At 72.2% G+C, this 55656-nt stretch carries 52 protein-coding genes (1 of these 52 only partly in view); 29 read left to right on the top strand and 23 right to left on the bottom strand.

The features are described from left to right. Positions 1–1339: the 3' portion of an ABC transporter ATP-binding protein gene (locus AB0M83_RS27740; RefSeq protein WP_364521309.1), read on the top strand. The gene continues 371 nt to the left of window position 1, outside the view; 1339 of the gene's 1710 nt are visible here — the last part of the coding sequence; the start codon falls outside the window, past its left edge; it ends in the stop codon at positions 1337–1339. 156 nt (positions 1340–1495) lie between these two features. Continuing rightward, entirely contained in the window at positions 1496–2152 is a 657-nt protein-coding gene (locus AB0M83_RS27735) for a transcriptional regulator (protein ID WP_364521308.1), read from the top strand. Between the two features lie 3 nt (positions 2153–2155). Here the strand turns inward: AB0M83_RS27735 and AB0M83_RS27730 are convergent, their stop codons facing one another. Continuing rightward, on the bottom strand, positions 2156–3601 hold the full coding sequence (locus AB0M83_RS27730; protein ID WP_364521307.1) for a hypothetical protein: 1446 nt from the start codon (positions 3599–3601) through the stop codon (positions 2156–2158). Between the two features lie 170 nt (positions 3602–3771). Here AB0M83_RS27730 and AB0M83_RS27725 point away from each other — a divergent pair, with 170 nt between their 5' ends. After that, positions 3772–4143, top strand: coding sequence for an STAS domain-containing protein (locus AB0M83_RS27725; protein WP_364521306.1), 372 nt, complete (start codon positions 3772–3774; stop codon positions 4141–4143). A gap of 19 nt (positions 4144–4162) precedes the next feature. Here AB0M83_RS27725 and AB0M83_RS27720 read toward each other — a convergent pair whose 3' ends face one another. The 7 genes from AB0M83_RS27720 to AB0M83_RS27690 form a co-directional block, all read right to left on the bottom strand. Continuing rightward, the gene (locus tag AB0M83_RS27720) at positions 4163–4906 is read right to left on the bottom strand and encodes an ATP-binding protein (RefSeq protein ID WP_364521305.1); all 744 of its coding nucleotides are present in this window, start codon (positions 4904–4906) and stop codon (positions 4163–4165) included. Between the two features lie 378 nt (positions 4907–5284). Next, on the bottom strand, positions 5285–9988 hold the full coding sequence (locus AB0M83_RS27715; protein ID WP_364521304.1) for a DUF6531 domain-containing protein: 4704 nt from the start codon (positions 9986–9988) through the stop codon (positions 5285–5287). A gap of 169 nt (positions 9989–10157) precedes the next feature. After that, on the bottom strand, positions 10158–11093 hold the full coding sequence (locus AB0M83_RS27710) for an acyl-ACP desaturase (RefSeq protein WP_364521303.1): 936 nt from the start codon (positions 11091–11093) through the stop codon (positions 10158–10160). Positions 11094–11244: 151 nt separating this feature from the next. Continuing rightward, complete coding sequence (locus tag AB0M83_RS27705; RefSeq protein ID WP_364521302.1) at positions 11245–12648, bottom strand: MmgE/PrpD family protein; 1404 nt, start codon at positions 12646–12648, stop codon at positions 11245–11247. Further along, entirely contained in the window at positions 12645–13466 is an 822-nt protein-coding gene (locus tag AB0M83_RS27700; protein ID WP_364521301.1) for a cyclase family protein, read from the bottom strand. Before AB0M83_RS27700 ends, AB0M83_RS27705 begins: the two co-directional genes overlap by 4 nt. Beyond that, positions 13463–14278 (bottom strand): CoA ester lyase, encoded by an 816-nt coding sequence (locus AB0M83_RS27695; RefSeq protein ID WP_364521300.1) that lies wholly within the window; start codon positions 14276–14278, stop codon positions 13463–13465. The genes AB0M83_RS27700 and AB0M83_RS27695 overlap by 4 nt, the downstream gene beginning before the upstream one ends. After that, entirely contained in the window at positions 14275–15462 is a 1188-nt protein-coding gene (locus AB0M83_RS27690) for a CoA transferase (RefSeq protein ID WP_364521299.1), read from the bottom strand. Before AB0M83_RS27690 ends, AB0M83_RS27695 begins: the two co-directional genes overlap by 4 nt. A gap of 245 nt (positions 15463–15707) precedes the next feature. On the opposite strand from AB0M83_RS27690, the gene AB0M83_RS27685 reads away from it, so the two are divergent. From AB0M83_RS27685 to AB0M83_RS27645, 9 genes are read left to right on the top strand one after another with little or no spacing between them, the layout of a single operon-like run. Next, the gene (locus AB0M83_RS27685) at positions 15708–16952 is read left to right on the top strand and encodes an ABC transporter substrate-binding protein (protein WP_364521298.1); all 1245 of its coding nucleotides are present in this window, start codon (positions 15708–15710) and stop codon (positions 16950–16952) included. Continuing rightward, a complete protein-coding gene (locus tag AB0M83_RS27680) occupies positions 16949–17962 on the top strand; it encodes a branched-chain amino acid ABC transporter permease (RefSeq protein ID WP_364521297.1) in 1014 nt (337 codons plus the stop codon). The genes AB0M83_RS27685 and AB0M83_RS27680 overlap by 4 nt, the downstream gene beginning before the upstream one ends. Next, a complete protein-coding gene (locus tag AB0M83_RS27675) occupies positions 17959–19008 on the top strand; it encodes a branched-chain amino acid ABC transporter permease (RefSeq protein ID WP_364521295.1) in 1050 nt (349 codons plus the stop codon). The genes AB0M83_RS27680 and AB0M83_RS27675 overlap by 4 nt, the downstream gene beginning before the upstream one ends. Continuing rightward, positions 19005–19739, top strand: a complete 735-nt coding sequence (locus AB0M83_RS27670; protein WP_364521294.1) for an ABC transporter ATP-binding protein — start codon at positions 19005–19007, stop codon at positions 19737–19739. Before AB0M83_RS27675 ends, AB0M83_RS27670 begins: the two co-directional genes overlap by 4 nt. After that, entirely contained in the window at positions 19726–20427 is a 702-nt protein-coding gene (locus AB0M83_RS27665) for an ABC transporter ATP-binding protein (protein ID WP_364521293.1), read from the top strand. The genes AB0M83_RS27670 and AB0M83_RS27665 overlap by 14 nt, the downstream gene beginning before the upstream one ends. A gap of 44 nt (positions 20428–20471) precedes the next feature. After that, positions 20472–21773, top strand: coding sequence for an MmgE/PrpD family protein (locus tag AB0M83_RS27660; RefSeq protein ID WP_364521291.1), 1302 nt, complete (start codon positions 20472–20474; stop codon positions 21771–21773). Then, positions 21773–22408, top strand: a complete 636-nt coding sequence (locus AB0M83_RS27655; RefSeq protein ID WP_364521290.1) for an aspartate/glutamate racemase family protein — start codon at positions 21773–21775, stop codon at positions 22406–22408. The genes AB0M83_RS27660 and AB0M83_RS27655 overlap by 1 nt, the downstream gene beginning before the upstream one ends. Continuing rightward, positions 22405–23784 carry an FAD-binding protein gene (locus AB0M83_RS27650; protein WP_364521289.1) on the top strand — a complete coding sequence of 460 codons (1380 nt, stop codon included), beginning with the start codon at positions 22405–22407 and terminating at the stop codon, positions 23782–23784. Before AB0M83_RS27655 ends, AB0M83_RS27650 begins: the two co-directional genes overlap by 4 nt. Before the next feature lie 8 nt (positions 23785–23792). Then, positions 23793–25262 carry a dihydroorotase family protein gene (locus AB0M83_RS27645; RefSeq protein ID WP_364521288.1) on the top strand — a complete coding sequence of 490 codons (1470 nt, stop codon included), beginning with the start codon at positions 23793–23795 and terminating at the stop codon, positions 25260–25262. A 54-nt stretch (positions 25263–25316) separates the two neighbouring features. On the opposite strand, the gene AB0M83_RS27640 is transcribed toward AB0M83_RS27645, so the two are convergent. Then, complete coding sequence (locus tag AB0M83_RS27640; RefSeq protein WP_364521287.1) at positions 25317–26132, bottom strand: IclR family transcriptional regulator; 816 nt, start codon at positions 26130–26132, stop codon at positions 25317–25319. A 104-nt stretch (positions 26133–26236) separates the two neighbouring features. Then, the gene (locus tag AB0M83_RS27635; RefSeq protein ID WP_364521329.1) at positions 26237–26632 is read right to left on the bottom strand and encodes a RidA family protein; all 396 of its coding nucleotides are present in this window, start codon (positions 26630–26632) and stop codon (positions 26237–26239) included. A gap of 93 nt (positions 26633–26725) precedes the next feature. On the opposite strand from AB0M83_RS27635, the gene AB0M83_RS27630 reads away from it, so the two are divergent. Then, the gene (locus AB0M83_RS27630; RefSeq protein ID WP_364521286.1) at positions 26726–27706 is read left to right on the top strand and encodes a WYL domain-containing protein; all 981 of its coding nucleotides are present in this window, start codon (positions 26726–26728) and stop codon (positions 27704–27706) included. Positions 27707–27723: 17 nt separating this feature from the next. On the opposite strand, the gene AB0M83_RS27625 is transcribed toward AB0M83_RS27630, so the two are convergent. Continuing rightward, positions 27724–28752 carry an epoxide hydrolase family protein gene (locus tag AB0M83_RS27625; RefSeq protein ID WP_364521285.1) on the bottom strand — a complete coding sequence of 343 codons (1029 nt, stop codon included), beginning with the start codon at positions 28750–28752 and terminating at the stop codon, positions 27724–27726. A 37-nt stretch (positions 28753–28789) separates the two neighbouring features. Here AB0M83_RS27625 and AB0M83_RS27620 point away from each other — a divergent pair, with 37 nt between their 5' ends. After that, on the top strand, positions 28790–29350 hold the full coding sequence (locus tag AB0M83_RS27620) for a TetR family transcriptional regulator (protein ID WP_364521284.1): 561 nt from the start codon (positions 28790–28792) through the stop codon (positions 29348–29350). A gap of 2 nt (positions 29351–29352) precedes the next feature. On the opposite strand, the gene AB0M83_RS27615 is transcribed toward AB0M83_RS27620, so the two are convergent. Further along, the gene (locus AB0M83_RS27615; RefSeq protein WP_364521283.1) at positions 29353–29913 is read right to left on the bottom strand and encodes a helix-turn-helix domain-containing protein; all 561 of its coding nucleotides are present in this window, start codon (positions 29911–29913) and stop codon (positions 29353–29355) included. 48 nt (positions 29914–29961) lie between these two features. Here AB0M83_RS27615 and AB0M83_RS27610 point away from each other — a divergent pair, with 48 nt between their 5' ends. After that, positions 29962–30924 (top strand): class I SAM-dependent methyltransferase, encoded by a 963-nt coding sequence (locus tag AB0M83_RS27610; protein WP_364521282.1) that lies wholly within the window; start codon positions 29962–29964, stop codon positions 30922–30924. 134 nt (positions 30925–31058) lie between these two features. After that, complete coding sequence (locus AB0M83_RS27605; RefSeq protein ID WP_364521281.1) at positions 31059–32828, top strand: glycoside hydrolase family 3 N-terminal domain-containing protein; 1770 nt, start codon at positions 31059–31061, stop codon at positions 32826–32828. Here the strand turns inward: AB0M83_RS27605 and AB0M83_RS27600 are convergent. Genes AB0M83_RS27600 through AB0M83_RS27585 form a run of 4 tightly spaced genes read right to left on the bottom strand, consistent with a single transcriptional unit; the run spans position 32797 to position 36286 of the window. Then, entirely contained in the window at positions 32797–33495 is a 699-nt protein-coding gene (locus AB0M83_RS27600) for an alpha/beta hydrolase (RefSeq protein WP_364521280.1), read from the bottom strand. The genes AB0M83_RS27605 and AB0M83_RS27600 overlap by 32 nt on opposite strands. Beyond that, positions 33492–34751, bottom strand: coding sequence for an amidohydrolase family protein (locus AB0M83_RS27595; protein WP_364521279.1), 1260 nt, complete (start codon positions 34749–34751; stop codon positions 33492–33494). The genes AB0M83_RS27600 and AB0M83_RS27595 overlap by 4 nt, the downstream gene beginning before the upstream one ends. 20 nt (positions 34752–34771) lie before the next feature. After that, on the bottom strand, positions 34772–35536 hold the full coding sequence (locus AB0M83_RS27590) for an SDR family oxidoreductase (protein ID WP_364521278.1): 765 nt from the start codon (positions 35534–35536) through the stop codon (positions 34772–34774). 12 nt (positions 35537–35548) lie between these two features. After that, a complete protein-coding gene (locus tag AB0M83_RS27585) occupies positions 35549–36286 on the bottom strand; it encodes an SDR family oxidoreductase (protein WP_364521277.1) in 738 nt (245 codons plus the stop codon). Between the two features lie 121 nt (positions 36287–36407). On the opposite strand from AB0M83_RS27585, the gene AB0M83_RS27580 reads away from it, so the two are divergent. The 3 genes from AB0M83_RS27580 to AB0M83_RS27570 are packed head-to-tail and all read left to right on the top strand — an operon-like array spanning position 36408 to position 38667. After that, positions 36408–36974, top strand: a complete 567-nt coding sequence (locus AB0M83_RS27580; protein ID WP_364521276.1) for a carboxymuconolactone decarboxylase family protein — start codon at positions 36408–36410, stop codon at positions 36972–36974. Beyond that, positions 36971–37837, top strand: coding sequence for a fumarylacetoacetate hydrolase family protein (locus tag AB0M83_RS27575; RefSeq protein WP_364521275.1), 867 nt, complete (start codon positions 36971–36973; stop codon positions 37835–37837). Before AB0M83_RS27580 ends, AB0M83_RS27575 begins: the two co-directional genes overlap by 4 nt. Continuing rightward, a complete protein-coding gene (locus tag AB0M83_RS27570; protein WP_364521274.1) occupies positions 37837–38667 on the top strand; it encodes a fumarylacetoacetate hydrolase family protein in 831 nt (276 codons plus the stop codon). The genes AB0M83_RS27575 and AB0M83_RS27570 overlap by 1 nt, the downstream gene beginning before the upstream one ends. Here the strand turns inward: AB0M83_RS27570 and AB0M83_RS27565 are convergent. The 3 genes from AB0M83_RS27565 to AB0M83_RS27555 all read right to left on the bottom strand — a co-directional run bounded on the left by AB0M83_RS27565 (position 38656) and on the right by AB0M83_RS27555 (position 41733). Beyond that, a complete protein-coding gene (locus AB0M83_RS27565; protein ID WP_364521273.1) occupies positions 38656–39168 on the bottom strand; it encodes a roadblock/LC7 domain-containing protein in 513 nt (170 codons plus the stop codon). The two genes, AB0M83_RS27570 and AB0M83_RS27565, sit on opposite strands and share 12 nt — an antisense overlap. Continuing rightward, on the bottom strand, positions 39165–39533 hold the full coding sequence (locus tag AB0M83_RS27560) for a hypothetical protein (RefSeq protein WP_364521272.1): 369 nt from the start codon (positions 39531–39533) through the stop codon (positions 39165–39167). The genes AB0M83_RS27565 and AB0M83_RS27560 overlap by 4 nt, the downstream gene beginning before the upstream one ends. A 556-nt stretch (positions 39534–40089) precedes the next feature. Then, positions 40090–41733, bottom strand: a complete 1644-nt coding sequence (locus AB0M83_RS27555) for a phospholipid carrier-dependent glycosyltransferase (RefSeq protein WP_364521271.1) — start codon at positions 41731–41733, stop codon at positions 40090–40092. A gap of 169 nt (positions 41734–41902) precedes the next feature. Between AB0M83_RS27555 and AB0M83_RS27550 the strand changes: the two genes are divergently transcribed. The 3 genes from AB0M83_RS27550 (at position 41903) to AB0M83_RS27540 (ending at position 44293) form a co-directional block, all read left to right on the top strand. Next, entirely contained in the window at positions 41903–42034 is a 132-nt protein-coding gene (locus AB0M83_RS27550) for a hypothetical protein (protein ID WP_364521270.1), read from the top strand. A 15-nt stretch (positions 42035–42049) separates the two neighbouring features. Then, a complete protein-coding gene (locus AB0M83_RS27545) occupies positions 42050–43240 on the top strand; it encodes a cupin domain-containing protein (protein ID WP_364521269.1) in 1191 nt (396 codons plus the stop codon). A gap of 126 nt (positions 43241–43366) precedes the next feature. Next, positions 43367–44293, top strand: coding sequence for a sucrase ferredoxin (locus AB0M83_RS27540; RefSeq protein ID WP_364521268.1), 927 nt, complete (start codon positions 43367–43369; stop codon positions 44291–44293). A gap of 35 nt (positions 44294–44328) precedes the next feature. On the opposite strand, the gene AB0M83_RS27535 is transcribed toward AB0M83_RS27540, so the two are convergent. Then, the gene (locus AB0M83_RS27535; RefSeq protein WP_364521267.1) at positions 44329–44748 is read right to left on the bottom strand and encodes a hypothetical protein; all 420 of its coding nucleotides are present in this window, start codon (positions 44746–44748) and stop codon (positions 44329–44331) included. A gap of 76 nt (positions 44749–44824) precedes the next feature. Between AB0M83_RS27535 and AB0M83_RS27530 the strand changes: the two genes are divergently transcribed. Next, positions 44825–45772, top strand: a complete 948-nt coding sequence (locus tag AB0M83_RS27530) for an NAD(+)/NADH kinase (RefSeq protein ID WP_364521266.1) — start codon at positions 44825–44827, stop codon at positions 45770–45772. Positions 45773–45802: 30 nt separating this feature from the next. Here AB0M83_RS27530 and AB0M83_RS27525 read toward each other — a convergent pair whose 3' ends face one another. Then, the gene (locus AB0M83_RS27525) at positions 45803–48613 is read right to left on the bottom strand and encodes an AbfB domain-containing protein (RefSeq protein ID WP_364521265.1); all 2811 of its coding nucleotides are present in this window, start codon (positions 48611–48613) and stop codon (positions 45803–45805) included. A gap of 186 nt (positions 48614–48799) precedes the next feature. Here AB0M83_RS27525 and AB0M83_RS27520 point away from each other — a divergent pair, with 186 nt between their 5' ends. Further along, positions 48800–49117, top strand: coding sequence for a hypothetical protein (locus tag AB0M83_RS27520; RefSeq protein WP_364521264.1), 318 nt, complete (start codon positions 48800–48802; stop codon positions 49115–49117). A gap of 13 nt (positions 49118–49130) precedes the next feature. Here AB0M83_RS27520 and AB0M83_RS27515 read toward each other — a convergent pair whose 3' ends face one another. Both AB0M83_RS27515 and AB0M83_RS27510 read right to left on the bottom strand, forming a co-directional pair. Beyond that, positions 49131–49763, bottom strand: coding sequence for a CoA transferase subunit B (locus AB0M83_RS27515; RefSeq protein WP_364521263.1), 633 nt, complete (start codon positions 49761–49763; stop codon positions 49131–49133). A 1-nt stretch (position 49764) separates the two neighbouring features. Further along, positions 49765–50535: a CoA transferase subunit A gene (locus AB0M83_RS27510; RefSeq protein ID WP_364521262.1), complete on the bottom strand. Its 771-nt coding sequence runs from the start codon at positions 50533–50535 to the stop codon at positions 49765–49767. Between the two features lie 104 nt (positions 50536–50639). On the opposite strand from AB0M83_RS27510, the gene AB0M83_RS27505 reads away from it, so the two are divergent. From AB0M83_RS27505 to fahA, 5 genes are all read left to right on the top strand, one after another. Beyond that, the gene (locus tag AB0M83_RS27505) at positions 50640–51407 is read left to right on the top strand and encodes an IclR family transcriptional regulator (RefSeq protein ID WP_364521261.1); all 768 of its coding nucleotides are present in this window, start codon (positions 50640–50642) and stop codon (positions 51405–51407) included. A gap of 267 nt (positions 51408–51674) precedes the next feature. Then, the gene (locus tag AB0M83_RS27500; RefSeq protein ID WP_364521260.1) at positions 51675–52196 is read left to right on the top strand and encodes a MarR family transcriptional regulator; all 522 of its coding nucleotides are present in this window, start codon (positions 51675–51677) and stop codon (positions 52194–52196) included. Positions 52197–52330: 134 nt separating this feature from the next. After that, the gene (locus AB0M83_RS27495) at positions 52331–53530 is read left to right on the top strand and encodes a cupin domain-containing protein (protein WP_364521259.1); all 1200 of its coding nucleotides are present in this window, start codon (positions 52331–52333) and stop codon (positions 53528–53530) included. Continuing rightward, positions 53497–54327 carry a hypothetical protein gene (locus AB0M83_RS27490; RefSeq protein WP_364521258.1) on the top strand — a complete coding sequence of 277 codons (831 nt, stop codon included), beginning with the start codon at positions 53497–53499 and terminating at the stop codon, positions 54325–54327. The genes AB0M83_RS27495 and AB0M83_RS27490 overlap by 34 nt, the downstream gene beginning before the upstream one ends. Continuing rightward, positions 54324–55490 carry a fumarylacetoacetase gene (gene fahA / locus AB0M83_RS27485; RefSeq protein ID WP_364521257.1) on the top strand — a complete coding sequence of 389 codons (1167 nt, stop codon included), beginning with the start codon at positions 54324–54326 and terminating at the stop codon, positions 55488–55490. The genes AB0M83_RS27490 and fahA overlap by 4 nt, the downstream gene beginning before the upstream one ends. Positions 55491–55656: the final 166 nt, after the last annotated feature.

Here is a 55656-nt window from a genome sequence, read left to right as displayed (position 1 = left end):
GGCCCGCGAGCGGGCGATCGAGCTGCTCGGCCTGGTCGGGCTGCCCGCGCCCCGCGAGCGGTTCCGGGCGTACCCGCACGAGCTGTCCGGTGGGCAGCTGCAGCGCGTCGTGATCGCGATGGCGGTGGCGAACGAGCCGAAGCTGCTGATCGCCGACGAGCCGACCACCGCGCTGGACGTCACGGTCCAGGCGGAGATCCTCGAGCTGCTGCGGGACCTGCGCTCGCGGCTGGGCACGGCGATCCTGCTCATCACGCACGACATGGGCGTGGTCGCCGACCTGGCCGACCGCGTGGTGGTGATGCACGACGGCCGGGTCGTCGAGCAGGGGACCGCCGCCTCGATCTTCTCCGCACCCGCCGAGGACTACACGCGGCAGCTGCTCGGCTCGGTCGTCTCGCTGTCCGGCACGGCGAACACCGGACTCGAACGCGCGCTGTCCGCGGACATCGAGGTGGGGCCGGGCCACGTGGCGGCCGCCGAACACCCCGCCACGGCGTCGGTCCCGGACGTACCCGCCGAGAACCCCTTGCTGCGCTTGACGGACCTGTCCGTGACCTACCGCGGCCGGTTCCGCGCGATTGCCGTCCGCGCCGCCGAAGGGGTGAACCTGCACGTCGGCGCGGGCGAGGTGCTCGGGCTCGTCGGCGAGTCCGGGTCGGGCAAGAGCACCGTCGCGCGGGCCGTCACGGGGTTGCTGGCGCCGACGGCGGGATCCGTCCACATCGGAGACGCGGACATCACCCGGGTGCGCGGCCGCGCGGCGAAGGCCCTGCGGCGCCGGATCGGCGTGGTGTTCCAGGACCCGCTGTCCTCGCTCAACCCGCGGACGACCGTGGGGGAGAGCGTCGCGACCCCGCTCCGGCTGCACAAGGCGGTGCGCTCGTCCGAAGTGGACGGACGGGTGGCGGAGCTGCTGTCGTCGGTCCAGCTCTCGCCGTCGCTGGCCGGCCGCTACCCGCACGAGCTGTCGGGCGGCCAGCGCCAGCGCGCGTGCATCGCGCGGGCCCTGGCGTTGCGCCCGGACCTGCTGGTGGCCGACGAGCCGACGAGCGCGCTCGACGTCACCATCCAGGCGCGGGTGCTCGACCTGCTCCGCGACCTGCGGCGCGAGTTCGGGTTCGCGTGCCTGTTCATCAGCCACGACCTGGCGGTGATCGAGCAGCTGGCCGACCGGGTGGCGGTGATGCACCGCGGGCACGTCGTCGAACAGGGGCCGACGAAGGAGGTGCTGACGGCGCCGGCGCACCCGTACACGCAGCGGCTGCTGTCGGCGGCGCCGGTGGCGGACCCGGAGGCCCAGCGCCGGCGCCGCGAAGCCTGGCGGCAGCTGCGCTGAGGATGCTTACCTCCGAGGGAATTGTTTCCCCGACCTGGCCGGGCCAAGCTTCCGGCATGACCAGTTATCCGATGCACACCGTGGACACCGCGCCGGACGCGGCGAAGGCGCCGCTCACCGTCCTCGGGAGGGACGCCGTCGGCCAGCGCCTCCAGGGTGTGGAACGCGACCGCCCATTCGCTCGCGTTCGCGACGGCGTTGGAGAGGAGCAGCACCTGCCGCTCGGCCGGGGTGAACGTGCCGCCGCCGCGGAAGTGGCCGAAGGCGGAGAAGAACGAGTTGAGCAGGACCGGCGAGGTGGCCATGACGGCCGCGGCGCCGGGCACGAACCCGAACGTCTCCCGCAGCTGGGACATCCGGCACACCAACGGCGCTGCCCGCCGGTTCTTCGCGTTCCTCCACAGTGGACGCGACGGGGAAGCGCCCGGGCCGCCGAACGTGCTCCGGCGGATGTTCCACCCGGACGGCGTGCGGTCGCACGTGACGAACTGGCCGGAGGTCGCCGGGGCCCTGGTCGCGCGCGTGCGCCGGGAGGCGCTCGGCGGCGTGACCGACGAGCGCGCCCAGCGGATCCTGGACGAGGTGCTGCACTACCCCGGGGTGCCGGCGACCCTGCGCGCCCTGGACGCGACCGGCCCGCTGCTGCCGATCGTCCCGATCCGCTACGCCCGCGACGGCCTGCGGTTCGGCTTCTTTTCGACGGTGACGACGCTGGGCACACCCCAGGACGTCACGCTCCAGGAACTGCGGATCGAGTGCTTCCACCCGATGGACGACGAAACCCGCGAGAACGTCCGGAGCCGGCTGGGCTGAGCGTCACGCCCGCATCAGGATGAAGTCGCCGTGGCCGCCGTAGCCGAGGACGTCTTCGGCGTACTGGGTGCCGTTGAAGGTCGGGAGCCACCAGCGGCCGCCGATCCGCACCAGCATCGGGTGCGGGATGTTGGTGCCGTACGGCGCGTTCAGCGTGCCCAGCTTGCGCAGCCGCAGGTCGTAGACCGGGTACTCGCGCGCGTCGCCGTCGCTGGCGAACAGGTACCAGCGGCCGCCCATCCGTTGCAGGATGGGGCCTTCGGTCTGGCTGACCGACAGGTCCGCGCCCAGCAGCGTCAGGCCCTGGTCGTAGTCGGCGCCGCGGGGCGCGGCCGCCAGCGCGGGGTGGAACACGAACGCGGGCTGCTGCGCCGGGCTTTCCACGAACCCGATGTGCCAGCGGCCGTCGATCTTCGTCAGCCCCGGATCCCACGAGCTCACGGTCGTGGGCAGCGGGAGCTGCTCGGTGGGCAGGACGTGCACGCCCGAAAGCACGTCGGCGCGGGTGGTCGTGTGGCGCACGTGGACGCCGGTGAAGGCGAAGTCACCCCAGGAGCTCATGAGCAGGATGAAGCGGTCGTGCTCGTCGTCGCGGACGATCTGGCCGGCGTGGTCGCCGAGCACGACGCCGTCGCGGGCGAAGAACAGCGTCGCCACCTGGTCGAGCTTCGTCGGGTCGGCGAGGTCGAGCGTCCACACCGCCCAGTGCGCCTGCTGGAAGAACCCGAGGCCGGCGTTGGTCATGGTCAGGTAGAGCTTGCCGTGGCGGATGTACGGCCGGCCGTCGGCGTACTGGACGACGTGGGGGTCGCGGACGCCGGCCTGGCCGAAGTAGCCGGCGCGGACCCGGCCCAGCCGCGCCGGGCCGCGGCTGCCGTAGGCGTAGCCGAGCCTGCCCAGCACGGCCGGGTCGCGCAGGTCGATCCGGGCGTGGACCCCGTCGCGCTCGGTCAGCAGCGGCCGCCAGCCGGTTCCGGTGTCGGCCAGCACCGTGACCGCGTTTTCGTTGACCACCACGGCGAACCCGAACGCCGCCGGCAGGTCCGCCGGGGCGGTCTTGACCACGGTGGTGCCGCCGGGCGTGGTGATTTCGACGGCTGCTTGCTTCTCGACGGCGTCGTAGGTGCCGAGCACCGACGTCGTGTCCCCGGCCAGCCCCGCGACGACGGAAGCGCGTTCGCCGGACACCTCGACGGTCACCGTCCCGTAGGGCGCCTTCGGCCGGACGCCGGTCTTGACGAGCGCGCCGGGCCGGGCCCGCGTGTCGACCTGGACGAACTTCGGTGCGATCAGGTCGAACGGCCGGAACTGCTCCGCCACCTCGAACTTCAGGTCCAGGGGGCTGGTGCCGGACGCTTCGGCGGTGCCGCCGAAGAGGCTCGCCGTCACGCCGGTCACCCCCAGCGCGGCGAGGGTGCTCAGCACGGCACGTCGATCGAAGTCGGTCACCTTTGACCTCCGGGGTGGGGGAGCGGGCACGACAGCGGGGCCCGCCCAGTTTGCAACGTGGCACACTCCGTGGCAAGAGTGGCCGGTGCCGTCGTGGGCCGTGCTTCACTGGGAGCCGAGCCGGCCGCGCGTCCGCGCGACGGGCCGGCCCGGGACAGGAGGACGACATCGTGTCCTCGAAGAGCCCGTGGCAGGCGGCGGCGAAGATCCTTTCGGTCGCGCGGGACGAGGTGCGCCCGGGCCTGCTGGTCATCAGCGCCGTCGGCGAGATCGACGCTCTCTCCGTCCGGCTCCTGCAGCGCGCGACGGGGCCGGGCCTGGCCGCGGTCACCGTGGTGGACCTGTCCCGGGTGACCTTCCTCGGCGCGGCCGGCCTGCGGGCGCTGGGCCACGCGGCGCGGCGCGCCCACGCCGAGCGGCGGCGGCTGTGCCTCGTCACGCCGCCCCACCCGGTGTCGGTCGTGCTGCTGATGTTCTGGACCGACGATCGCGTCTCCCTGTACTCGACGCTGGCCAAGGCGCTGCGGGCGAACCCGGGCTGACAGCGGACGCGGCTCGGCCCTACTCGCCGGCGTGCCGCTCGCTGGTGAGGACGGCCCAGACGACCTTGCCGCCGGACCAGCGGGGGCTGCAGCCCCACGCGTCCGCCGAGCGCGCCACGATGTGCAGGCCCAGCCCGGCGGCGCCGGGGCGCGACCGGGGGAGCAGCACGGCCGGGTGGGGATCGTCGTCGAGCACGGCGATGGTCAGCCGTCCGCGCCGCAGGTCCAGCCGCAGGGCGGCCGCGGAGGTGGTGTGCTGGGTCGCGTTGGCCGCGAGCTCGCCGGCGACGAGGATGCCGTCGTAGACGAACTGCGGGACCGCCCACCGCGCGCACGCTTCCCGCACGGCGGCGCGGGCCATCGCCGACGCTTCGGGGGCGCGGGGCAGGACCAGTTCGGTCCGCTGCCGCGAAGGTTTGCACAGCGCGCGCTCGGCGCTCCCGACGTCCTCGCCGATCGCGACCCGGCGGTGGATCCCCTGCTCCCGCAGCGCCCGGGTCCGGTTCGCGGCGCCGGCCAGCGCGAACGGGATCCCCGGCCAGGTCCCGAGCCGCCGCGCGACCAGCCCGAACACCCCGACCGGCGCGACGGCGTCGAGGTCGAGCCCGTCGACCCCGGCGATCACGGCTTCCGGCTCGTCCGCCGCGACCTCCAGGAGGCCGTCGCGCAGGTGCCGGTAGCTGCCGAGGTGCAGGCCGCCGGTGACGGTGACCAGGGTGTAGAGCGGCTGGGACGTCACCTCGAGGTCGAGCGTGCCCAGCATCGTCTCTCCTCAGGCGAGCAGCAGTGCCGTCCCGCTCCACGCTAGGTCCACGGCGCCGGAATCGGTAGGCCCGCCACCCGCGTGCCCGCCCGATCGGGGCCGGCCGGCGCGGACGACCGCCGAATGGAGCCGGTCGCCTGCCCGGTGGGACCGAGGCTGACCCGCTCGATGACCTCGCCGACCGTCAGGGGCCCGGTGGCGGAGGCCGGCGAGGATCTGCACCCGGGTCGGGTCGGCCGGCGTGCGGAACCCGCCCGCGTGGGTCCCGCCCTGCGGGTCGGGGACCTCGAAGGTTCGGTCGACTTCTACGCGCAGCTGTTCGGCGCCGGACCGGCCCAGCGCCGGCCCGGCTACGCCATCGCCGAACCCGCCTCGCGGTCAGGGTTTCTGGTACGGGCGCGTCGCGCCGGTCTCGGCGTTGTGCTCGGTGACCTTGATGCCGTTCTGCTCCAGCTTCGGGTACTCGATCTTGTCGAAGATGTTGTCGGGCCGGCGGTAGGGGTAGATGTCGCCGTTCGGGTTCGGGATCCCGGTGCTGGTCTCCTTCCCGGGCTTGTCCGGGAAGACGACGTGGGTGTCCGGCGTCGAGTTCTTCGCGAACGTTTCCGACGCGTGGTCCCACTTCTCCTTGACGAAGTTCTTCTGGTCGAGGTTGGACGTGCCGTGGTCGCCGTGCGACCAGTACCCCTTGTCCGGGTCCTTCATCATCTTGTCGTCGACCCAGCCGGGCATCTTCAGGTGGTTGTCGGCGACGAGACCCTCGAGGGTGTTGCCGCCGTGCTGCTTGGCGACCGAGTTCGCCTTGAACTCGATCGAGCCCAGGTACGGGTCGTCCGGCCCGCCGTGGCCCTGCTTGTACCCGCCGGACCAGAAGAAGTGCTTGTCGGCGCGCATCATCTGGTCCAGCTCGGGCTTGAACTTCTCCCATTCCTCGCGCGTCATGCGGTTCACGTCGACGCCGAGGTCGGGCCTCTTCGCCGGGGGCGGCTTGAGGTCCGGGTGCTGGTCGAAGTCGTCCGGGCGGGGCCGCTTCGTGCTCGACGGCCCGCCGGTCTTGCCGCACGCGCCCACGAGTCCGAGCGGGTCGCCGGTGAGCAGCGGTTCGGCGACGTACCCGACGGGGTCGGGCGCGGCGGCGAGCCCGAGCGGGTCCTGGCTGAGGTACCGCGCGGTTTCCGGGTCGTAGTAGCGGAACACGTTGTAGTGCAGCCCGGTTTCCTCGTCGCGGTGCTGCCCGGGGAACGCCAGCGGGACGGCCGCAGCGTCGGCGCCGGGCAGCGGCGCGCCCCAGAAGCTGCTGCGGTCCCGCCAGACCAGCGCGCCCCGCGCGTCCAGCAGCTCGGTCGGCGTGCCCGCGGGCGAGGTGATCACGCAGTGGAACCGTTCCCCGGACGCGGTGCGCTCGACCTGCACGACCGGGCGGCTGTCGGCGGGATGCCGTTCCCACGTGAGGATCCGGCGCGAACCGTCCGCGCCGGATTCGACGCGCTCCACGAGGTCGAAGCCGCTCCAGAGGAACCGCGTGTCGGCGGCGAGCTCGGGTTCGCCGTCGGCGCCGGTGACCCAGCGCCGCTTGGCGAACCGGCGGCCGAGCGGGTCGTAGTGGTAGGTCCAGCGCGCGCCGTCCGGGGTCCGCACGCCGCGCATCCGGTCCAGCTGGTCCCACGAAAACGTCCAGGACCGCTCGCCGCGGTGCCGGCCGGTGACCCGCCCCTGCGCGTCACCGGTGTAGCGGGTGCCGCCCGCCGAGACCAGCGTGTTCCCGCGGTAGGTCCGCGGACCCGGCAGCGCCGGCGAGTCGGCCGAGGTGACACTGCCCGCGGCGTCGCGGGCGAACCGCTCGGCCCCGCCGGGACCGCGCGCCTCGCCGACCCGGCCCGCGGGGTCGAACTCCAGCCGCCAGGTGTCCCCGACCGCGGCGAGCCTGCCGTCGGGCCGGTAGCCGTAGGTGCGCTGCCCGACGCCGGCGATCTCCTCCGCGGCGAGCCGGTCCTCCGCGTCGAACCGCCGCCGGAGCAGCACCGTCCCGTCGACGCCGCGGGCGACCTCGCGCCCGGCCGCGTCGTGCTCGAACCCGACGTCGTGCCCGGCGATCCGCAGCGAGCGCGGCAGGCCCGCGTCGTCGAAGGTCCATTCACTGTCCACACCGGACGAGGTGCGGCGGCGCAGGAGCGTTCCTTCGTAGCTCCAGGCCACGCCGAGCCCGTTGACCGTCTCGGCGATCACCCGGCCGTGCCCGTCCCGGACGACCTCCAGGCGGGACTCGGCGTTCTCGGCGAGGGCCAGCCGGCCCAGGGCGTCGTAGGCGTAGCGGGTGACGTCCTCGGCCGTCCGCCGTTCGACGACGTTGCCGAGGAGGTCGTAGGCGAACTCGGTGGGTTCGCCGAGGCCGTTGGTCATGCGCCGCAGCTGCCCGGCCGCGTCGTAGGCGTAGGTGAGCCGGCGGCCGTCGTAGTCGGTCTCCTCGACCAGGCGCCCGGCCGGGTCGTAGGTGTAGCGCCAGGTGAGGCCCCGCGGGTTCGTCACCGCGGTGAGCCGCAGTTCGGTGTCGTAGCCGTACGTCGTCCGCGCGCCCGCCGCGTCGATGTCGGCCACGGCGAGCCCGAACGGCCCGTACTGGCGGCGCCGCACGCCGCCTGCCGCGTCGCGGTACTCGACGACCTGCCCTTCCGCGTCGTGCAGCCAGGTTTCCCGGTCGCCGTGCGGGCCGATCCGCCAGGCGCGGCGGCCCTCGGCCGTCCAGCCCAGCCGGGCCGCGCCGCCGGAGGCGGTGTGCACGAGTTGCGGCCGGCCGAAGACGTCGCGGTCCCCGGGGCGCCCGTCGGTCGCCGGTGCGTCGGCGAGCGGGTCGGGCGCGGCTGCCGGATCGCCCGCCCCCGCGGCACCGGGCAGGACGGTGAACGGGTCGGCCGCGGGCACCACCCGGTGGACGGCGGCGTCGCCGTCGCCCACCTGCAGCCGCACCTCGCCCTCGGATGCGGGTGCCGTCCGGACCACGGACCCGTCGGGGCGGATGACGGTGGCGAGCTCGCCGTCGCGGTAGTCGTACCGGGTTTCGCGGCCCAGTTCGTCCACTTGGGACAGCAGCTGGTCGTAGCGGCTCCAGGTGTAGCGCCGGGAGCCGCCCAGCGGGTCGATCCGTTCGACGAGCTGCCCGGCGTCGTTGAGCCGGTAGGTCCAGGTGTGGCCGAGCGCGTCGGTGTGCCGGGTGGCGCCGGGCTCGTAGGCGAACGTCGCGTTGTAGAAGCCGTTCGCCCCGACGGTGCGCACGCAGCGGCCGGCGGCGTCGTAGACGTAGCGGTACCAGGTGCCGGTGCGGTCCTGCCAGCCGACGAGCCGGTGCTCGAAGTCGTAGTCCAGCGTCATCGGGCGGCCCGCGAAGTCCGCGACGGTGGTCAGCTGGCCCAGCCGGTTGTAGCCGAACCGGACCAGCGGCGCGGCGTCGGGCGCGCCCAGGGCGACCACCCGGCCCTCGGCGGTGCCGATCCGGATCTCGACGCCGTCGTCGCGGCGCAGCGCGGTGGGCGTGCCGTCCGCGGCGTAGGCGATCTCGGTACGGCTGCCGTTCTGCTCGATCGCCGTGAGCGCCGCGATCCGGCCGCTGCCGGTGAAGTGCAGTTCACGCTCGCCGGTGGCGAGCCGGTAGCCGCCGGGGGAGCGGTGCAGCGGGTGGCGCGGGCCTTCCAGCGGCAGCGTGGGTCCGTCGGCGGGCACCGGGTAGACGAGGACCATGCCGTCCTCGGCGTAGAACCGGACGTGCTCGGGGCCGACCTCCAGCCGCTGGTCCAGGGTGGAGGTCCAGGACCGGCCGAACCAGCGGCCCGTGCGGTAGGACGACAGGTGCGTGCGGGTCAGTTCCAGGTCGCCCGCGTCGCCCGGCAGGGTCAGGTCGACCTGGGTGACCACCACCTCGCCGGTGGCGACGTCCACCGGGTCGGAGACGCAGACCTTCTTGTCGTCCGGCACCGCGCGGTCGCGCGGGCCGTCGCCCTTGGGGTCGCCCTTCGGCTTGGCTCCGCCGTCGGGGCCGCCCTTCGGCGTGCCCCCGGGCGGGTCGGCCTTCGGCGGCGGGCCGTCGGCGGGCGGGTCGCTCTTCGGCGGCGGATCGGTCTTGGGCGGCGGGTCGCTCTTGGGTGGTGGGTCGGTCTTGGCGCCGGACGGCGTGGTGTCGTCGCCCTTCGCACCCGAGGGAGTGGTGCTGTCGCCACCCTTCGGCGGCGGGTCGGTCTTCGGCGGCGGTGCGTCGGGGCCGCCCTTGCCGTTGGGCCCGTCGAGGCCCTTCGGGTTGCCGTTGATGTCGGCGTGCTTCGGCGGCGGCGCTGCCTTGCCCGGCTTGATGTTCTTGAGTGCCTTGGCCGCGTCGCCGAACAGGTCACCGGCCCGCTTGAGCAACGGCATCAGCGCCTGAAGTGCCTTGACCAGGCGTTTGGTCAGGTCGGCGATCTTGGACGCGGTCTTCGCGACGGCGGTGATCACCTGCGGGACGACCCACGTCATGCCGATGCCGAGGGTGAACACGACCTGCAGGGCCCAGCTGATCAGGTGCCCGACGAGTTCGGCGATGATGTCGCGGACCAGCGCCCGCACCGCCGCGACGACCTCACCGGCGGTCTTCACACCACTGGACGCGCCTTCGCAGCCCTTCTGCGCGGTCTCCAGCAGAACGACGGTGTCCTGCGCGCGCTGGCGGTAGGCGTCCCCAGCGGTGCCGGTCCACGACGAGACGTCCGTCTTGACCATCCCGGTCAAGTCTTGGCCGATGCTGCCCAACTCGGTCGCGACGTTCTTCCACGTCTCCGACTGCGCCGCGATCTCGTCAGCGTTGCCGGTCAGACCGTTAAGAGCCTCTTTGAGCGGCCCGACGTGCTCGATCAGCCACCCGACGCCGGCGGCGAGGATCGCGCCGAACGGATCCATGGCCATCGACAGGGCGTCGAGGGCAGTGCCCACGGCGCCCATGGCGACCGAGGCCCAGTCGCCGCTCTCGATCGCGGACTTGAGGTCGGCCGCCGACTCCAGCAGCGAAACACCCGAATACGCCTTGGTGGAGTCTTTGGTCTCCGCGACCAGCGGGTTGCCCACTACGCGACCTTCCTGACGTCACGGCGAACCTTCGTCAAACTTTCAAGCAAGCTTGACGCGAAGGTAGCAGCGTGGGAACGCCAGGTGTCGTGAAGGTGAACCGGATGCCCGAAAATCCGGCGGTTGCTGTCCCGGGCGGGCAACCGTCAGGGCCGCCCGCCCGGCCGCGTCAGCCGTTGGCCATCTTGTTCCGCCGGGCCTCGGCGGCGTCCCGGCGCTCTTCGAAGCGGGCCGCCTGGGCGTCGAGGTTCTTGAGGAAGGCCGCCAGCTCGTCGCGGGCGGCTTCGCCCTCCGGGCCGAGGCCGGTCAGGTCGAAGATCTTCCAGTAGCGCAGCAGCGGCAGGACGACGTCGTCGTGATGGATGCGCAGGTCGTAGATGCCCGCCTTGGCGATCAGGGCCGCCTTCCGGGCGAAGCTCGGGATCACCGCGCCCGGCATCGCGAACGACACGACCTCGTCGGTGATCGCGCGCATCATGGCGTCGGGGGAGATCTCCAGGGAGGCCTTCACCAGGTTGCGGTAGAAGACCATGTGGAGGTTCTCGTCCGTGGACACCCGGGCCAGCAGCCGCTCGGCCAGCGGGTCCTGCGTGTAGCGGCCGGTGTTGCGGTGCGAGATCCGGGTCGCCAGCTCCTGGAACGAGACGTAGGCGCAGACGTGGAGCAGCGGCTTGTCGCCGGTTTCGTAGCCCGCCTGCATCGTCTCCATCCGCATGCGCTCCAGCTCGACGGGGTCGACGGCGCGGGTGACCAGCAGGTAGTCGCGGATGCAGATGCCGTGCCGGCCCTCTTCGGCCGTCCAGCGGTGCACCCAGGTGCCCCAGGCGCCGTCGCGGCCGAACGCGCGCTCGATCTCGCGGTGGTAGCTGGGCAGGTTGTCCTCGGTGAGGAGGTTGACCTCCAGCGCCGTCCGCGCGATCGGGGTGACGCGGGACTGCTCGGGATCCCACGCCTCGCCGCCGAGCTCGGCGAAGTCCCGCCCCTGGCTCCAGGGGACGTACTCGTGCGGCATCCACTCCTGGGCGGCGGCGAGGTGCCGGTTGAGGTTCTCTTCGACCGTCCCTTCCAGCTCGTACAACAGGCGCGTGCTTTCCGGAACCGGCATGGGGACGTCCTTCCGTACCTACGCGACCGTAACTTACGGTGCCGTAGGTAGCGTAAACGGACGTGGGGGCCGAGTGGTTCCCCCGGGTGGGCACGGTCACGATTCCCGGGAGGTCGCTACCGGCGGGTAGCGATCTCCCGGGGAGCCTCGGTCAGGTGCGCAGCAGGCCGGTCAGCTCCGTGAGGTCGCCCAGCTCGGCCAGCCCGTAGGTCAGCTCCGTGATCCGCGCGCTGACCTCGGCCGGGAGGACCCGGGCCGCGTTGAGGCGGAACTTCGTCGCCAGCTCGTCCGCCGAGAGCGGGTTGCCCGGGCCGCCCCGGTTGACGTCGACGCGTTCCTCCAGTTCCCGGCCGTCCTTCAGCCGCGCGCGCAGGACCGCCGGGAACTGGAGGGGGAAGATCTCGTCGCACCGGGGGTCCGGGACGCAGCGGACCTTCGCCGCCAAGGCGAGGCGGGCGGGGTCCGCGGCGGCTTCGTCGGTGAAGTCGTCGTGGAACACGCCCAGCCCGCCGCCGCCCAGCAGCCCGGCCGCCACGGTGTAGGGGCCGGAGAACGCCGCGTGGTAGCCCGACCGGGGCCGGATCTTGGCTTCGCGCGGCTCGCCGATCGTGCGCAGCACCGCCGTCGGCGCGCCCAGCTCCAGCTCGAGAACGTCGGCGGGGTCGACACCCCGGGCACGCAGCCGCCGCGCCGCGTCGATGCCGGCATGGGTGAAGTGGTTGCACGGGTATGGCTTGAAGAAGATCCCGGGCAGCTCCCAGCGCTCGCCGAGGCCGTCGACGATCACGTCCACATCGGACTGTTCGCCGCAGAACGCCTGCAGCAGCCCGAAGCGGCCTTCCAAGACCGTGGGCGGTCCGGTGATGCCGTGACGCGCCATGCCGGCCGCCGTCACCGCGCCGTGGGCCGCCCAGCCGCAGTGGATCCGCTTGACCGTGCCGCCCGTGCGGTTCGCCTCCAGGAGCCCCGAGCCCATGCTGGCCGCGATACCGATGGCGTCGGCGATGCCTTCGGCGTCCACATCGGACAGCATCGCCGCGGCCGCCGCGGCCCCGAGGGCGCCGCAGATCGCGGTCGCGTGCAGGCCGCGCTCGAAGAACACCGAGTTGCCGAGTTCCTCGTCGTAGCCCGCCATCCCCAGCCGGACCGTGATCTCGACGCCGACGCCGATCGCGTCGAGCAGCTGGGCCCCGGTCGCCCCGCGCGACTCCGCGACAGCCAGCGCGGCGGGCACCACCGACGCCGACGGGTGCAGCACCGACGGCAGGTGCGTGTCGTCGAAGTCGAGCGAGTGCGCGAGGGTGCCGTTCAGCAGGGCCGCGCTCGGCTCGGGCAGCCGGTCGCCGGTGCCGATCGCGGTCGCCCGCCCGGTGCCGCCCCACTCCCGGACCAGCGCGCCGACGGCCACAGCGGGTCGCTCGGAGGTGGCGGCCAGGCTGTTGCCGAGCACGTCGAGGACGCGCCGGGCGGCGTCGTCCCGCAGTTCCGGCGGCAGCCCCTTGGCCCGCACCGACGTGGCGAACGCGGCCAGCTGCTGCACGATCGTGGCGGTCATGCGCTCACCGCCGCGAGGGGACGCACGGGCGAGCCGGTGCCGCCGACGATCCGCAGCGGCGCCAGCACGAACGCGAACTCGTGCACGCCTTCGGCCGCGACGGCTTCCAGGTTCAGGTGTTCCAGGATGAAGATGCCCGACTCCACGAGCAGGATCCGGTGCACCGGCAGCACGGCGTGCCCGGCTCCGGCGGGGATCTGCTCGTAAGCCGTCGTGTCGGCACCGGTGGCGACGACTTCACGGGCGGCCAGCCACTCCGCCGCCGACGTCGTCGCGCCGGGGACACCGGTCTCCTTGCCCATGTACTTCGCGGCGTCGTCGAAGTTCCGCGCCCAGCCGGTGCGGATCAGCGCGACGTCGCCGGCGCCGGGCTCGGTGCCGGCCAGCTTCGCGGCCGCGTCCAGGTCGTCGGCCGTGACGCCGTACCCCGGTTCCAGCGTCGGGACGCCGTGCACCGCGGCCACGTCCAGGAGCACCGCGCGCCGCAGCAGGCCGGGGAGGTTTTCCGCGCCGTGCGTGCGGAACACGCCGCCCTGCTGGGCTTCGGCGGCGTCGACGTCGCCGTGCAGCTTGCCGTCGTGGCTGACGTGCGACAGCGCGTCGATGTGGGTGCCGACGTGCCCGCCGGTCACGATGATCTCGTTGGCGGCCGACCCGCCGTCCGGGCGGCGCATGTCGCCGTGGCGGCGGATCAGCGTCATCCGGAACCCGGGGTGGTTCGGCGAGCAGGGCATGCCGGTGAAGAACGGCTGCCCGAGCTCGATCAGCCGGACCCCGCCGGCGATCGCCGACAGCAGCGGATCCTGGGGACGTGTCATGAGTGCTGGCCTTCCCTTTCCTGCGCGAGCGCGAGCACCCAGCGGGCGCGCGCCACGATCGCGGCGTCGACGAACTGTCCGTGGTGGTCGATCCAGGCCGCCGAGCCCTCCGTCGCGAGCCGGTCGAGCAGGTCGCTCGCCCAGGCGGTTTCCGCCGGGTCGGGCGCGCACACCTCGTGCACCACGGGAATCTGGGCGGGGTGGATCACCGACCGGCCGAAGAACCCGGCCCGCCGCCCGGCTTCGGTGCTCGCGCGCAGGCTGTCGAGGTCGCGCACGGCGGTCCAGACGCTCTGCACCGGGCTCGGCAGCCCGGCCGCCCGCGCCGCGACGACGACCCGGGAGCGCGGCCAGGTCAGCGCGTCCCCGCCGGTGACGCGCAGGTCCGCGGCGAGGTCGGCTTCCCCGAGGGAGATCCCGGCGACGAGCGGGTGCGCGGTGGCGATGGCCAGTGCGTTCTCCACACCCAGCGCGGATTCGAGCACCGGGTACACCGGCACGCCGAGGGTGTCGGCGACCCGCCGAAGCTCGCCCGGGTCCTCGCACTTGGGCACGCGAACGCCCGCGGCCCCGGTCAGTGCCTTGATGTCGGCCTCGCCGGCGGGGGTGCCCGGCGCGTTGATCCGGACGAACGCTTTCGCGCCGTCGTCCAACGCGGCCAGCGCGTTGCGCCGCGCCTCGTCTTTCGCCGCCGCGGCGACGGCGTCTTCGAGGTCGATGATCACGGCGTCCGCCGGACCGGCCAGTGCCTTGGCGATCCGGTCGGGCCGGTCACCCGGAACGTACAGCCAGCTGCGCAGGACCTCGCTCACTTGATCACGCCTTTGTCGCGCAGGGCCGCGAGTTCCGGCTCGCCCAGGCCGTAGCGGCCGAGGACTTCGGCGGTGTGCGCGCCGAGGGGCGCCCCGGCCGAGGTGATCCCGCCGGGCGTCTCCGACAGCCGGAACAGCACGTTCTGCATCTTCACCGGCCCGAGCTCGTCGTCGTCGACCGTCGTGATGCTGTTCAGCGCCGCGAACTGCGGGTCCGTCATGACATCGGCGGCGGTGTAGATCGGCGCGACGGCGGCCTGGGCCTCTTCGAACGCCTTCACGACGTCGTCGCGGTCGCGGTCGGCGATCCACGAGCCGACGGCGTCGTCGAGCAGATCGGCGTGCTGCGCGCGTTCGGCTCCGCTGGCGAACCACGGCTCGTCGATCAGCTCCGGGCGTCCGACCAGCCGCATCACGCGCTCGGCGATGGACTGCGCGCTGGTGGAGATGGCGACCCAGCTGCCGTCACGGGTGCGGTAGGTGTTGCGCGGCGCGTTGTTGGTGGACCGGTTGCCGGTGCGCGGCTGCAGCGTGCCGAGCTGGTCGTAGGCGATGATCTGCGGCCCGAGCAGCGTCAGGATCGGCTCGATGATGGCCAGGTCGACGACCTGCCCGCGCCCGGTCTGGTCGCGGGCCCGCAGCGCGGTCATCACGGCGTAGGCGGTGGTCAGCGCGGCGATCCCGTCGGCGAGGCCGAACGGCGGCAGCGTCGGCGGGCCGTCCGGTTCGCCGGTGATCGCGGCGAACCCGCTCATCGCCTCGGCGAGGGTGCCGAAGCCGGGCCGCTTCGCGTACGGGCCGATCTGCCCGAACCCGGTGACACGGGTGAGCACCAGCCCGGGGTTGATCTCGCGAAGCTCGTCGTAGCCCAGGCCCCAGCGCTCGAGCGTGCCGGGACGGAAGTTCTCCACGACGACGTCCGCGTCCGCCACCAGCTTCTTGAAGATCTCCTGACCCTCGGGCGAGCCGAGGTACAGGGTGATCGCCTTCTTGCCGCGGCCGAGCATCTTCCACCAGAGGCCGACGCCGTCGCGCTGCGCGCCGTGGCTGCGCACGGGATCGCCGTTCGGGTGCTCGATCTTGATCACCTCGGCGCCGAAGTCGCCCAGCAGCGTCGCGGCCAGCGGGCCGGCGAACAGGGTGGCGGTGTCGAGCACCCGGATCCCGGACAAAGCGCCCGTCATGGGGCTTACCTGCCTTTCTCGTCCGGCGACTCGGATCCGATCATCGTTTCGCCGGGGGGAACGCTTGTGAACGTCTGGTTTCGTAGCGACGTCTCTCGGTGTTTCCCAAGTTCGCACTGATCGCACGTGTCCGTCAAGTTATGCGCAGATGTTGACCTGAAGTCGGGCCGGGTGTCACGATGACCCGCAACAAACCTGGCGTTTCGCTTAGCGGAACGACAGCCCTTCCAGTGGGAAGAGGTGACATGTCCGCACGAATGCTCGTCGCGGGACTCGGGGCGCTGGCCCTGCTCGTGACCGGGTGCGGGGGATCGGCTCCGATGGGAGCCGGGGGCGCCGCCGCGGGGCGGGACGAGGGCCCGGTCAAGATCGGGGCACTGCACCCGGTCAGCGGCTCGAACGCGGTCGACGGCCTGCAGATGCGCCGCGGCGCGCAGCTGGCGGTCGACGCGATCAACGCGGCCGGCGGCATCAAGTCGCTCGGCGGCCGCAAGGTCGAGCTGGTCACGGGGGACACGCAGGGCAAGGCCGACATCGGGCAGAGCGAGGCCCAGCGGCTGATCTCGGCCGGCGCGGTCAGCCTGGTCGGTACCTACCAGAGCGCCGTGAGCACCAACGTCGCCGTCGTGGCCGAACGCAACCGGGTCCCGTTCGTGATGGACGTGACCGCCTCCGACGCGATCTTCTCCCACGGCTACCAGTACTCGTTCCGCGTGCAGCCGGGCAGCAAGGCGATCGCGACGGCCGCCGCGCAGTACCTGAAGGCGGTTTCGGACCAGGCCGGCAAGCCCGTGCGCAAGGTCGCGTTCCTGCACGAGCAGAGCGACTTCGGCAGCGGCGCGGCCGACGCCTTCACCGCCGCGGCGAAGCAGCTCGGCATCGGGATCGGCCCGAACATCAGCTACGACGCCACCACCGTCAGCGACCTGACCGCCCAGATCACGCAGGTCAAGGCCTCGGGGGCGGACGTGCTGGCGGTCGCCGGCTACTACCGCGACAGTCTTTTGGCGGCCAAGGCGATCGCGTCGGTCAAACCCGGCCTCAACGCGGTCTGGGGTGTCTCGAACGGCGCGTACGACCAGCCCAAGTTCGTCGCCGACGCCGCCGCGCTCGGCAACCTCTACTTCAGCACCAACTACCACTACGACGCGACGAACCCCGAGACCGTCGCGCTGCGCGAGAAGTACCAAAAGCTCTACGGCGACCCGATGCGCACCGGCGCGGTCCTGTCCTACGACGCGGTCCAGGTGATCGCGCACGGCGTCGAGCAGGCCGCGAGCACCGACCCGCAGAAGGTGCGGGACGCGATCGCCGCCGCCCAGGTCTCGCCGTTGACCGTCGGCCGCGGGCAGATCCAGTTCGCCCCCAACGGCGACAACCGCAACGCCTTCCCCGTCCTGATGCAGGTCCGGGACGGGCGGGTCCAGCAGGTGTATCCCCCCGAAAAAGCCGAATCCCGGCCCGACTACAGGGTGGCGTGGCGACCATGACCGAACTCGACACCGGGGCGCCCGTCGTCCCCGAAACCGCACCACCCGACCAGAAGATCAAGGCGGACAGGGGTTTCCTCGGCCGGGCCGGCATCGTGGCCGCCGTCCTCGTCGTCGCGATCGTGCTCGCGCTGGTGCAGTCCGGCAGCGGCCTGGTGGTCTGGCAGTCGGTGGTCACCGGCATCCTGACCGGCGGGCTCTACGGCCTGATCGCGATGGGCCTGACGCTGATCTTCGGCGTGCTCGACATCGTGAACTTCGCCCACGGCGCGTTCCTCACGGTCGCGATGTTCCTGTCCTTCGGGATGATCCAGGCGACCGGGCTGCACCCCTACCTGACGCTGATCGCCGCGGTGCCCGTGCTGTTCCTGCTCGGCGCGGCCGTGCACCGCGGACTGCTGTCCGGGAAGGGGGGAGGGTCGCTGGAGAACCAGCTGCTGATCACGCTCGGCCTGTCGCTGCTGCTGGAGAACGGGCTGCTGATGTTCTTCGGTGCCGAGCCCAAGACGATCGACCTGCCCGGCGACTTCCAGTTCCCGTTGCTGGGCGCGGTGGTCGCGGGTTCGCGGCTGTACGCGTTCCTCGGCGCGATCGTGCTCGGCGGGCTGTTGTACTGGCTGCTGCGGCGGACCCGGCTGGGCACGGCGATCCGCGCGGTCGCCGCGAACGCGCCTGGTGCGGCGCTGGTCGGCATCAACGTCCGCCGGATGCACACGCTGACGTTCGCCATCGGCACGGCGTGCGCGGGAGCCGCGGCGGTACTGGCCGGCCCGCTCGTCACGGTGACGCCCACGCTGGGGGAGCAGTTCAACATCACGGCGTTCGTCGTCGTGGTGCTCGGCGGGATGGGCAACGTCGTCGGCGCGCTCGTCGGCGGCCTGCTGATCGGGCTGGTCGAGCAGCTCACCACGATCTACCTCGGCGGCCAGAGCTCGCTGCTCGGTGTCTTCGTGGTGTTCGTGCTGGTGCTGTTCCTCCGCCCGCAGGGCCTGTTCGGGAGGCGCGCATGAGCACCATCACCATCGCCGCGCCGACCGGATCCTCGGACGCCGTCAAAGCGCCGCCGCTGCGCCCGCAGAACCGGCAGCTGGCCATCCTCGCGATTCTGGTGATCGTCGCGATCCCGCTGCCGCTGATCCTGCCCGCCGCCCAAGGAGCGGTCGCCGTCCGGATCCTGATCTTCCTGCTGATGGCCGTCGGCTGGAACATCATGAGCGGGTTCGGCGGGATGTTCAGCTTCGGCCACGCCGCCTACTTCGGCCTCGGCGCTTACACCAGCGCGTACCTGCTGGTGAAGCACAACGTCTCGCCGTGGATCGGGATGCTGGCCGGGATGGCGGTGGCCGCTGCGGTCGCGGTGATCATCGGCTACTTCTCCTTCCGCTACAAGCTCCAGGGCGCCTACTTCGCGCTGGCGACGTTCGCGTTCGCGGAGATGCTGCGGCTGATCGTCACGAGCAGCGCCTTCGCCAACAAGTCCGTGGGCTACAGCGTGCCGCTGATCCAGGACTCGTCGCTGTGGCTGATCCAGTTCCCGGCCGACTCGCCCGCGTACTTCTGGGTGGCCCTGGTCCTGGCCGGGGCGGCGGTCGCGATCAGCATCGTCTTCCTGCACTCCCGCGCCGGCCGGTACGTCACGGCCATCCGCGACGACGAACTGGCCGCCGCGTCACTCGGCGCTCCGGTGGTGCGGCACAAGCTGATGACGGTCGCGCTGTCCGCCGCGATCACCGCGGTGGCGGGCGCTTTCTACACGCAGTACTACCTGTTCGTGAACCCCGATCTCGGGTTCGGCTCGGCCATCTCGATCCAGGCGATCGTGCCCGTGGTCATCGGCGGCATCGGCACGGTGTGGGGTCCGGTGGTCGGCGCGATCATCATCGGCTCGCTCACCGACGTCACGGCGACGCTGCTGCGCACCCCACCGGAGTTCCTGGGCTTCCTGCAGGGCCGCAGCGGCCTCGACGTCGTGCTGTACGCGGTGCTGGTGATCCTGATCGTCCGGGTGCTGCCCAAGGGGATCGTCGGAACTCTCGCTGCGAGGTGGCGTCGATGAGCATCGTGGAAGTCACCGGCGTCGGCAAGGCGTTCCGCGGTGTCCACGCACTGTCCGATGTGGACCTTTCGGTCGCCGAGGGCGAGATCCTCGGCGTCATCGGGCCCAACGGCGCGGGCAAGACGACCCTGTTCAACGTCATCTCCGGCGCGCTGAAGCCGGACACCGGCCGGGTGCGGCTGGCGGGTGACGACGTCACCGGCCGTGCGGCCGACCGGATCGCCCGTGCCGGGATGGTCCGTACGTTCCAGCTGATGCGGCCGTTCGCGAGCATGACGGTGACGCAGAACGTCAGCCTCGCCGCGCAGCACCACCGGCTGAGCGCGAAAGCGTTGCGAGCGCACGCGCTCGACGTCGTCGACCGGGTCGGGCTCGGGCCGTGGGCGCACCGCGCCGCCACCGACCTGCCGACCGCCGGGCTCAAGCGCCTCGAACTGGCCCGGGCGCTCGCGACCCGGCCGAAGGTGCTGTTGCTCGACGAGGTGCTGGCCGGGCTGGTCCCGGCCGAGCGCGAACCGGTGCTCGACCTGCTCGCCACGCTGCGCGAGCAGGAGGGCGTCACGCTGGTGTTCATCGAGCACATCATGGCCGCGGTGATGCGGCTGGCCGACCGCGTCCTCGTGCTCGACCAGGGCCGCGTGCTGGCCGTCGGCTCGCCCTCCGAGGTGACCAGCGACCCGCGCGTCATCGACGCCTACCTCGGTGAGGAGCCGACCCATGCTGACGCTTGAGAAGGTGTGCGCCGGGTACGGGCGGATGCGCATCCTGCACGACGTCGACCTGCACCTCGGCGCCGGCGAGATCGTCGCGCTGGTCGGTGCGAACGGGGCCGGCAAGACGACGACGCTGCGCAGCATCTGCGGGCAGCTCAAGCCGTCGTCGGGCCGCGTCACGCTCGACGGCGAGCCGACCGCGGGCCGGCGTCCGGACCAGCTCGTGCGCGACGGGCTGGTGCACGTGCCCGAGGACCGCGCGCTGTTCGGCACGCTCACCGTCGAGGAGAACCTGCGGATGGGTGCGTGGACCCGCACACCCGCCCAGGCCGCTGCGTCGTTGGCCGAGGTCTACGAGCTGTTCCCGGTGCTCGCCGAGCGCCGGACGCAGATCGCCCAGACCTTCAGCGGCGGCCAGCAGCAGATGCTCGCGATCGGCCGCGCCCTGATGGCCGGGCCGCGGCTGCTGATGCTCGACGAGCCGTCGACCGGGCTTTCGCCGAAACTGACCTGGACGGTGCTGGAAGCGGTCCAGCGCATCCGGGACGGCGGGGTGGCCGTGCTGCTGGTCGAGCAGAACGCGAAGCAGGCGCTGGCCATCGCCGACCGCGCGTACGTGCTGGAAAGCGGGTCGACCGTCCTGCAGGGCACCGGCGCCGAACTGGCCGGTGACCAGCGCGTCAGGAAGGCGTACTTGGGACTGTGAAACGCGAACAAGCCGCTGCGGCGACCGCATCGCTGGGAGCTTGGGTGTCCGAACTGGACGTCGCGAGCGTCCCGGCCGCGGTGCTCGACCGGCTGTCCCTCGTCCTGCTCGACGTCGTCGGCGTCACCGCATTGGGTGCTTCGCTGCCGGAGCAGCGTTCGTTGGCCGATGCCTGGCGCGCCCCGGCCGGTCCGGCGCCGCTCATCGGTGCCGGGCGGCTCGTCACGACCGACGCGGCGGCGTGGCTCAACGGCGTCGCGCTCGTCTCGCTGGAGCTGGACGAGGGGCACAAGTACGCCAAGGGTCACCCCGCCGCCCACGGGTTCCCCGCGGTGCTGGCGCTGGCGGCCGAACTGGACAGCACCGGCGCGGACACGGCGGCGGCGCTGCTGGCCGCCTACGAGGTGGCCGCGCGGTTCGGCCGCGCGACCACCCTGCGCGCGGGCGCGCACCCGCACGGCAGCTGGGGCGTCCCCGGTGCGGCGGCGGGCTGCGCGCGGCTGCTCGGCCTCCCGCCCGGGGCGGTCGCGGCCGCCATCGACACCGCGGCCGGGCTGGGCATCGCCGGGCACTTCGACTCGGCGACGCAGGGCAACCCGGTGCGCAACGCGTGGCTGGGTGCCTCGGCGACGTCCGGGCTCGCCGCGGCCCGGATGGCGGCGGCCGGGATGGCCCGCACCACCGGCACGGCCGCGCTCTCGCTCGGCACCCTGCTCGGCGAGTTCGACGCGGCCGAGCTGACCACGGACCTGGGCACCCGCTGGGACATCACGCGCGGCTACTTCAAGCGGCACGCGTCCTGCTCCTTCACCCACCCGGCGGCGGACGCCGTGCTCGAACTGCGCTCGCGGCCGGCTTTCCGGGCCGAGGGCATCACGCACATCTTGGTGGAGACGCACGTCCTGGGTGCCGGACTGGCCGAGGTGGACTGGTCGAACCGGCTCTCGGCGATGTTCTCGACGCCGTTCGTGGTGGCGACCGCCGCGTTGACGGGCGAGGTGGGGCCGGAGAGCCCGCTTTGTGACGCCGGCGTGCGCTCCCTGGCGAGCCGGGTGCGCCTGGTCGAGGCCGCCGACCTCACCGCCCGGCTGCCGGACGAGCGGGCCGCCCGCGTGACCGTCGCCTTCGACGACGGCACGTCGCTGACCTGCGAAGTCCCCAACCCGGTCGGCGACGCCGACCACCGCCCGCTGACCGAGCCCGACCTGGTCGGCCTGCTCGGGAAGTGGCTGCCCCGGCCGTTCGTGGCGCGCGCCGCCGCGTTGGGCCGCGCCCTGCCCGGCCTGCCCCACGCCGGCGCGGCGCTGCGCGAGCTGGCCGGAACCGAAGAGAAGGAGCCGAACTGATGCGTGCCCTCGCGGTGACGCCCATCCACCTGCCGCCCGAGGAGATCCGGCGGCGGCAGGAGCGCTACGACCGGCTCGCGCCGCCGGGCCTCGAGATCGAGCTGCGCGACGTCGGCCCGTCGGCCCCGAAGACCCTGGACACGGACGAGTCCATGCGGGTTTCCGAGAACGCCGTCGCCGCGGCGCTCGCGGCCGCCGGCGACGGCTGGGACCTGGCCTTCCCGGACTGCGTGCTGGACCCGGCCGTCCCCGACGCCGTCGCGCAGCCGCCGTTGCCGGTGCACGGCCTGCTCAAGCTGTCGGCGACCTACCTCGCCGCGAAGGGCGTCCGGTTCGGCGCGGTCGTGCGCAACGAGGCGATCGCCGACGAGTTCGCGAAACGCATCGCCGCCTACCGGCTGACCGAGTACTTCGTGGGCGTCCGCGTACTGGACCTGCCGTTCTCCGCGATCGCCGAGACCGAGACGTGGAACGCCGCCCTCGGCACGGCGGTGCGCGAACTGGCGGAATCGGGCGCCACGGCGGTGATCAACGGCTGTTCGGCGGTCGACGTCGAGCCCGCCGACCTCCCCGCGCGCATCGTCGATCCCACCGGACTGGCGCTGCGCCTGCTGACGGTCGAGGGGGTCGCGTGACCGGCGGACCCGACCTCGTCGTCGCCGGCGCGGGCGGCGGGCTCGCCGGTGCCCTACGGGCGGCCGAACTGGGCCTGAGCGTCCTGGTGGTCGAGGCGAGCGAACACTTCCGGCGCGGCAACAACACCTCGATGTCCACGGCGATGTTCCCCGGCGCCGGCTCCCGCTGGCAGGCCGCGGAGGACATCGACGACTCGCCCGGGAAGTTCGTCGCGGACATCATGGCCAAAACGCATGGGCAGGCCGACGCGCGGCTGGCCCGCACCCTGGCCGCGGTAAGCGCCCCGCTCGTCGAGTGGCTCGCGGACTCGGTGGGGTTGCCGCTTTCGCTCGTCACCGACTTCAACTACCCCGGCCACGCCGTGCCCCGGTGCCACACGATCCCGGGCCGGCACGGCTCCGGCGTCATCGACCACCTCGCCCGCAAAGTGACCGAACACGAGAACATCGAGCTCCTCGCCCCCGCCCGGCTCGTCGACGTGCTGTCCGATGTGGACGGTGTCCGCGCGGCCGTCGTCCGGTACCCCGACGGCGCCGGGGAAGAGATCCCGACGCGGGCGGTCCTGCTGGCCACCAACGGATTCGGAGCCGACGCCGACCTCGTCGCGAAGCACCTGCCCGAGATCGCGGGATCGCTCTACCAGGGCAGCGACCAGTCGCTCGGCGACGCCCTGCGCATCGGCGAGAAGCTCGGCGCCGCGACCGGGTTCCTCGACGCCTACCAGGGCCACGGCGCGGTGTCCGCCACCGCGGGCACGCTCGTCGGCTGGGCGACGATCATCCACGGCGCGATCCTCGTCGACAGCGAAGGCCGCCGTTTCGGCAACGAGACGCGCGGCTATTCCGAGTACGCCGCCGAACTGGCCGCGCGGCCCGGCTCGACCGGCTGGATCGTGCTCGACGAGACGATCTTCGAGCAGTGCCAGCCGTTCCGGGACTTCCGGGACGTGGTCTCCGCCGGCGCGCTGGTCTGGGCGGACGACGCCGCCGGGCTGGCGAAGGCGACCGGCCTGCCTGCGGACGCCCTCGCCGAAGAACTCACCACCGCAGCCGCGATCGCGCGGGGCGAACGCGAAGACGAGCACGGCCGCACCCACTGGGAGCGCCCGCTGTCCGGCCGCTACGCCGCCGTGCGCGTGGTGCCCGCGCTGTTCCACACCCAGGGCGGGCTGCTGGTCGACGAGCACGCCGCCGTCGTCGACCCCGAGGACCGCCCGATCCCCGGGCTCTACGCCGCGGGTGGCGCCGCGGCGAGCATCTCCGGGCACGGCGCCGCCGGCTACCTGCCCGGCAACGGACTCCTGCCCGCCTTCGGGCTGGCCTACCTGGCCGCCGGCGACGTCGCCCGGCGCCGAAACCTCTACACCGCAAGCTGAGGAGAACCATGGCAACGACGGAACTGCTCGTGAAGAACGTCCGGGTCGTCCGCCCCGACGACGCCGACGGGACCGAGCCCGAACTGCTGGACATCGCCGTGAACGACGGCACGATCACGCGCGTGGCGCCGGACCTGCCGACGGACGACGCCGCGCGGGTCGTCGACGGCCGCGGGCTGCTCGCCTTCCCCGGCGTCGTCGACGCGCACCAGCACTGGGGTATCTACAACGAGCTCGCCACCGACACCCGCACCGAAAGCCGCGCGAGCGCGCAGGGCGGCGTCACGACGTCGCTGACGTACATGCGCACCGGCCAGTACTACCTCAACAAGGGCGGCAGCTACCGCGACTTCTTCCCCGAGGTGCTCAGCGCGTCGGAGGGCAACGCCTACGTCGACTACGCCTTCCACCTCGCGCCGATGAGTTCGCAGCACATCTCCGAGATCCCTTACCTCGTCGAGGAATTCGGCGTCACGTCGTTCAAGATCTTCATGTTCTACGGCAGCCACGGCCTGCACGGGCGTTCCACCAGCCAGAGCGACTTCCTGATGATCCCGCCGGACGAGCGCTATGACATCGCGCACTTCGAGTTCGTGATGCGCGGGGTCCAGCAGGCGCGCGAGGTGCTGACGGAGTACGCGCCGCACCTTTCGCTCTCGCTGCACTGCGAGACGGCGGAAATCATGACCGCGTACACGAAGCTGGTGGAGCAGGACGGCTCGCTGTCGGGCCTGCGGGCCTACAGCGCGTCGCGGCCGCCGCACTCCGAAGGGCTCGCCGTCACGATCGCGTCGTACCTGGCGCACGAGACCGGGTTGCCGAACATCAACCTGCTGCACCTGTCGTCGGAGAAGGCGCTCTCGGCCGCGCTGACGATGGGGAAGGCTTTCCCGCACATCGACTTCCGGCGCGAGGTGACGATCGGGCACCTGCTGGCCGACGTCGACACGGCGTCGGGCATCGGCGGCAAGGTCAACCCGCCGCTGCGCGAGCGTGAGGACGTCGAGGCGCTGTGGCGGCACGTGCTGGCCGGCGACGTGGACTGGGTCGTCAGCGACCACGCGTGCTGCCGCGACGAGCTGAAGTTCGGCTCGGACCGCGACGACGTCTTCCTCGCGAAGTCCGGCTTCGGTGGTGCGGAGTACCTGCTGCCGGGGCTGGTCGGCGAGGGGACCAAGCGAGGCTTGTCCCTGCAGAGGATCGCCCAGCTGACTTCGCGGAATCCCGCGCGCCGCTACGGCTTGCTGAAGAAGGGCACGATCGCCGAAGGCTTCGACGCGGACTTCGCGCTGGTCGACCCGGACGTCCGCTGGACCGTGCGCGCGGCGGAATCGGAGTCGACGCAGGAGTACACGCCGTTCGAGGGCTTCGACATGACGGCGAAGGTGACCGACACGTTCGTACGCGGCCACCACGTGTTCGCCGATGGCAAGGTCGTCGGCGACCCGGTGGGCCGGTACCTCAAGCGCGGCCGCTGAAAGACGGTCGTGAGTGAGGAACGAAGTTCTAACCCTGTTTCTCACTCACGACCGCTACCGGCCGGACTCCTGCAGCCAGGCCCAGCTCTGCCGGATCTCGGCCGCCGCTTCGCGCACGAGGTCGCGGTAGCGGCTGACGGCGTCGGGCGTGAAGCGGTACTGCGGACCGCAGATGCTGATGGACCCGTGGACCTCGCCGTCCGGCCCGAACAGGGGAGCGGCGACCGATCCCGCGCCGGGCTGGCGTTCGCCGAGCGAGACCGCGACGCCGTCGCGGGTCACGTCGGCGAGGACGTCGCGCAGCTGGTCGGCCGCGGTGATCGTGTGCTCGGTCAGCGCGGGGAGTTCCCGCTGCAGCAAGGCTTCCCGGCGGTCTTCGGGCAGGGACGCGAGGATCACCTTGCCGGAGGAACCGGCGTGCAGCGGGAACCGCCGGCCGAGCTCCACGGTCATCTTGATCTCGCGCGGGCTCTCGAACTGGTCGAGGTACACCCGTTCGTCGCCGACCAGCCCGGAGAGCGTGGTGGTCTCGCCGGTCTCGTCGCGCAGCCGCCGCAGGACGGGAATGGCCGCGACGCGGGCGTCGAACCGGCGCAGGGCGCTCGCCCCGAGGGCGACCGCCGCCGGACCGAGCCGGTAGCCGGCGACGCCGGGATCGGTGGCCAGCATCTCGCGGGAGACGAGCGACTGCAGGATCCGGTAGACGACCGCCTTCGACAGGTCGAGCTCCCGGCTGATCGTGCTGACGCCCAGGTACCGGGGTCCACCGGTGAAGAGCAGCAGCACGTCCGCCACCCGGGCGGCGGCCTCGGTGCCGGCGTTGTCCGACGCGGTGGCGGGCTTGCGCCCGGCGGTACTGTTGGCGGCCAAGCTCGTGGTCCTCGACTTCGTTTCGCTGACAGGAACGGTTCAGCCCGGAGCATAGCACTTTGGGGCATTGGCCCGGGTAAACCGTTCCGGCCAGCGATACGCCGTTACGAGACGGCGGTCCCTTCCAGCTCGACCAGCTGGCCGGGGATCGCCAGCCGGGTCACCCCGAGCATCGTCGTCGCCGGGGCCACCCCCGCGGCGCCCAGCCGCGCCGCCAGCACCCCGTAGTGCGGGAACAGCCCGTCGACGTCGGTGGTGTAGACGTTGAGCCGGACGAGGTTCGCCAGCGTCATGCCGGCCTCACCGAGCACGGCCTCCAGGTTGTCGAGGCTCAGCGCCAGCTGTGCGGCCACGTCCCCGTCGTGCTCGGGCTTGCCGTCGGCGCTCATCGCGGTCTGCCCGGAGCAGTACAGGGTCCGGGTGGGCCCGGAGACGAGCTCTCCCTGGTTGAACCCCATTTCCGTCGACCACGTCGTCGGGTTGACCGCCGTTCGTTCCACTGCCACTTCAGCTCCGTTCGGTTCGACTTCGGTGCGCACGAGCCTCCCGGCAAATCACGACATCTGTTGTCGGGTATTCGCTAGGGTTTCCGGATGCGCGCCGACCGCCTGGTCTCGCTGGTGCTGCTGCTGCGGCAGCGCGGCCGGCTGACCGCGGACGTCCTCGCCCGCGAACTGGACGTGTCCACCCGGACCGTGCTGCGCGACATCGAAGCGCTGTCCACGGCCGGCGTCCCGGTCTACGCCGAACGCGGCCGGCACGGGGGATTCGCGTTGCTGCCCGGGTTCCGGACCGAGCTCACCGGGCTGAACCACGACGAGGCGCTGGCCCTGCTCGCCACCGGCCCGGGCCTCGGCTTCGGCCCGGCGCTCGCGTCGGCCCGGCGCAAGGTGGCCGACGCGCTGCCCGCAAGCCATCGGGCGACCGCGAGCGACGCGGCTCGCCGGTTCCTCGTCGAGCCGGAAACCGACCTGCTCTCCCGTCGCGCGGCGGTCGAGGAGGTGCCCGGTCCGGCCATGGTCGAAATCCGGCGCGCGGTCCTTTCCGGACACCGGCTGCGCATCCACTACGCGGCGGCGGACCAGGCGCCGCGGTGGCGCACGGTGGACCCGATCGGCCTGGTCTCCGTCCGCGACCGGGGTTACCTGCTGGCCACGCGAGCCGGCGCGGACCGCACCTACCGGCTGTCGCGGGTGCTGGCCGCCGAGGGCCTCCCCGAACCGGCGCAACGGCCGAGCCACGTCGACCTGGACCGGGTGTGGCGGGACCGTTGCGCGCAGTTCCTCGCCGGTGGACACCTCACCGTGCTGATGAGGGTGGATCCGAAGCGGCGGGAGGAAGTGCTGAGCACCGCGGTGGCGGTCCGCACGGCGGAACCCGGCACCGACGGCTGGCTGCGGCTGGAGGCGACGTTCCAGGACGCGTGGCACGCCGAGTGGGCGCTGTGGCAGCTCGGCACGGACGCGGAAGCGCTGGCACCGCCGTCCTTGCGCACCGCGCTGCGCGACCGCGCCGCCGCGATCGCCGCCCGGTATGCAGACCGGCCCGCTGAAGGGCCCCTTCGGCACATGTGACGCGCTGAAGGTGCCCTTCAGCTCAGCTCGACCGCGCGGTGCAGGTCGCGGGCGTAGGCGTCGGGCTGTTCCCACGCGGCGAAGTGGCCGCCGGCCTCGTGTTCCACGTATTCGCGGACGTTCAGGAACGCTTCGGCGTAGCTTCGCGGCTCCGGTTTGGTGTCGTGCGGGAAGATCGACAGCACGGTCGGCGTCTCGATCCGGCCGGGGAGGGCGACCGGTTCGGTGTAGGTGGCGAACGAGGTGCCGATCGTGCCGGTGACCCAATAGGCGGTGATCCAGGTGAGCAGGTCGTCGAGGGTGAAGGCCGCTTCGCCGGACCAGGACTCGAGTTTCTCCGCGATCCAAGCCGCGAGGCCGGCGGGCGAGTCGCCGAGGGCGACGGCGAGGGTGTTCGGCCGCGTGGACTGCTCGGCGATGTAGCCGCCCTCGCTCCGGAACCACCGCGCGGCCCGGCCGAGGTAGGCGGCCGCGTCGGGCGCGAGCGTCGCCGGGTCCGCCGTGAGCGCCCGCTGCGGGGCGATGTTCGTGAGGTGCAAGGCTGTCACCCGGTCCGGGTGGTCGCCCGCGAGGATTTCCGCGACGGTGCCCCCGACGTCGCCGCCCGACACCGTGTAGCGCCGGTGACCGAGTTCGGCCAGCCCGTCCGCGACGATCCCGGCGATCCGGCCGGCCGACATGCCGGACGTGGTGAGCGGAGCCGCGAACGGGAAGCCCGGCAGCGCGGGAACCACCACGTGCACGTCCGTGAGCAGGGGCAGGACGCGTTCGAACCGCAGCACCGAATCCGGCCAGCCGTGCAGCAGCACGACGACCGGGGCGTCGGGATCCGCGGCCCGCTGGTGGATCACCCGCAGGCCGGCGCTCACCGTGACCCAGGGGAGTGCGCGAATGCGGCGCTCGTGCGCGTCCCAGTCATAGCCATCGGCCCAGCGTGCGAGCAGTGCGTCGAGCCGGGCGCCGGTGACGCCGCGCGTCTCGTCGGCGGTCCAGGGGGTCGTGACCCGTCGGGTCCGCCGGAGTCTTTCCCGCAGTTCGTCCGTCATGTGTACGACGATACACACGATGTGTATGCTCGTACACATGACTTCGCGCGACGCGGCGGCCACCCGGCAGCGAATCCTCGACCAGGCACGACGCCAGTTCTCCCAGCACGGGTACACGGCGGTCGCGGTCAAGGGCGTGGCCGACGCGGCCGGCGTGTCACCCAACCTCATCACGCGTTACTTCGGCGGCAAGGAGGGCCTTTTCCTCGCGGCGACCCGAGTGGAGATCCCGGTCGAGAACTCCTTCGGCGGCGACCGTTCCGAGCTCGGCGCGCGGCTGGCGGCGAGCATCGTCCGGCGCTGGTCCGGCGAACCGGGCGAGGATCCGCTGCTGGTGCTGCAACGCGCGTCGGGCGAACGCCCGGAGGCGGCGGAGGCGCTGGCCGCCTTCCTCGACACGAACTCCCTGGAGCCGCTGCACCGCTACCTGCGCGACAGCGGCCTGACCGACGTGGAGGCCCGTAGCCGGGCCGCGGCGATCGACGCGTTCGTGCTCGGTGTCTCGACCCGCCGCCGGGTGCTGCGCTCGGAGCTAGGCGATTCCGCTGAGCTTGAGGCGTGGCTGGGCGCGGTGATTCAGCGCCTCGCGGATGGGTGACGTCAGGCTTGGAACGCTTGGATGGTGAGTGCGGCGAAGCGCCGGGAGGCGGCGATGCGTGCGGCCGGGGTGCGTGCGTGGATGCCCGTGGTGGCCATCAGCATGAGGTTCAGGTCGGCCAGGCCGACGTCCGCGCGCAGGTGGCCCGTTTCCCGGGCGCGGCGGATCAGCCGCGCCGCGGAGGTCAGCGACGTGGTGCGCATCGCGGCCAGGTCCAGCGTGCGCGGGAAAGCGGACTTGAACGCCGTGGTGAAGCCGTGGTCTCGGGCCTGCAGTTCGCACAGCTTCCGGACCGTGACACGGAAACCGCGCCAGGGATCGGGGTCGGCAAGTCCTTCGTCCATGGCGGCCCGCCAGGCGAGCACCTGCTCGGTGAACGCTGCGGCGACCAGCGTTTCCTTGGCCGGGAAGTGGCGGTAGACGGTCGCGGGCCCGACCTCGGCGCGCCGGGCGATCTCCCGGATCGGCACCTCCAGGCCCTCGGTGACGAACACCGCGCGCGCCGCGTCGAGGATGCGGCCGCGGGCGTCGGAACGCCGGTGGCGAGGCAATCGAGCGGTCACCGCTCTCATTTTAGCCAGCCGGACGGCAGCCTCCGTTACGGTCCGCGCATGACTTCGACCAGGCAGCACGGGGACGAGTGGGACCTGGCGTCGAGTGTCGGCGCGACCGCGACCATGGCCGCCATGACCCGGGCGATCGCGACCCGCACGGACCGCGCGCGCCTCGACGACCCGTTCGCCGAGCCGCTCGTCCGCGCGGTCGGCATCGATCTGCTCACCCGGCTGGCGGCCGGGGATCTGCCGCCGGGCGAGCTGGTCGGGCAGGTGGCGATCGACGGCGCCAAGGTGCGGACCCGGTTCTACGACGAGTTCTTCCTCGACGCGGCGAACGCGGGCATCGAGCAGGTGGTGATCCTGGCTTCAGGGCTGGATTCGCGGGCGTACCGGTTGCCGTGGCCGGCCGGGACGGTGGTGTACGAGCTCGACCAGCCGCGGGTCGTCGAGTTCAAGACCCGCACCCTCGCCGGGCTGGGCGCCGAGCCCACGGCCGACCGGCGGGTGGTCGCGGTCGATCTGCGCGACGACTGGCCGGCCGCGCTGCGCACCGCCGGGTTCGACCCGGCCCGGCCGAGCGCGTGGAGCGCCGAAGGCCTGCTCGGCTACTTGCCACCGGAGGCGCAGGACCGCCTGCTGGACACGGTCACCGAGCTCAGCGCGCCGGGGAGCCGGGTGGCCACCGAAAGCAGGCCGAACCCGCGGCCGGGCGCCGAAAGCCAGACGAAACGGCGGTTGAACGGCATCTCCGAACTCTGGCGCGCGCACGGCTTCGACCCCGACATGGCGCGGCTGCGGTACTTCGGCGAGCGCAACGAAGCGGCGCCGTACCTGACCGGCCTCGGCTGGACGCTGACCACGGCCGGCACTCGCGACCTGCTTGCCGCCCAAGGTCTCCCGCCCCTGGAGGACGACGACCTGCGCATGGGTGACCTGCTTTACGTGAGTGGCGTTCTCGAGAGCTGGTGTCGCGCGTCGCCCGGGCATGACTCCCGGCCGCGCCGATGCAGTGAATGACTCATTCCTGGCGTCACGACCCGGCCCAGAACCCGCGACCGTCAACGAACCTCAGACGCGTGACGCTAGCCGGGTGTGCCATTGAATGGCACGGCGATGGGCACCCGTCCGGACCGGCGGTCATGCTCGGCCGCATGTTCCCGTACCAGGATCCCGCGCGGCCCGCCGACGAACGCGTCCGTGACCTGCTCGGCCGGATGACCCTGCCGGAGAAGGCCGGGCTGCTCTTCCACGCCCCGGTGGCGGTCACCGCCGACGGTGGTTTCGTCGAGGAGCCGGCCGGCCCGCTGCCCACCGCGCCGACGACGGAGGTGCTGCGGGAGCGGCACGTCCGCTGCCTGTCCCTGATGGCACCGGTCTCGGCAGGGCCCCTTTCCCGCTGGCACAACGAAATACAGCGGCTGGCGGCCGGAAGCCGGCTGGGCATCCCGGTGCTCGTCTCGTCCGACCCGCGGCACTCGGCGAACGAGAACCCGCTGACGTCGGTGCCTTCGGGCGGCTGTTCCCGCTGGCCCGAACCGCTCGGGTTCGGCGCGCTGGGCGACGCCGACGCCGACGCCGTGCGCGCGTTCGCCGAAGTGGTGCGCGCCGAGTACGCGGCCGTCGGGATCCGGCTGGCGCTGCACCCGATGGCCGACCTGGCGACCGAACCGCGGTGGTGCCGCACCGCGGGCACGTTCGGCGCCGACCCGGCCGTGGTCGCCCGGCTGGCCGCCGCCTACGTCGAAGGCCTGCAGGGGACGGACCTGGGGCCGGATTCGGTGGCGGCGATGGTCAAGCACTGGCCCGGCGCGGGCCCGCAGGCCGGAGGCGAGGACGCGCACTTCGCGGCCGGCAAGGACCAGGTCTACCCCGACGGGCGCTACGAGGAGCACCGGACCGTCTTCCGCCCGGCGCTGCGGGCCGGGGCGGCCGCGGTGATGCCGTACTACGGCCGCCCGGTCGGCGTGCCGGGACTCGCCGGCGTCGGGTTCGCGTTCGACCGCGAGGTGATCGCCGGGCAGCTGCGCCGCGACGAGGGCTTCGACGGCTTGGTGTGCACGGACTTCGGGCTGCTCACCGACACGACGCTCCCGGACGGCTCGGTGTGGCCCGCCCGCGCGTGGGGCGCCGAGCACCTCGACACCGCCGGGCGCGTGCTGCGGCTGCTCGACGCGGGCGTCGACCAGTTCGGCGGCGAGTGGTGCCCGGACGTCGTCGTCGGCCTGGTCGAGTCGGGCCGGCTGAAGGAGACGCGGGTCGATGAGTCCGCCGGGCGCGTCCTGACGCTGATGATGCGGCTCGGGTTGTTCGAGAACCCGTACGTCGACGAGGCGCGCGCGGTCGCCACCGTCGGCCGGGCCGACTTCACGGCCGCGGGAGCCGACGCGCAACGCCGGTCGATGGTGCTGCTCGCCGGCTCGCTTCCGCTGGAACCCGGAATCCGGCTGTACGTCGAAGGAATCGACCCCGCGGTCGCGGCCCGCTACGGGTCCATTGTGGACGACCCGGCCGAAGCGGACGCGGCGGTGGTGCGGATCGGCACCCCGTACGAGCCGAGGCCGCGGCTCCCCGAAGCGTTCTTCCACCAGGGCCGGCTCGACCTGCCCCGGGAGGCGAGAGACCACCTCTGCGCCCTCATGGCCACCGTGCCGACGGTCGTCGACATCTTCCTCGACCGGGCGGCCGTCGTGCCCGAACTCGCCGAGCACGCCGCCGCGTTGCTGGCCGACTTCGGCGCGGCCGACGACGCTGTCCTCGACGTCGTTTTCGGTCACGCGAAAGCCGAGGGCCGGTTGCCGATCGAACTGCCGTCGTCGATGGCCGCCGTCGAAGCACACCCGGAGGACCGGCCGGGCGGCACCGCGGACCCGCTGTTCCCGCTCGGGCACGTCAGCGGGTCAGTGCGGTCCGCAGGAACTTGACGGAGGTGGCCACGACGGCCGCGGGGTCGGCGCCCGTCCAGCGGTGGCGGGCGCCGGGCACCAGGTGCAGCTCCACCGGCGCGCCCGCGTCCCGCAGGGCCCCGGCCAGCCGGACGCTCTGGGTGGCCGGCACGAGGTCGTCTTCCGAACCGTGCACCAGCAGGATCGGCGGCGCGCCGCCGTGCGCGTGCGTCAGCGGGCTCGCCTCGCGTGCGAGGTCCGGCACCGACTCCGGCGGCGCCCCCAGCAAGGACGCTTCGCGGGAGACGTCGCCGGTCAAGCCGAGCAGGTCGGTCGGCGGGAACCACGCCACCACGGCGTCCACTGTGGACCCGGTGAGCGCCGCCAGCAGCCCGAGGTGCGCGCCCGCCGATTCGCCCCAGACGACCAGTGGCTTGCCGTCCCGGACGAACTCGATCGCCGCCCGCACGTCCTCCAGCGGCGCGGGGAAGGTCGCTTCCCCGCTGAGCCGGTAGTCGGCCACGGCGACGCGGAACCCCAGTGCCGCCAGCTCACCGGTCAGGTGCTCGAAGCCCGGCAGCGGCGTGAGCCGGGAGCCACGCCGCCAGCCGCCGCCGTGCAGGTACACGATCGTCGCGACCGCGTCGTCCGGCACGGTCAGGTCCAGCTCCAAGGGCCGGAACCCCGGCACCTCGCGGTAGATCACGCGCTCGCCTTGTGGAACCGGCCGCCCTGCATGATCACCCGCAGGTTGGCCGGGTCCTGCAGCAGCGTGACGTCCGAAACCGGGTCGCCGTCGACGACGAGGACGTCGGCGAAGTAGCCCTCGGTGAGCAGCCCGACCGGCAGGTCCATCACCTGGCCGCCGTGGAAGGTGGTCGCCCGCAACGCTTCGGCGGGGGAATAGCCGAAGAGCCGGACGAACAGCTCGAGGTCGCGGGCGTTGCGCCCGATCGGGTTGTTCGGGAACCCGTAGTCACCGCCGGGCAGCACGCGCAGCCCGCGCTTGCGCAGCTCCGGGTACAGCTGCTCCATCGCCTCGAGTGACTTCACCGAGCCCATCTTCTCCGCCATCGCCCGGTCGATGCCGAACTCGGCGCCTTCGTGGACGTTGGCCCACATGATGCCGACGGCGGGGGAGAGGAAGAGCGACTCCTTGTGCGCTTCCAGGAGGTCGATCGCTTCGGTGTCGGCGTAGGAGCAGTGGTAGATCGAGCGGAACCCGGCCCGCACCGCGAGCTTGATCGACTCGGGCGACTGGGCGTGGCAGTTGAGCCACACCCCGGACTCGCGCGCCTGCTCGCCGGCCGCGTTCGCCTCTTCGGCGCTGTACTGGGTGACCATCGAGCCGCCCTCGAAGAAGACGTCGTCGTTGCTCATCAGCAGCTTCACGCTGTCGAAGCCGAGTTCGGCCTGTTCGCGGATGAAGGCGCGCACGGCGTCCGGACCGGTTTCCTGCGGGGCCGGCCCGTCCGGGCCCATCCGGACCGGGTTGTTGTCCCGCTCGAACGACGCCGCCCGCATCCGCGGTCCGGCGGCCAGGCCGGCGGCGATCCGGTCGCGCAGCCGCACCTCGGTGGGCGCCGGCGTCAGCGAGCCGGCGGAGTAGGCGCTGGTGAACCCGTGGTCGAGCAGGATCCGGGCGTTGCGTTCGGCGATCGCCAGGTGCTCGTCCGGGCCGGGCATGTGCCGGAAGAAGCTCACGTCGACCGGCGGGTTGAACGACGGGTCGACGTGCCCGACCGCGGACGGGAACGTCAGGTGGCAGTGCGACTCCACCAGGCCGGGCAGCACGGTGGCGCCGCGGCAGTCGACGACGCGGTCGGCCGGCTCGGGCTCGGTGCCGCCGCCGGGCCGCACGCTCTCGATCCGGTCGCCGCGGACGACGACGTCGCCCGGGACGGCGGGGGAGCCGCTGCCGTCGAAGACGCGGCCGCCGGTGAACACGATCCTGGGTGCCATCTGCGTCCTCCTGACCGAGATCATGCGCCGAGCATGGTGTAGCCGCCGTCGGCGACCAGGAAACCGCCGGTGATGTGCCCGGCGTCCTCGGTGGCGAGGAACAGCGCCGCTCCGGCGAGCTCCTCGGGCTTCGGGATACGGCCCAGCGGGGTGGCGTCCCGCAGCTTCTCGGCGCGGCCGGCGCGCCAGTCCTCCCGGCCGAGCGTGGCTTCGGTTTCGATGAAGCCGGGGGCGAACACGTTCACCCGCACGGTGGGCGCGAAGGCGTGGGCGTAGGACTTGGTCAGGCCGATGATCCCGGCCTTCGCCGCCGCGTACTGCGGGGCGCGGGCGCTGCCGCGCGCGACGACGGTCGAGCCGATGTTCACGATCGCGCCGCCGCCCTGGGCGAGCATCCGGTCGCCGAACTCGTGCGTGCACAGCAGCGTGCCCTTGATGTCCACGGCGAGCACGTGGTCGACGGACTCCTCGGTGAGGTCCCGCCACGACATCTGGTCGCGGGCGACGTCGCCGACGTTGTTGACCGCGACGTCGACCCGGCCGAAGTGGCTCCACACCTCGTCGGCCATCCGGCGGATCTGCGCGTGCTCGGAAATGTCGGCCTGGACGAGGAAAGCCTTGCGGCCCAGCTCCTCGACGCGCGCGGCGGTGCGTTCGGCGCCGGCGCGCGAGCCGCGGAAGTGCACGGCGACGTCGGCACCCTCGCTCGCGGCCCGGACGGCGATCTCGGCACCGAACCCGGTGCCGGCGCCGGTGACGAGGACGGTCTTGCCGGTGAAACGCACGGAATGACTCCTTCAGACGAGGGTGCGGCCGCCGTCGGCGTACAGGACGTGTCCCGTGACGAACGCGGCGTGGCCGGAGCAGAGGAACAGGATCGGGCCGGTCAGGTCTTCGGTGGTGCCCAGCCGCCCGGCCGGGACGAGTCCGGTGAGGCCGTCCCGGACACCCGGCTGCTCGAGGTGTCCGCGGGTCAGGGCGGTCTCGGTGTAGCCGGGCGCGACGGCGTTGACCGTGACGCCCGAGGCCGCCCATTCGCGGGCCATCACCCGCGCGAGCTGGTTGACCGCACCCTTGGTGGCCGCGTACGGCGCGTGGTGCGGGTGGGCGAGCAGGCCGGACACCGAGGAGAGGTAGACGATCCGGCCGTACCCGCGGGCGACCATCAGCTCGCCCGCCGCCCTGCCGGTCCAGAACGCGCTGTCCAGGTTGACCGCGGTGATGCGGCGCCAGACGTCGTCCGGCGTGTCGAGCACCGGCCGCCGGTCGTTGACGCCGACCGCGTGGACGAACACGTCGAGCCGGCCCAGCAGCGCGTCGGCGCGGATGACGCAGTCCCGCGCGCTTCCCGCCTCGGTGAGGTCGGCGCGCAGCGCGCGGATTCCCGGGCGGGCCAGGTCCTCGAGGCGCTGCTCATCGACGTCGGCGACGACCACGTCGGCACCCGCTTCGGCGAGCGCGAGGGCGGCCGCACCGCCGATCCCGCCCGCGCCGGCGACCAGCGCGCCCTTGCCCCGCAGACCCAGCCAGTCCACTTCCGCTCCTCGCTCCCGACCTGGCGGCGACGCTAGGCGCGCGGTTCGCCGGGGCGGAACGGACGTGCCATTGAATGGCACACCGGCGTCCGCTCACCGGCCGGGCTGCTGGGATCGGGGCATGACGAGACTGCCCCGGCTGTCCCCGGCCGACCTGGACGACGACCAGCGCGCCCTGCGCGAAGCCATCACCGGCGGGCCCCGGGCGGGTGGCCCGTTCCCGCTCACCGACGCCGCGGGCGCGCTGACCGGGCCGTTCAACGCCCTGTTGTTCGCGCCGCCGGCCGGCCAGGCGCTGCAGCGGCTGGGCGCGGCCGTGCGGTACGAGACGGCGATCGGCGACCGCGCGCGGGAGCTGGCGATCCTCGCGGTGGCGGCGCGGTGGGACTGCGCGTTCGAGCGGTACGCGCACGAGCCCGCCGCCCGCGCCGCCGGCGTGACGGACGCCCAGCTCACGGCGGTCGCGGCGCGCGCGGTGCCGGACGGGCTCGACGCGGGGGAGACCGCGGCCCTGCGGTTCGTGCTCGCGCTGCTGGACGGCGACGCCGACGACGTGACCTACGCCGAGTGCGTGCCAATCATTGGCAACCGCGTGGCCGTCGAGCTCACCACGCTGGTGGGCTACTACGCGACGCTGGCCCTCCAGCTGCGCGTCTTCCGAGTCACCGTCCCCGTGGAGCGCCCGTGAAACTCGTGACCTTCGACGACGGCCTGGTCGGCCGTCTCGCCGACGACCTGGTCCTGGAACTCGACACCGCCTCGGCCCGCGAGTTCTTCGAACGCGGCGGGAGCGTGCCCGAGACCGGGCGCCGTTTCCGCGCGTCGGAGGTGCGCCTGCGGGCCCCGATCGCGCCGAAGAAGTTCTTCCACACGGCGGGGAACTTCCGCGAGCACCACGACGACCTCGCCCGCGTGAACTGGTCGCACCCGGTCAACAAGGGCATCGTGTTCTTCCAGAACGTCGACGCGATCATCGGTCCCGGCGATCCCGTCGTGTACCCGTCGCACCTGACCCGCGAGCTCGACTACGAGCTCGAAATGGCCGTCGTGATCGGCAAACCCGGGAAGTTCTTCACCGAGGAGCAGGCGGCCGAGCACATCGCCGGGTACCTCGTGTTCAACGACATCACCGCCCGCGACATCCAGCGGCGCGAGATGGAGTCCGGGGTGTTCTCCTTCTCCAAGGCCATCGACACGTTCTGCCCGATCGGCCCGTACATCGTCACCGCCGACGAGGTCGGCGACCCGCACGACCTGGACATGGAGCTGCGGGTGAACGGCCAGGTGCGGCAGAAGTCGAACACCGGCCGGATGTCCGTGACGATCCCGCAGCTCGTGGCCTACCACTCGCCGCAGGTCTACAGCGCCGGCGACCTCATCACGACGGGCACGGTCGCCGGGGTCGCGGCGAGCACCGAAGACCCGTTCGCGAACTACCTGAAGCCCGGGGACGTGGTCGAGGCCGAGATCGAGAAGCTCGGGGTGCTGCGCAACCGGGTCGTCTCGTGGGAGGACGCCCACGAGACCCCGCCGCCGGCCGGTGACCGGTGATGCGCCTGGCCACCCTCGCCGGCCGGGCCGTCCTGATCTTCGGAGACCGCGCGCTGGACGTCTTCGACGCCGGCGGCTTCGGCCCCGGCCCGATGGACGTCCTGGAGAACTGGACGGCGTTTTCCGCGTGGGCCGCTTCGGTGACTCCGGCCGGGAGCCCGTACGACCCGGCGCTGCTGGGACCGCCCGTGCCGCGGCCCCGGCAGGTGTTCGCGGTGGCGCTGAACTATCCGCCGCACGCGGCCGAAGCCGGCTACGAGCCCCCGGCCGACCCGCTGGTGTTCACCAAGTTCCCGACCTGCGTCGCGGGTCCACAAGAGACGGTCGAGCTGCCCGGTGACCGGGTCGACTGGGAGGTCGAGCTGGTCGCCGTGATCGGCCGGGGCGGGCACCGGATCGGCGAGGAACGCGCCCTGGAGCACATCGCCGGGTTCATGGTCGGCCAGGACCTGTCGGAGCGGCGGGTCCAGTCGCTCGGGAAGCCGCCGCAGTTCTCGCTGGCCAAGTCGTTCCCCGGCTTCGGCCCGACCGGACCGCACCTGGTCACCGAGCTCGCCCCCGATGCCGCGATCACCTGCCTGCTCAACGACGAAGTGGTGCAGAAGGCGTCGCTCGCGGACATGATCTTCGGCGTCCCGGACCTGGTCGCCCGGCTCTCGGCGGTGTGCCCGCTCCTGCCGGGCGACCTGATCTTCACCGGCACTCCGGCCGGGGTCGGCCACCGCCGGACGCCGCCGCGCTACCTCACCGCCGGCGACGTGCTCACCAGCCGGATCGACGGACTCGGCGAGCTGGTGACCCGCTTCCGCGACCAGCCGTCACTCCGATGACGGCCGCGTGCGGTGTGCTCCTCCCGCCGCCGGGAGGTGGTGGCGCAGCAGGGTCAACGCCTGCTTGGCGGCGAGGGTGAACAGTCCCATGGTGATGTCCGGCTGGCCGAACACGACGAGCAGGAGCGAACCCTCGACCGGGAAGACGCAGACGTAGCCGGAGCTGCCTTCGAACATCGCACTGCGTGATTCGCCGATCCGGGCCTGGGCGGTGAACTGCGCGGCCAGGCCGATGGCGGCCGCCGACATGGCGGCGACGCTGTCGGCCTCGACGGCCCGGGTGGCGTCGGCCAGGACCAGGCCGTCGTGGGTGGCCACGAGCAGCCCGGCCACCTGGTCGACCTGGTCCTGGACCGTGCGCAACGCCTCGAGCATCCGGTCGGCGTCGAGGGGCGGGGGCTTCATCGCCCGCTCCCGCGCCGTGCCGGTGCTTTCCGGCGCCGGCGTGCGGACCGGCAGGGGCAGGCGGGAGGACTGGCTGTGGGTGTCGGCACTCGTCATACGGACAGGCTGGCTTCGATGCGCTTGAGGCTGTGCCGGGCGAGCGCGAGGTTCGCCCGTTCGCGGTCCAGGACCAGGTAGAGGAACAGGGTGGAGTTGCCGCGGGCCGACAGCGGCCGGATCACGTGGTACTGGCGGTGGAGCGTGATGAGGATGTCCTCGATGCTGTCGTCGAGCCCGAGAGAGGACATGACGCGCAGTTTCGCCCGGACGACCTCGGTGTTGCCCGCCGCCGCGATGTCCAGGTCGAGCCAGTCGCCACCACCCAGCGAACCGAGGGACATCCCGCTGTCGTAGTCGACGAGTGTCGCGCCGAGGGCGCCGGGAATGCTCATCGCTTCTTTCAACGCCAAGTCGATCGTCATGTAAAGCTGTCCTCCAGTGCCGCGATCACGAGTCCACGATCGACCGTCCGGGGACTCGTTTCACCCATCCGCCGGGTCGATTGCGCAGGCATGTGACGTTATGTGTCCGCGGTAGAATCAAGTACGGCCGTTCGGAGCAACTTTCATTTCAGCTCGTGACTTGTTCGCTGGGACCGCGCTGCGTTTCGGAATTCATTTTCGGTATTCGGCGCTCGGTTGAGCGGTGACGTCGGATCTGCAATTTGCAGTTCGCAAATGGCGTGCGCCAGTCCGGTGGGATGCGTGAGAGGCAGCAGGTGGTTAGCCCTCGCGATCGTCGCCGTGCGCCGCGGCGGCCATCGCCGCGCCCGGTGCCAGCCCGATCGTGGTCCGCGCCTTGGGCAGGCCGGCCGGGTCCCGGGGGGCGGGTGGACCCGGGCGCGGTGCTCGTCGCGGGGTGCCGCACGACCTTCGCCCGCCGGCCCGGTTACCCCGCGCCGGCGGCTGAACCGCTGGTCCACCGGGCTCGCGCCGTGCGCCCCGAGCCGCACCCGGTCCGGTGCAGACGAGGACTCGGTCACGGGCGGCGGTAGATCGTGATGGAGTGGCCGACCTCGTCGATCGGGGTGCTGCCGGCGATCAGCGCCGCCAAGCGGGCGTCCGCCTTGGCGATGGCGGAATCCGATACCGCGAGCAGGCCGTGCACCTCCTCCGCGGGCACGGAGAGCGGGTCGGCCGCGTCGATGCCGTACGCGGACGGCACCCCGCTGCCCTTGTAGACGAGCCAGACCCGCTCGTCCGGCAGGCGGTCCGCCAGCCGGCGCAGGTCCTGGCCCCAGTCGACGTTCGAATCGTGCAGGTTCAGGTGGGTCCGGGCCGGGCCGCCGAACGCCTCGTTGGAGTACGGCAGGTAGTAGGGGAACGTCCGCAGCGAACTCACCGCCGCGAACACGACCAGGGCCGCCACCGCCCCCTGCGCCCACCTGCGGCGGAGGGTGACGAGGCCCGCCGCCGCGATCGCCAGGAACATCGGGACGAAGAGTGCGTACCGGACGCCGAGGTCGCGCGTGCTGGTCATGGCCGCGGCCAGCAGCACGGCCGTGGGGACGAGAACGTACGGTGCCGCCGGGCGGAGCCGGGGAAGGACCACCAGGGCGACCGCGCCCGCCAACCCGAGGGCGAGGGTGCCCAGCGGCGTCTTCACCAGCAGCGCGACCGGCAGGTAGTACCACAGCGAACCGGGGTGGTACGTGCCGAGCAGGAAGGTGCTCCACGTCCGGTCTTCGAAGCCGAACTGGACGCGCATCCCGTCGAGGTACGGCCGGGGCAGCGGCAGCCGGTCGGCGAGCGAGCGCAGTCCGTGGACGGCCGGCAGGTCCGGCGGCGCCGCCCAGCGCAGCCGCGGGTCCACGGCGAGGTAGGCGGCCCACACGACGGCGACCGCGATCAGGGCCACGCCGGCCGCCGCCGCCACGGCGTGGACGATCCTTTGTGGACGATCGCCCCGATGGGCCTGCCAGGCGGACAGCGCGGCCAGGAGCAGCAGCACCGGCACCGCGGCCAGCGCACTCATCTTCGTGGCCACCGCCGCACCCAGGGCCAGCCCCGCGAGCGGGAGGTAAAAGACGGGACGACGGCGGGCCCGCCACGCCAGCCAGACCGACGTCAGCAGGAACCCGGCCACCGGCACGTCGAGGGTCGCCAACGACCCGTGCGCGATGAGGTCGGGTGAGAACGCGTACAGAGCCAGGGCCGTCACGCCGCCGGCCGGGCCGGTCAGGTCGCGCGCGAACGCGAAGACGACCAGTCCGAACAGGAGCGTCAGCACGATCACCGGCAGCCGCGCCGCCAGCAGCAGCCGGCCCGGGTCGGCGCCCGACTCGTACAGCACGCGGCGGCCGAGCTGCGTCTGGTCGCCGGTGAACGCGGGATCGAGGTGCGCGCCGGCGAAGGCCAGTCCGGTCGCGATGATCAGCTTGCCCAGCGGCGGGTGCTCCGGGTTGTACCGCAGGCTGTGCTGCTCCAGGTAGACCACCGCCGTGCCCGCGTAGACCGGCTCGTCGATGGTCGGGGACTGCTCGACGGCCGTCGTGAGCATCGCGATCGCCATCTGCGCGAGCAGCGCGACCACCACGAGCGCGAACCACCACCGCCGCGGCGGCTTGCCCGCCGCCTCGTCGGGGATCGCCTCGGCCGGCACCTGGCACGTCGAGAGGGACAACCCGCGGTCCTTCCGTCCGAGTGAACGGGATCACTCCAGGGACGTCCGGCCGGCCCGGTGGTTCCGCACGAGGGGCCAGCTTCTCCGAGACAACCTAAATGACCTATGCCCGATCCGGGGTTTCTCACGTAGCGTGGGAATCCCTGTCGTCGACGTTTGCGAGGTCCGGATGGCTCAGGAGAACGCCGCCCACAACGAGATGCCCGCCAGTGGCCTGCTGCTCGGCGTGGAAACGCTGACGGCCGCGGTGGATCGGGGCAAGGCCAACGGTGCGGTGGCCGACAACGACGGCAACGACTAGCCGTTGTCCCGTTCCGTGACGGAGATTCCCGGACTGGCCGGCCTCGTGGCTCCGCTCGAGGCCGGCCAGTTCTTCGCCGACGTCCTCGGGAAGGCGCCGCGGCGGTTCCCGGGGGAGAAGGGCCGGTTCGCCGGTCTCCTCCCGTGGCCGGAGCTGGACCGGGTGCTGCGGCAGCACCGCCTGGAGTTCCCCCGGCTGCGCCTGGCGCTCGACGGCGACGTCGTGCCGGCGCACACCTACACCGAGATGGTGTCGACCCGCCGCAACGGCCTCGTGCCGCGCGTGCTCTCGGCGCCCTTCGCCGAACACCTGCGCGCCGGGGCGACGCTCGTCGTCGACTCGGTCAACGAGCTGGTCGACGGGGTCGGGGAGCTGGCGAGCCGGCTGGAGCACGACCTGCGCGAGCGGATCCAGGTCAACCTGTACGCGGGCTGGGGCACCACGCACGGCTTCGACGTGCACTGGGACGACCACGACGCGTTCATCATCCAGCTCTCCGGGCGCAAGCGCTGGCGCCTGCACGGCGTCACCCGCCGCTCGCCGCTGCAGCGGGACGTCGAGCTGCCGGACCGCCCCGAGGGCGAGCCGTACGAGGACTTCCTGCTGGAAGACGGCGATGTGCTCTACCTGCCGCGCGGGCACTGGCACGACGTGTCCGCCGTCGGCGAGGAGTCGCTGCACCTGACGATCGGGTTCAACGCCGCCACCGGCGTGGACCTGGTGGCGTGGCTGGCCGACCAGCTGCGGGCCGACGAGCTGTTCCGGGAGGACCTGCCCCGGTTCGCCGGGCCCGAGGTGCGGGCCGAGCGTGCCGAGGCGCTGCGCCGGCGGCTCGCCGAGCTGACCGCCGGGGACGACCTCGTCGACCGGTTCCTGGCCGACCGCGACGCCCAGGCTCCCGCGCAGACCCGCGTCGGCCTGCCGTGGGCGGCCACGGCGGAGCTGCTGCCACCGGACGAAGACTTCGAGGTCCGGTTGCTCGCCCCGCGTGCCGCGCTAGCCGACGGCGAGGGCACGGTGGCCCTGGTCGGCGCCGGGAAGCGCCTGGTCTTCGCGGCTCCCGCGCGGCCGGTGCTGGCCGCGCTGCTCGGGGGCACGCCGCAGCCGTTCAAGGTGCTGGCGGACGCCGCGCCGGGTGTGGACCGGGCCACGGTCCGGGCGCTGCTGGGCGAGCTGGTCACCCAGGGGCTCGTCGCGCGGGCGTGACGCCGTTCCGGTCCGCTCGGTGACCGCTCAGCGCACGATCGGGCGTGGTGACCGCCGAGCGGGTCACATCAGGGGGGTTGGCGCGCGCGTAATCGGGTACGCTTAGGCATGCCTAAGTCAGAGGTGATGGCTGAGGCGGGAACCTGCTCTCCCGGCCGGACCGCGGTGCCCGCGTGCGCCGCGCTGACCCGTGAGCTCGGCGGCGAGCCCGCCGGGACCGCCGCGCACATGACGTCGTGGCTGCTCATCGAGCAGCCGGGGTCCTGGGCGCCGGACGCTCTCGAAGACGTGCTGGCCGAAGTACTGCCCGCCGGCCGGCTCGACGCGGCCCGCGACGCCGGCCTCCGGCCCCTGCTCATCCGCAAGCCCGGCCGCCACGCGCGGGTCCCGGGCGCCCCGCGCGCGGTCTACGTCGCCAGTGGCCGGCCGGGACACCGCTGGCTCGAACGGCTCGACGTCACCGACCTCGGCGAACTCGCCCACCTCGATCTCGAAGCCGTCGCCGCGGGGCGCGACGGGCACGGCGAGCCGGTGTCCGGGCCGCTTTTCCTCGTCTGCACGCACGGCAGCAAGGACATGTGCTGCGCCGTCTTCGGGCGCCCGGTGGTGACCGGGCTGGCGCAGAACCACCCCGGCCAGGTCTGGGAGGTCAGCCACGTCGGCGGCGACCGCTGGGCCGGCAACCTGCTGACGGTGCCCGACGGCTACCTCCACGGCAGCCTCGCGGTGACCGAGGCCGAGCTCGTCGCCAAGGAAGCGCTGAGCGGGAACGTCCGCCTGGAACACCTGCGCGGCCGGACGTCGGCGGAGAGCCCGTGGGCGCAGTTCGCCGAGATCGAGATCCGCGGCCGCACCGGCCTGCGCGGCCTCGACGCGGTGCTGGCGACCGACGAGGACCCCCGCGGCGACGTCCGGAAGGTGCTGGTGACCGGGGGAGCCCGGCGCTACGAGGTCGTCGTCCGCCGGCTGCCGTCGATCGCCTCCGGGCACAGCCGCTGCTCCGCGCGGGTCGTGCTGGCCGGGTTCGAAGTGGAGTCGGTGCGCGAGGTCTGACTGCGGAACCCGGTCGCTGTCGCGTTCGGAAAGCTTCAGTCGCTGAAGTCGCCGTTGAGCGACTGGGTCGACTCGCCGTCCCCGCTGCCGCGGCTCTGGCCCCAGGGCTGTCCGTCCACTGTGGCCGTCGCGTTCACCTCGCCGCCGCCGGAGCGCATGACGACGTTGTAGGTGTGCTTGCCGGAGTGGGCCGGGAAGCTGAACGTCCGGCTCCAGGGGAGCTTGACGTTCTTCTCTTCCCTGGTTTCGCCGTCGATGGTGTAGGTCAGCGTGATCAGGACGGCCGTCCCCTCGATCTTGACCTCGAGCTTGTGCGGCTGGGCCGGGGGAGCACTGGATTCCGCCGACGACGTCGCCGAAGCCGGTGTCGCCGGGGCGGGAGACGGCGTGCCGGTGGTCCCGGCCGAGCACCCGGCGAGCAGAACGGTGGCGACGAACGCGGGCAGCAGCCTCATGCCCCGACTTTAGTGCCGCCGGAAGGGCTCGGGCGGATTTTCGCGTTCCGATCACCGGACGGCCACAATGGATCACATGGCAGGTTCGGAGATCACGCGTGTCGGGGTGGTGGCGCACCCGCGGAAGCCGGTGCACGAGTCGGTCGAGGTGCTCGTCTCGTACGCCTCGCGCCACGGAGTCGAGCTCGTGGTGCGGAAAGCCGACGCGGCGCAGGTCGGGGCCGGCGTGCCGGTGGTGCCCGACGCCGAGTTCGCGGCCGGGGTGGACGCCGTCGTCAGCCTCGGCGGTGACGGCACGATGCTGGGCGCGATGCGGCTGGCCGTCGAGCGGCCGGTGCCGGTGCTCGGGGTGAACTACGGCACCGTCGGCTTCCTGGTCGAGATCGCGCCGTCCGAGCTCGCCGGGGCGCTCGAACGGATGCACACCGGGGATTTCGAGATCGAGCCGCACAGCTGCATCACCCTGGCGGAGGGCGACGCGGCCGCGGTCGCGTTCAACGACGTCGTCGTCGGCGGGGCCGAGCCCGGCGCGACGGTGGAGGTCGACCTGCTCGTCGACGGCGCCCAGTTCGGTTACTACCGCTGCGACGCGCTGATCTTGAGCACCCCGACCGGCTCCACCGCCTACAACTACGCCGCCGGCGGCCCGGTGATCTCCCCGGCGGCGGAGGTGCTCGCGGTGACACCGGTGGCGTCGATGTCGGGCGTCAGCCGCTCGATCGTGTTGCCCGCCCGCGACGTCGTCACGCTGCGCTGCGCGGCCCGCAGTGCCCCACCGATGCTGCGCGTCGACGGCAACGCGTGGCGGCCGCTGGATCCCGCCACCCCGCTGACCGCGACGCTGCGCCCGGACACGGCGCAGGTCGTCCGCCTGGACCCCGGGCGGCACGCGCAGCGCAGCCGGGTGAAGCTCAGCCTGCTCGACCTGCCGCTGCGGCCGGAACAGATGGCCGAGCTCCTGCCGGTGGAGATGCGCGAGGACTTGGCCCGCCTGCGCGAACGCCGCCGGCTGCCGGAGAGCTGAAGGTGCCCTTCAGCTCTCCGGCAACTGGGCTTACGGGGCCCAGGGTGCTGCGACGGTCCAGCTGCTGTCGGCCGTCACCGTCTGGGGCCGGTCGGAACCCGTGCCGCCGCCCGAAGCGATGTAGACCTGGGAGTCGAAGTGCCGCAGGAACGCGCCCGGGATGTTCAGCGACTCGAACGTCACGCCCGTGCCGCCGAGACCGGGCCGGGCGCAGAACGTCGCGTCGGCGCGCAGCAGGGCCGTGCCGTCGTCCGGTGAGTTGCGGACGCGGCCGTCCTGGTGGCGCAGGAACTGCCCGGGGTAGTTCACCGACTCGAAGGAGTAGCACGAAGAGTCCGCGAGCCCGCGCCGCACGGTGTAGGTGGCGTCCTGCTTGAGCAACGCACTGCTGCCGCTGTTCACGACCGCGGTGTAGGCGAGGCCGCCGGCGTGCCGCAGGTACCGGTCGGTGTACCCCCACGTCGTCACCCGCAGCGACTGCCGCGCGTTGACGGCGAGGGGAACCGAGCTGCGCCACAGGGCCGGCGCCGAGACGTTCCACGTCGCGTCGGCGGCGAAGCTCGTCGCGGTGTCCCAAGGGTTCGGGCCGCCGCTCTGGGCCAGGTACACGTTGTCGTTGTAGTGCCGCAGGTACCGGCCGGGGAGGTTCAGCGCCTCGAACGACGTCCCGCCGGCGGCGAGTCCCGGCCGGGTGCACCAGGTGGCGTCGGCGGCGAACGTCCCGCCGGTGTCGCCGTCGATGCGGACCCGGCCGTCGGCGTGGCGCAGGTACTTGCCGGGGATGTTGACGGACTCGAACGAGAAGCAGCGCGGGTCCGCGAGCCCGGCGACGGTCCGGAACGAGGCGTCCTGCCGTGGTCCGTCGGCGCTGCCCGTGGTCAGGATGTCAGTGCGGGCGAAGGAGTCCGCGTGCCGCAGGTACCGGTCGGTGAACCCGGGGGTGGTCACCCGGAACGACCGGACGTGCCCGAGCGTCAGCGGCACGGCGGCGTTCAGGTTCTTCGACGCGGCGATCAGGTCGGCGTGCGCCGCGCGGACGCGGGCGGTGTCGACCTTCTGCACCCGCCGGTCGTAGGTGAACAGGCCGTTGTATTCCCCTTCGACGTCGGTGATCTCGGTGTAGACGGACGCCGAGACACCCTTCGCGGTCATCAGCTGCCGGACGTCCCGGACCATGCCGGTGTAGCGGTCGTTGAGCTGCTCGGCGCTCGTCATCTGCTCGTAGGCGAAGAACTGGCCGTTGGGACTGTATTCGTGGCCGGGGCTGCGCAGCCCGAGCCCGCCGAACTCGCCGAGCACGGACGCCCGGGTCGCGGTCGGCCGGGATGCGTCCGGTCCGGTGTAGACGTGCCAGTCGAGGAGGTCACCGGTGCCCGGGTCACCCTTGGCGGAACAGCAGTTGATGCCGCTGTGCGGGTTCATCAACCGGGTCGGGTCGTAGCTCTCCAGGCTGGTCGTGACCCGCTTGGTGTCGTCCAGGTTCCACTCGCCCCAGCCTTCGTTGAAGGGCACGTAGGTCACGACGGCGGGGGAGAAGCGGTGTTCGTCGACGATCTCGCGGGCTTCGGTCTCGAACTCGGCGATCTGCGCCGGGGTCCGGCTGGAGTCGGTGCTCAGCGTCGACGGGATGTCCTGCCACACCAGCAATCCGAGGCGGTCGGCCCAGTAGTACCACCGCGCCGGCTCCACCTTGATGTGCTTGCGGACCATGGTGAAGCCGAGGTCCTTGTGCTTCTGCAGGTCCGACGCCAGCGCCGCGTCGGTCGGCGCGGTGTACAGGCCGTCGGGCCAGAAACCCTGGTCCAGCGTGCCGATCTGGAACACGAACTCGCCGTTGAGCGTCGGGCGCACCACGCCGTTGACGTTCTTGGTGCCGACCTCGCGCATGCCGAAGTAGCTGATGACCTGGTCGACCGTCGTCCCCGCGGAGTTGCGCAGCGACACCCGCAGGTCGTAGAGGAACGGGTCGTCGGGTGACCACCGCCGCGCGTCCGGCACCGGCACGGAGAACTCGGTGAAGCCGCCGGTCGCGCTGCCCACGACGGCGCCGCCGGTCATCGACTCGGCGAGCACGGAGTACCCGCCGACGTCGCCACGGCCGAACACCCGGACGCGGGCGGTGTTGTTCGCGAGGTTGGGGTAGATGTCGACGGAGAAGATCGACGTCGGGGCGGTCGGCTCGAGCCAGACGGTCTGCCAGATTCCGGACGTCGGTGTGTAGAAGATGCCCGCGGGATTGTTGACCTGCTTGCCCAGCGGCTGCTTCTCGCCGCGGCCGTCGGTCGGGTCGTAGACGCGGACGACGATCTCGTTGGTGCCGCCGGTGAGCCGCGCGGTGATGTCGGCCTCGAACCGGTCGTAGCCGCCCTTGTGCGTGGCGACCTGGACGCCGTTGACCCACACGGTGGCTTCGTAGTCGACGGCGCCGAAGTGCAGCTGCACGTGCCGGCCGGCCCAGGCCTGCGGCACGGTGAAGGTGCGGCGGTAGAACATCAGGTCGCGGTTGTCGTTGCGCATGATGCCCGACAGCGCCGACTCGACGGGGTAGGGCACGAGGATGCGCTCGGGCAGCGTCTGGCCGAGGGGCGGCGCGGCGTAGCGGTCGACGCTGCCGCCCGCGCCGGTGGCGGGGTTGAGGAACTCCCACTCCCCGTTGAGCGACTGCCAGTCGGGCCGCGTCATCTGCGGGCGCGGGTATTCGGGCAGCGGATCGGTGGTGCTGACCTGCGAGGTCCACGGCGTCGACAGCGGCGGCGGTTTGGGCGCGACGGCGGCGCTCGCCGCCGGCGCCAAGGGGATCGTGCAGAGCAGCGCGAGAACCAGGACGGCGAGACGGCGCATCGGACTCCTCGGGCGGGGACGCACTACCGCGGGCTCGAAAATCGAACATAACACGGAACACAGACAAACGTAACAACTCAGAAACCACCAGAGAATCAACACTCGGTCGGCGGTGTCCGTCGTTCACACGCGCGACGGCCGCCCGGGGTTGAGTCGCTTCCCGGACCGGCCGGAGAAGATGGCGTCATGGCGGATGAGTGGTACGCGGTGCGGTGCGTCTTCCAGTGGACCGAAGCCGAGGGGCGGCCGTACGAAGAGCGGATCACGGTGTGGCGGGCGGCCGACTTCGCCACGGCCCTGGCCCGGGCCGAGGCGGAGGCCGGGGAGTATGCGGCGAACAGCGGGGTGACCTACCTCGGGCTCGCGCAGGCCTACGCGACCGGGGAGGAAGTCCTGCGGCCCGGCACCGAGGTGTTCTCGCTGCTGCGCGACAGCCCGCTGCCGCCGGAGCAGTACCTCGACCGCCATTTCGACACCGGCTCCGAGCACCAGAACGCGCGCTGAGCCGGCGCCCGGCTCAGGGGACGCGGATCCGCGGCACGGTCTGCTTCCGCACCTGCTCGAAATCCACGCCCGGGGCGAGTTCGACGAGCTCGAGCCCGTCGGCGGTGACGTCGAGGACGCACAGGTCGGTGATGATCCGCTGGACGACGCCGCGGCCGGTGTAGGGGAGCGTGCACTCGTCGACGATCTTGGGCGAGCCGTCGCGTGCGACGTGCTCCATCAGCACGATGACCTTCTTCGCGCCGTGGACCAGGTCCATCGCGCCACCCATGCCCTTGACCATCTTGCCCGGGATCATCCAGTTCGCGAGGTCGCCCGCCGCGGAGACCTGCATCGCGCCGAGGATGGCCGCGTCGATCTTGCCGCCGCGGATCATCCCGAAGGACAACGCCGAGTCGAAGAACGACGCGCCCTTCCGGACGGTGACGGTTTCCTTGCCCGCGTTGATCAGGTCCGGGTCGACGGCGTCCTCTTCCGGGTACGGCCCCACGCCGAGGATGCCGTTCTCCGACTGCAGCACGAGTTCGACGTCGTCGGGCACGTGGTTGGGCACCAGGGTCGGCAGGCCGATCCCGAGGTTGACGTAGTCGCCGTCGCGCAGCTCGCCGGCGGCGCGGGCGGCCATTTCGTCGCGGTTCCACGCCATGTCAGCCGGCCTCCGTTCCGGTGCGCACAGTGCGCTTTTCGATCGGCTTGTCCGCGGCCTGCTCCGGCGTCAGCGCCACCACGCGGTGCACGTACGCGCCCGGCAGGTGGACGTCGTTCGGGTCGAGCTCGCCGGGCTCGACCAGCTGCTCGACCTCGGCGATCGTGACGCGGCCGGACATCGCGGCCAGCGGGTTGAAGTTGCGGGCTGCGTCCTTGAAGACGAGGTTCCCGTGCCGGTCGCCGCGCCACGCGCGGACCAGCCCGAAGTCGGCGACGATCGCGCGCTCGAGGACGTACTCCTTGCCGTCGAAGCTCTGCTTCTGCTTCGGCGGGCTCGCCTTCTCGACGGCGCCGGCGGTGTCGTACTTCCACGGCAGGCCGCCGTCGGCGACCTGGGTGCCGGCCCCGGTGGCGGTGAAGAACGCGGGGATGCCGGAGCCGCCGGCGCGCAGCCGTTCGGCGAGCGTGCCCTGCGGGGTCAGCTCGACCTCGAGCTCGCCGCCGAGGTACTGGCGCGCGAACTCCTTGTTCTCCCCGACGTAGGAGGCGACGACCCGGCGCAGCCGCCGGGCGCCGAGCAGGATCCCCAGGCCCCAGCCGTCGACGCCGGCGTTGTTCGAAACCACTTCGAGGTCCGCGGTCCCCGCCTCGAACAGCGCGTGGACGAGAACGGCGGGCACACCGCACATCCCGAAGCCGCCCACCGCGAGGGTGGCGCCGTCGGGGATGTCGGCGACGGCCTCCGCGGCCGAGACGATCACCTTGTCCATGGCCGACATCAGACTGGATCTCTCCGAGGTGGTCAACCAGTGAACGCGCTTGACCAGGTGATTGTTCGTCTCACGGTCGATGTGGGTGGGGTAGTGTTCACTGAGTGGACACACCGGTAGACCTCGTCGGGCGGACTCATCGGGTGTTGCGCGCGGTCGCGGTCCATGAGCCCGGTGGGGCGACGACGACTGCCGTCGCCCGGGAAGCGGGGCTGCCGCGGCCGACCGTGCATCGGTTGCTGACGTCGTTGCAGAGCGTCGGGTTGGTGGAGCGGGAGATCGATCATTGGGTTTTGGGGCCGGAGCTGTACTTCCTCGGCGTGGCCGCAGCTCGGCGCTATGACGTGACGGAGGCTGCTCTGCCGGTGGTTCGGCGGCTCGCTTTGGCTACGGGGGAGAGCGCGTTCTTCTCGGCTCGGCGTGGGGAAGAGACGATCTGTTTGATTCGGGAGGATGGTGCTTTTCCCATTCGGAGTCATGTTCTCTTTGAGGGGGCGCGGTTTCCGCTGGGGGTTGTTTCGGCCGGGATGGTGGTGCTTGCTCATCTGCCTGATCGGGAGGTTGATGAGTATCTGGCGCGGGTGGACCTGGCTGCTGCTCACGGGCCTCAGCACTCGGTCGGTGAGATTCGGCGGCATATTGCGGCGACTCGGATGCAGGGGTATGCGGTTAATCCGGGGCTGGTGGTCGAGGGGAGTTGGGGGCTTGCGGCGGCCGTGTTCGATCAGGGTGGGGCGCCGCGGTGGGCGCTTACCTTGACTGGTGTTGCGCATCGGTTTGGGGGTGAGCGGATTCCGCAGCTGGGGGCTTTGTTGCTGCGGGAGGCTCACGCGCTGTCGGAAACCTTGGCGCGTGGGCAAACGCGTGTCTGAGGCTGGCGGCTCGCTCTAGGCTCGACCCGTAGCGAAAAGCTGTCTCCGCAACCCCGAAGCCCGATTGTGACTACGGCCGGCGACACCGCGTCAAGGCGGGAAAGATGCCTTGACCCGGCGCCGCCGGCCGTGTTCTGGCTTCGGATCGGGGTTGCGCGGGGTCTGGGTTGCGTGGGACTGGGGCTGGGTTGCCTGGGTCTCGGCTCTGTGGGGCCCGATGCGCTAGCACAACCAGTTTCGAGTTTGACTATTTGTTAAGGTGCTCCGATGGAAGAGGAGCTGGACTTCTGGTCGTTCGTCGAGCTGGCCAACCGCCGGCTCGCGACGGAGTACGGCTTCCGGCACCAGTTGGCCACCGAGGTGCTGCTGACCCTCAACCGGGCCTCGGACCTGGTCACCTACGACCTGGAGGCCGCGGTGCACCGGCCGCGCGGCCGGTCGTGGTCGGCGTTCCGGCTGCTGTTCGTGGTCTGGCTGGCCGGGCCGCTGGAGCCGAAGAGCGCCGCCCGGCTCACCGGGATGAGCCGGGCGGCCGTGTCCAACCTGATGAAGCCGCTCGTCGCGGACGGGCTGCTCGACCGCGTCCCGGACGAGCGTGACGGCCGCTCGGTCCAGCTGTCGCTGACGCCGGCCGGCCGCGAAGAGATGGTTTCGGTGTTCCAGGAGCACAACGAGCGCGAGTTCGGCTGGACGGACGCCCTCACCGAGGAGGAGCAGCGGATCCTGGTGATGCTGCTGGGCAAGCTGATCACCGGCCGCGCGGCGGCCGACACCCGCAGTCGCCGCTAGGGGCCGGCGCTGAGCAGGAAACTGCGGCCTCGTCGGCTCGGCTGACCCTTCCAGCGAGGCGGGCGGCGGACTACTCTGCCCAGGAGATAGTAAAGATATGAACTACATTGGCCGGATCGGTCAGGAGGCGAACCATGGCGTACTACCGCCGAGCGGGGACCATCCCGCCGAAGCGGCACACCCAGCACCGCGCCCCCGAGGGCGGGCTGTACTCCGAGGAGCTGATGGGCGAGGAGGGCTTCTCGTCGGACTCGTCGCTGCTCTACCACCGCGGGGTGCCGTCGGCGATCGTCGGCGCGACGCCGTGGGAGCTGCCGGACCAGACGCTCACCGAGAACCGCCCGCTCCTGCCACGCCACCTGAAGCTGCACGAGCTGTTCGCGGGCCAGGACTGGAAGAGCGCCGACGTCGTCACGGGCCGGCGGCTGGTCCTGGGCAACGGCGACGTGCGCATCTCCTACGTCGCGGCGGGGGAGGCGTCGCCGCTCTACCGCAACGCCGTCGGCGACGAGTGTGTGTACGTCGAGTCCGGCCAGGCGCGGGTCGAGACGGTGTTCGGCGTGCTGGACGCCCGTCAGGGCGACTACGTGATCCTGCCGCGCGCCACCACGCACCGCTGGGTGCCGGCCGGCGACGAGCCGCTGCGCGCGTACGTCATCGAAGCGAACTCGCACATCACGCCACCGAAGCGCTACCTGTCCCGCTTCGGCCAGCTGCTGGAGCACGCGCCGTACTGCGAGCGTGACCTGCACGGTCCCGAAGAGCCGTTCCTGGCCGAGGGCGAGGACGTCGACGTGCTGGTCAAGCACCGCGGCTCGCGCGGCATCACCGGCACCCGGTACGTCTATCCGACGCACCCCTTCGACGTCGTCGGCTGGGACGGGTTCCTCTACCCATACACGTTCAACATCGCCGACTTCGAGCCGATCACCGGCCGCGTGCACCAGCCGCCGCCCGTGCACCAGGTGTTCGAAGGCCACAACTTCGTCATCTGCAACTTCGTCCCGCGCAAGGTCGACTACCACCCCCTCGCGGTGCCGGTGCCGTACTACCACTCCAATGTGGACTCCGACGAGGTGATGTTCTACTGCGGCGGGAACTACGAGGCCCGCAAGGGATCCGGCATCACGCAGGGCTCGATCAGCCTGCACCCGGGCGGGCACAGCCACGGCCCGCAGCCCGGCGCGGTCGAACGCTCCCTCGGCGCGGAGTTCTTCGACGAGCTGGCCGTCATGGTCGACACCTTCCGCCCGCTCGAACTCGGCGAAGGCGGCCTGGCGAGCGAAGCCCCCGGCTACGCGTGGACCTGGGCCGGACGGGGGCCGGTCGCGTGATCCCCGCGCTCTTCGCCGGCCTCTGCGACGACGCCGCGGTGTTCCCGCCCGGCCTCGCGCCCCTGCCGGACGCGATCGCCGCGCACGACGCCTACGAGCGGGCCTGGTACACCGACCTCGTCGGCCCGCTGGTGCTCGCGGCCCCGGCCCTCGACGCGCTGGGCGACTTGCTCGGGCCGCGCGAGACGCCGCTGCCGGTCTCGGTGACGCTGCCCGGCGGCCCCGTCCGGCTGCCGGCCGTCCTCGACGCCGTCAAGACGCTGCCCGTGGACCTGCAGGCCCTGGAGATCGCCGTGCCGGACGGCTGGGCGCCGGCCGAGATGCTCGACGCGATTTCCGCCGCCACCGCGCCGGTGTACGTCGAGATCCCGCGAGACGACCGCCGCGGGGCGCTCCTGCGGGCGCTCGCGGGAACGGGCCACCGCGCGAAGTTCCGCACCGGCGGCGTCCGCGCGGACCTGTACCCCGGCGAGGCCGAGCTGGCCGCGTCGATCCGGGCCGCCGTCGAGGCCGGGGTGCCGTTCAAGGCCACCGCCGGGCTGCACCACGCGCTGCGCAACACCAACCCGGAGACCGGGTTCGAGCAGCACGGCTTCCTCAACCTGCTGCTCGCGGCCGCCGACCCGGACCGCGGCGAAGCCCTCCTCGCCGAGCGCGACGGCGCGGTGGTCGCCGCCGCCGTCCGCGAGCTCAGCCCGGACGTCCGCGCGCGGTTCACGTCGTTCGGCACCTGCAGCATCACCGACCCCCTGACCGAGCTGGCCGCCCTCGGCCTGCTGCCCCGAGGAGAGGCATGACCACGATCGACATCCCCGCCGGTTCCCCGTTCGGGCTCGCCAACCTGCCCTACGGCGTGTTCTCCGCCGGCGGGGACGCCCCGCGCGTCGGTGTCCGGGTCGGGGACTCCGTGCTCGACCTGGCTCGCGCGCTGGGCGACGACGTCTTCGCCGCGCCGTCGCTGAACCCGTTCATGGCGCAGGGGTACGACCGCTGGGTTGCCGTCCGGTCGCGGGTGACCGAGCTCGTGACGGGCGAGGTCCCGGACGACGCCGTGCACGCGGTGGACAGCGTCACGCTGCACCTGCCGTTCGAGGTCGCGGACTACGTCGACTTCTACGCGTCCGAGCACCACGCGTCCAACGTCGGGCGGCTGTTCCGGCCGGACGCGGAACCGTTGCTGCCCAACTGGAAGCACCTGCCGGTCGGCTACCACGGCCGCGCGGGGACGATCCTGGTCTCGGGCACGGACATCGTCCGCCCGAGCGGCCAGCGCAAGGGCGACCCGGCGCCGGTGTTCGGCCCGAGCACCCGCCTGGACATCGAGGCGGAGCTGGGTTTCGTCGTCGGCACGGGCACGCCGCTGAACACCCCGATCGCCCCGGACGACTTCGCGCGGCACGTGTTCGGCGCGGTGCTGCTCAACGACTGGTCCGCGCGCGACATCCAGGCCTGGGAGTACGTGCCGCTGGGCCCGAACCTGGGCAAGAGCTTCGCGACGTCGGTCTCGGCGTGGGTCGTCCCGATCCTCGCGCTGGAAGCCGCGCGGATCCCGTTGCCGGGCCAGGACCCGGAGCCGCTGCCGTACCTGCGGGAGAGCCGCCCGTGGGGGCTGGACGTCGAGCTGGTCGTGGAGTGGAACGGCGAAGAGGTCAGCCGCCCGCCGTACCGCGAGATGTACTGGTCACCGGCGCAGATGCTGGCCCACCTGACGATCAACGGCGCGTCGTCCCGCACCGGCGACCTGTACGGCTCCGGCACGATCTCGGGCCCGGAGAAGCACCAGCGCGGCGCGTTCCTCGAGCTGAGCTGGGGCGGCAAGGAGCCCCTGACGGTCAAGGGCGAGGAGCGCAGCTTCCTTCTGGACGGCGACGAGGTGGTGATCACGGGCACGGCCCCGGGCGCGGACGGCTCACGCATCGGCTTCGGCGAGGTCCGCGGAAGGATCCTCCCGGCCGGCTGACCTGCGGAACCGGGGTGCCACCTTGCCGGGGCGGCCTCGCTTGGCTGCGGCGCCACGCGAGGCCGGTTGCCGGCCCCGCGCCGGGTCGCCTCCGATGCAGTGAATGACTCATTCCTGGCGTCCGGCGCCAGGAATGAGTCCGGAGTGAGACCGATGCGAGCACGGG

This window comes from Amycolatopsis sp. NPDC051106, assembly GCF_040682775.1.
Lineage (GTDB): Bacteria > Actinomycetota > Actinomycetes > Mycobacteriales > Pseudonocardiaceae > Amycolatopsis.
Note: the sequence above shows the minus strand (reverse complement) of the source record. Positions and strands in the feature narration are given on the sequence as shown.

Excerpts from the sequence above, each read along its gene's own strand:
- AB0M83_RS27720 (WP_364521305.1), bottom strand. The coding sequence starts at position 4,906 with ATGCTGGGCACGCTCGACCTCGAGGTGACGTCCCAGCCGCTCTACACC.
- AB0M83_RS27710 (WP_364521303.1), bottom strand. The coding sequence starts at position 11,093 with ATGCCGGTTCCGGAAAGCACGCGCCTGTTGTACGAGCTGGAAGGGACG.
- AB0M83_RS27705 (WP_364521302.1), bottom strand. The coding sequence starts at position 12,648 with ATGACCGCCACGATCGTGCAGCAGCTGGCCGCGTTCGCCACGTCGGTG.
- AB0M83_RS27700 (WP_364521301.1), bottom strand. The coding sequence starts at position 13,466 with ATGACACGTCCCCAGGATCCGCTGCTGTCGGCGATCGCCGGCGGGGTC.
- AB0M83_RS27690 (WP_364521299.1), bottom strand. The coding sequence starts at position 15,462 with ATGACGGGCGCTTTGTCCGGGATCCGGGTGCTCGACACCGCCACCCTG.
- AB0M83_RS27685 (WP_364521298.1), top strand. The coding sequence starts at position 15,708 with ATGTCCGCACGAATGCTCGTCGCGGGACTCGGGGCGCTGGCCCTGCTC.
- AB0M83_RS27680 (WP_364521297.1), top strand. The coding sequence starts at position 16,949 with ATGACCGAACTCGACACCGGGGCGCCCGTCGTCCCCGAAACCGCACCA.
- AB0M83_RS27675 (WP_364521295.1), top strand. The coding sequence starts at position 17,959 with ATGAGCACCATCACCATCGCCGCGCCGACCGGATCCTCGGACGCCGTC.
- AB0M83_RS27670 (WP_364521294.1), top strand. The coding sequence starts at position 19,005 with ATGAGCATCGTGGAAGTCACCGGCGTCGGCAAGGCGTTCCGCGGTGTC.
- AB0M83_RS27665 (WP_364521293.1), top strand. The coding sequence starts at position 19,726 with ATGCTGACGCTTGAGAAGGTGTGCGCCGGGTACGGGCGGATGCGCATC.
- AB0M83_RS27655 (WP_364521290.1), top strand. The coding sequence starts at position 21,773 with ATGCGTGCCCTCGCGGTGACGCCCATCCACCTGCCGCCCGAGGAGATC.
- AB0M83_RS27645 (WP_364521288.1), top strand. The coding sequence starts at position 23,793 with ATGGCAACGACGGAACTGCTCGTGAAGAACGTCCGGGTCGTCCGCCCC.
- AB0M83_RS27630 (WP_364521286.1), top strand. The coding sequence starts at position 26,726 with ATGCGCGCCGACCGCCTGGTCTCGCTGGTGCTGCTGCTGCGGCAGCGC.
- AB0M83_RS27625 (WP_364521285.1), bottom strand. The coding sequence starts at position 28,752 with ATGACGGACGAACTGCGGGAAAGACTCCGGCGGACCCGACGGGTCACG.
- AB0M83_RS27620 (WP_364521284.1), top strand. The coding sequence starts at position 28,790 with ATGACTTCGCGCGACGCGGCGGCCACCCGGCAGCGAATCCTCGACCAG.
- AB0M83_RS27610 (WP_364521282.1), top strand. The coding sequence starts at position 29,962 with ATGACTTCGACCAGGCAGCACGGGGACGAGTGGGACCTGGCGTCGAGT.
- AB0M83_RS27605 (WP_364521281.1), top strand. The coding sequence starts at position 31,059 with ATGTTCCCGTACCAGGATCCCGCGCGGCCCGCCGACGAACGCGTCCGT.
- AB0M83_RS27595 (WP_364521279.1), bottom strand. The coding sequence starts at position 34,751 with ATGGCACCCAGGATCGTGTTCACCGGCGGCCGCGTCTTCGACGGCAGC.
- AB0M83_RS27580 (WP_364521276.1), top strand. The coding sequence starts at position 36,408 with ATGACGAGACTGCCCCGGCTGTCCCCGGCCGACCTGGACGACGACCAG.
- AB0M83_RS27570 (WP_364521274.1), top strand. The coding sequence starts at position 37,837 with ATGCGCCTGGCCACCCTCGCCGGCCGGGCCGTCCTGATCTTCGGAGAC.
- AB0M83_RS27565 (WP_364521273.1), bottom strand. The coding sequence starts at position 39,168 with ATGACGAGTGCCGACACCCACAGCCAGTCCTCCCGCCTGCCCCTGCCG.
- AB0M83_RS27560 (WP_364521272.1), bottom strand. The coding sequence starts at position 39,533 with ATGACGATCGACTTGGCGTTGAAAGAAGCGATGAGCATTCCCGGCGCC.
- AB0M83_RS27550 (WP_364521270.1), top strand. The coding sequence starts at position 41,903 with ATGGCTCAGGAGAACGCCGCCCACAACGAGATGCCCGCCAGTGGCCTG.
- AB0M83_RS27540 (WP_364521268.1), top strand. The coding sequence starts at position 43,367 with ATGGCTGAGGCGGGAACCTGCTCTCCCGGCCGGACCGCGGTGCCCGCG.
- AB0M83_RS27535 (WP_364521267.1), bottom strand. The coding sequence starts at position 44,748 with ATGAGGCTGCTGCCCGCGTTCGTCGCCACCGTTCTGCTCGCCGGGTGC.
- AB0M83_RS27530 (WP_364521266.1), top strand. The coding sequence starts at position 44,825 with ATGGCAGGTTCGGAGATCACGCGTGTCGGGGTGGTGGCGCACCCGCGG.
- AB0M83_RS27525 (WP_364521265.1), bottom strand. The coding sequence starts at position 48,613 with ATGCGCCGTCTCGCCGTCCTGGTTCTCGCGCTGCTCTGCACGATCCCC.
- AB0M83_RS27520 (WP_364521264.1), top strand. The coding sequence starts at position 48,800 with ATGGCGGATGAGTGGTACGCGGTGCGGTGCGTCTTCCAGTGGACCGAA.
- AB0M83_RS27515 (WP_364521263.1), bottom strand. The coding sequence starts at position 49,763 with ATGGCGTGGAACCGCGACGAAATGGCCGCCCGCGCCGCCGGCGAGCTG.
- AB0M83_RS27510 (WP_364521262.1), bottom strand. The coding sequence starts at position 50,535 with ATGGACAAGGTGATCGTCTCGGCCGCGGAGGCCGTCGCCGACATCCCC.
- AB0M83_RS27500 (WP_364521260.1), top strand. The coding sequence starts at position 51,675 with ATGGAAGAGGAGCTGGACTTCTGGTCGTTCGTCGAGCTGGCCAACCGC.
- AB0M83_RS27495 (WP_364521259.1), top strand. The coding sequence starts at position 52,331 with ATGGCGTACTACCGCCGAGCGGGGACCATCCCGCCGAAGCGGCACACC.
- fahA (WP_364521257.1), top strand. The coding sequence starts at position 54,324 with ATGACCACGATCGACATCCCCGCCGGTTCCCCGTTCGGGCTCGCCAAC.